Raw genomic sequence first — 54,463 nt, 5'->3', positions numbered from 1 at the left:
AACCAAGGTACCCGGCCCCGGATACAGCACCGACAGGGAAGTCCCCTTCGCAGCAATCTTCACAACGAGACCTAGCAGGCTTGCGAAGTTGCGTTCATCCCTGCGTCACATCTCACCGCCGCCGTGCCCCGTCGGTGCGCGGCGGGCCGGGGGGTGCGTCCGGAATACCCCGGCTCCCGTTTATGCTGGACAACGCAGCTGGTTCTCCAGTGCGCCCGACGAGATGGAGCCCCGACGTCGCGCGCCGGAGTCGAAACCCGTTCCCGGTCCCCCGGGCGGCGGGCGAGAGGGAACCCGGTGGGAATCCGGGACTGTCCCGCAGCGGTATGCAGGAACGAACACCGTCATCACGCACTGGGCCAAGACCTGGGAAGCGGCGGCAAGTAGGTCGGCGGGAGCGTAGCTCCGCAGCCGGTGCCCGCGAGTCCGAAGACCTGCCAGCCGTGCCGGATACGCCGTATCCGGCGGCCACCGCCTCGTGGATTGGGCGCGCGGACCACCAGTGCTGATCTTCCCGGGCTCCGTCTCCACTCGGCTGCCCGCGACGTCGGCCGGTCGCCGCGTGCTCGCATGGCGATGGCTCACGACCTGAAAAGCACTGGAGCACACCGTGACTGTTTCTCAGCACACACCCTTCACCGCAACCGTTCTCGGGCTACCGCGCGTGGGACCGCGCAGGGAATTGAAGCGCGCCACCGAGGCGTACTGGGCCGGGCGCATCGACGCCGAGCAGCTGCGCGCCGTCGCCCGCGACCTGCGACGCGCCCAGTTCGCCGAACTGCGGGCGGCCGGGCTCGACTCGATCCCGGTCGGCACCTTCTCCTACTACGACCAGGTGCTCGACACCGCCGTGCTGCTCGGCGCGCTGCCCGCCCGGGTGGCGGGGATCGTCGATCCGCTCGACCGGTACTTCGCGGCGGCCCGCGGCACCGACACCGTGGAACCGCTGGAGATGACCAAGTGGTTCGACACCAACTACCACTACCTCGTTCCCGAGATCGGCGCCGAGACGACGTTCGCGCTGCACCCGGACAAGCTGCTCGACGAGCTGCGCGAAGCGCAGGAGCTCGGCGTGCCTGCGCGTCCGGTAGTGGTCGGGCCGATCACCTTCCTGAAGCTGGCCAAGAGCACCGGCGGCGCGGCGCTCGACCGGCTCGGCGAGCTGGTGCCGCTCTACCGCGACCTGCTGCGGCAGCTGGCCGCCGCGGGTGCGGCATGGGTGCAGATCGACGAGCCGGTGCTGGTCACCGATCTCACCGGTGCCGAGATCGAGCTGGTGCGGCGCACCTACGCCGAGCTGGCCGAGGCGAGCGAGCGGCCCGCGATCCTGGTCGCCACCTACTTCGGCGCTCCGGGGACTGCACTGCCCGCGCTCGCGGCGACCGCCGTCGAGGGCATCGCGCTCGACTTCACCGCCGCGTGGGATCTGTCCGCGGTGGCCGCGCTGCCGTCGCTGGCAGGCAAGCTGCTGGTGGCGGGCGTGGTCGACGGACGCAATGTGTGGCGCACCGACCTGGATCGCGCCCTGTCCACCCTCGGCACGCTGCTGGGCAGCGCGGCGTCGGTGGCGGTGTCGAGTTCCTGCTCGTTGCTGCACGTGCCGTACTCGCTCGGCCCGGAGACCGGCCTGGACGAGCGGCTGCGCTCCTGGCTGGCCTTCGGCGCGGAGAAGGTGACCGAAGTGCGCCTGCTGGCAACGGCTTTGGCGGAGGGCACCGAGGCCATCGCGGACGAGCTCGCCGCCGCGCGGGCCGCCGCGGCGACGCGCAAGGCCGACCCTCGGCTCTCCGACGCGCAGGTGCGGGCCAGGCTGGACGCGCTCGGTCCGGACGCCACCCGGCGCGCGCCCGCCGACGAACGTCGCGCGCTCCAGGCGCAGCGGCTCGATCTGCCCGCACTGCCCACCACCACGATCGGCTCCTACCCGCAGACCTCCGAGATCCGGCTGGCCAGGGCGGCGCTGCGCAAGGGCGAGATCGATCAGACCGAGTACGTGCGTCGGATGCGCGCCGAGATCGCCGATGTCGTCGCGCTCCAGGAGAAGCTGGGCCTGGACGTGCTCGTGCACGGCGAGCCCGAGCGCAACGACATGGTGCAGTACTTCGCCGAGCAGCTCGACGGTTTCGCCGCCACCGACAACGGCTGGGTGCAGTCCTACGGCACCCGCTGCGTGCGGCCGCCGATCCTGTTCGGCGACGTCACCCGCCGCGCGCCGATGACCGTGGACTGGATCACCTACGCCCAGTCGCTGACCGACAAGCCGGTCAAGGGCATGCTGACCGGACCGGTCACCATCCTCGCCTGGTCGTTCGTGCGCGACGACCAGCCGCCGGCCGACTCGGCGCGCCAGGTGGCGCTGGCGATCCGGGACGAGACGGTCGATCTCCAGTCCGCGGGCATTCGCATCGTCCAGGTCGACGAACCCGCGCTGCGCGAGCTGCTCCCGTTGCGCGCCGCCGATCAGGCCGCGTACCTGGACTGGTCGGTGGGCTCGTTCCGGCTGGCGACCTCGGGCGTCTCCGATGCCACGCAGATCCACACCCACCTGTGCTATTCGGAGTTCGGTGAGGTGATCGACGCGATCGCGGGGCTGGACGCCGACGTCACCTCCATCGAGGCGGCTCGCTCGCACATGGAGGTGCTCGACGACCTCAATGCCGCGGGCTTCGACCTGGGCGTGGGTCCGGGGGTCTACGACATCCACTCCCCGCGGGTGCCGAGCGTCGAGGAAATCACCACTTCGCTGCGCGCGGCACTGAAAGCCGTTCCCGCCGAGCGGCTCTGGGTGAATCCGGACTGCGGGCTGAAGACCCGCGGCCCGGTCGAGGTGGAGGCCTCGCTGCGCAACATGGTGGCCGCCGCCAAGGCGGTGCGCTAGCACGAAGGCCGGGCCGCGCTTCCCGCGCGGCCCGGCCGCTGCGCACCGAATCTCACCCGCCCTCCGGCGGACTCAACCTCCCCTGCCCCGGCTGACACCGATCACCCCTCCGCCAGAGGCGATCTCACTCCCCCTCCGCCGGACGTCCTTGCTGCCGCCGCTTTCTCGGCGTGTAACTCTCGCAAGCCTCCCCCGCCTCCCGCACCGGACGCACCCGCGCCTTGGGACTCACCCCTTGCCGCCACGACGGCACACACCTCGACCGTTCCATGTCACCCCTCCTCACACGTCGACGAAACATTGCTCCCCACTTGCTTTGTTCGACGTGCGCCGCGTCCGTGCGGTTCCCCCGCGGGCGATATCACTTCTCAGCCATGCAGGCCGAACGCACACCGATCGAACTGACCGAGCACGATGCCTACACCTGGACCAGCCTGGCTGAGGAACCTACGGCGCACGCCGAACGCTGCCGGAGTCGGATGAGTGCCGGCTGCGATGATGTGCGTATGCGCGTTCTCATGCCGGTTCCGGACCACGACTTCGACGTTACCGAGGTCGCCGTGCCTTGGCGGATCCTGACCAACGCCGGACACGAGGTCGTATTCACCACCGAGCGAGCGGGTACGGTGCCCGTGGCGGATCCGCGGCTGCTGACCGGAGTCATCTTCGGTCAACTCGGTGCCGAAGCCGAGCCCCGGACCTTCTACCAGCAGCTCACCGGCACACCGGAGTTCACCGCCACGGTCTCCTGGTCGGAGGTCGACGTGGACGACTTCGACGGACTGCTTCTACCCGGCGGACATGCACCCGGCATGCGGCAGTACCTGGGCTCGGAGACACTGCAGCGGCAGGTCGCAAGGTTCTGGACCCTGGGCCGGCCGGTGGGCGCCATCTGCCACGGTGTCCTCGTCCTCGCCCGGTCCGAAGATCCCGCTACCGGCCGTAGCGTGCTCGCCCAGCGCCGCACCACCTGCCTGCCCAAATACATGGAGCGCATCGCGTATTTCAGCACCGCATGGCGACTCGGCCGCTACTACCGCACGTATCCGGCCTACGTCGAGGACGAGGTCCGCGCGGCTCTTGACAATTCGGACACCCAATTCCAGCGCGGCCCACTCGAACTCACCAGACGCGGCACCGCCACCGACGACACCCCCGCCTTCATCGTCGAAGATCGCAACTATCTCTCCGCACGCTGGCCAGGAGACGCCTATCTGTTCGGACGCCGGTATCTTGCACTACTGGAAGGCACCGAGCGCTGAGATCGTCAATGTAGTGACTGCGCATGGGGGAGCATGCCCTGCATATCTGGGCGCCGAGTCCCGCCACTGCCGAGCCGGAAGTCGGCGCCCTCAGCTCGCGGTGTGGCCGGCGGATGGCTTGTGGCGACGGAGCCCGGGCATCGCCGAGGCGGTGCGAGAAGGCGACGCAGTCTCAGCCGGGCACGCCGAAGGCGCGGTCGACGGCCGCCATGTCGAAGTAGTCGCGCCACGCGGTGATGGCGCCGTCGTGCACCTCGAAGACGCCCATGACGGGGAGCGGGGTGTCGCGACCGTTACCGCGCAAGGTGTCGGTGCGTTCGTTCATCACGATGTCGCCGGACGTCACCTGGTGGTGGATGTCGAAATCGATGGCGTCGAAGGAGCTGAGGAATCCGGCGATGAAATCGCGGATGGCGGCGCGGCCGACGATCGGCTCCATCGGAATGTTGTGGTACACGGCGTCTTCGGCGAAGTACGAGCTGATCCGATCGGGGTCGGGATCGAGATCGGACCAGCTCTGGCACATCGCGCGGACGAGTTCGTCCGGACTTGTCATGGCAACGCTCGCTTCCTTGGCGCCGGGCGGGGCATCGGGTCGATCCACCGATTCAACCAAATAGTCGCTTGGTTCAATAGGGGTTCGCCCGACCCCGCCCGGCACTTCGGCTGAGCGAGCGTCCGCGCCGACCCCGACCGCGCGGGCCCACGGCACGCGCGGGCTGTCGGCGGTCGAGGTCCGACCGTGTCGCCTACCGCCGCGCCGCCCCGCCCGCGGCCAGCAGCTCCCGCTGCGCCACCCCCGCGTACTCCGACAGCGGCCGGATGAGCGCGTTGGCCGCCGACTGCTCGGCGATGTGCGCGGTCCAGCCGGTGATACGGCTCAGCACGAAGATGGGGGTGAACATCTCTATGTCGAAGCCCATCAGGTAATACGCGGGCCCGGCCGGAAAATCGAGGTTCGGGCGGATGCCGGTGGCCTCGGCCATGGCGCGTTCCAGCTCGTCGTACATGCGCAACCAGCGCTGCCCGCCGGTCACCGCCGCCACGTCGTCCAGCGCGGCCTTCATGGTGGGCACCCGGGAGTCGCCGTTCTTGTAGACGCGGTGCCCGAAGCCCATCACCTTCTGCTTCGCGGCGAGCTTGCCGCGCAACCAGTCCGCCGCACGCTCCGGCTCGCCGATCTCCAGCATCGCGTGCATCACCGCTTCGTTCGCGCCACCGTGCAACGGGCCCTTGAGCGCGCCGATGGCGGCGGTGACCGCGCTGTAGAGATCGGAGCGAGTGGAGGTGACCACGCGCGCGGCGAAGGTGGAGGCGTTGAAGCCGTGCTCGGCGTACAGGATCAGCGATGCCTCGAAGGCGCGGACGATCCGCTGGTCGGGCACTTCGCCGAAGCACATGGTCAGGAAGTTCTCCGCGAAGCCCAGGTGCGAGTGCGGCGCGATGGGATCGAGGCCGCGGCGGCGGCGCATATCGGCCGCCACCACCGTCGGCAACACGGCGGTGAGCCGTAATGCCCTGGCCAGCAGGTCTTTCGGCGCGGCAATGCCGTCCGGGTCCGTGCCCGGGTCTTCCGCACCCAGGTAGCTGACCACCGTGCGCACGACATCCATCGGGTGACAACTGGCGGGCATCTTCTCGATCAGCGACAGGATCGACCGGTCGACCCGCCGCTGCGCGCGCTCCCGCTGGCACAGCAGCTCGAGCTGCGCGACATCGGGCAGCTCGCCGAACCAGAGCAGGTAGGCGACCTCCTCGAAGCTACAGTGCGCCGCCAGATCCTGGACCGCGTAGCCGCGGTAGGTCAGCGAATTGGTCTCGGGCACGACCTTGGAGACGGTGGTGGTGTCGACCACCACTCCGGCCAGCCCCTTTCTGATCTCGGTCATGGTTCACTCGCTCAGCGTGAAGGTGAATATTCCGGAGTCGAAGTCGTTGTATCGCTCGTAGTCGAGAAGTTCGTAGAGCCGTGCGCGGTGCTGCATCCGGTCGAGCAGACCGGATTGCGTTCCGGTGCCCGCGATCTCGGCCAACCCCTGTTCCACCGCGTGCATAGCGAGCCGCAGCGTGGTCACCGGATAGATGACCGCGTTGTAGCCGAGTTCCTCCAGCGTCCGCGCAGACAGCAGCTCGGACTTGCCGAACTCGGTCATGTTGGCGAGCAGCGGAACGTCAACGGCAGCACGGAACTTCGCGAACTCCGCCGGGTCGGCCAGCGCCTCGGTGAAGATCAGATCCGCGCCCGCGTCGGCGTAGGCCTTGACGCGATCGATCGCCGCGTCCAGTCCCTCGGTGCCGCGCGCGTCGGTCCTGGCGCAGATCACGAAGCCGGGATCGCGGCGCGCCGAGACGGCCGCCCGCAGCCTGCGCACCATGTCGTCCACCGGCACCACGGCCTTGCCGTCGAGATGGCCGCAGCGCTTGGGGTTCACCTGGTCCTCGATGTGGCAGCCCGCCAGTCCCGCGTCCTCGAGCAGGGTCACCGTGCGCGCGGCGTTCATCGGTTCGCCGAAGCCGGTGTCGGCGTCGATCAGCACGGGCAGGTCGGTCACCCTGGCGATCTGCCGACCGCGCTCGACCACCTCGGTGAGCGTGGTCAAACCGATGTCGGGCAGCGCCAATTCGGCCGACACCACCGCGCCGGAGACGTAGACGCCCTCGAATCCGAGCCGCTGGATCAGCGTGGCCACCAGCGGGTTGAACGCGCCGGGCAGGCGCTGGATGCGCCCGGAGGCCAGTCCAGTGCGGAAGGCGGCCCGCTTGGCGGCGGCGGTGGTCGTGGCGGCCATCAGGCCGGAACGGAGTTGGTCGGGCATCAGAAGATCCCCTCACGAACCTCCGGTGCCCGGCCGAGGACCTCGGGCGCCACGGTGAACGTCAGCTGATCGAGTTCTCCCGCACCGAGTTTCGTGGTGCGTTGCGCCGCGTCGAGGAAACGGTCCTGCTCCGCAGGATCTACTACCCCGTCGGCCAGCGTCCGAAACTTCTCGATGTACTGGGCGCGGGCGAACGGCCGCGCACCGAGCGGATGCGCGTCGGCGACAGCCAGCTCGTCGACGAGGGTCTCGCCGCCCTGCAGTGTCACCACCGCGCGTGCGCCGAACGCCTTCTCGTTCGGGTCGGTCGAGTGGTAGCGGCGGGTCCATTCCGGATCCTCGACCGTGGAGATCTTGTGCCACAGCGCGACGGTGTCCGGTCGTTGCGCGCGTTCCGGGGCGTAGGAGCGCTCGTGGTGCCAGCCGCCGTCCTGCAGCGCCACCGCGAAGATATAGGGAACGGAGTGGTCGAGGGTTTCGCGACTGGCGTGCGGGTCGAACTTCTGCGGATCGCCGGAGCCGGTGCCGATCACCACGTGCGTGTGATGGCTGGTGTGCAGCACGATCGACTCGATCCGGTCGAGATCGTCGATGCGCGAACGCATCCGGCGGGCCAGGTCGATCGGGGCCTGGCTCTGGTATTCCGCCGAGTGCTCCTTGGTGTAGCTGTCCAGGATGGCGCGCTTGGCCTCGCCGGGGGCGGGCAGCGGCACGCGGTACTCGACGTCGGTTCCGCCGAGCAGCCACGCGATGACGCCGTCGGCGCCCTCCCAGATCGGTGCGGGCGCGCCCTCGCCGCGCATGGCCCGGTCCACCGCCTCCACCGCCATCTTGCCCGCGAACGCCGGGGCGTAGGCCTTCCAGCTGGAGATCTCGCCCTTGCGTGACTGCCTGGTCGCGGTGGTGGTGTGCAGCGCCTGACCGATCGCCTGGTAGATGGTCTCGGTGTCCAGCCCGAGCAGCGTGCCGATGCCCGCCGCGGCCGACGGCCCCAGATGCGCGACGTGGTCGATCTTGTGCTGGTGCAGGCAGATTCCGCGCACCAGGTCGATCTGGATCTCGTAACCGGTGGCCAGGCCGCGGATCAGCTCGGCGCCGGTGCGCCCGGTGTGCTGGGCGACGGCGAGGATCGGCGGGATGTTGTCGCCGGGGTGCGAGTACTCCGCGGCGAGGAAGGTGTCGTGGAAGTCCAGTTCCCGCACCGCGACCCCGTTGGCCCACGCGGCCCACTCGGGGGAGACCCTGGTCTGCGTGGACAAGCCGAAGACGGTGCCACCCGACCGCCCCTCACGCGGTCGATACGGCTGCGCCGTGGCCTGGGTGCGCGCGCTGGTGACCGGACGCCGCAGCACCGAGGCCGCGGCGACGGCCGCGTTGTCGATGATGCGGTTCACGATCATCTCGGCCACCTCGTCGGTCACCTCGACCGGATCCGCGGCCACCTCCGCGATCCTCGCGGCCAGATGTTCGCCGCGCGGAAACGCCTCGTCGGCGGCGCGAGCGCGTACGATATGGGTCTTCATGCATCCTCCGGTTCCAGACGGCCAGCTCAGCAGGCCCAAGGGCCTCTCTTCGCACGCTACGCAGCGAACTCCGAAGCAAAAACCCCTTGCACATGCCGATTTTTGTGGGCGAGAAGTGCCGAATCTGCGATGTTTGCGAAGACTCAGCGGCTAGGATTCGCCCGTGCGCAAGATGTATGCGGGCGCCCGGTTGCGGCGATTGCGCGAGGAACGGCGGATGACCCAGGCGGCACTGGCGAAATCCCTGGATCTCTCGCCCAGTTATCTCAACCAACTGGAACGCGACCAGCGACCGCTCACCATTCCGGTGCTGTTGAAGCTCAACTCCACCTTCGACCTCGATGTGCAGTTCTTCGCCGCCGACTCCGACGCCAGACTGGTCTCCGATCTGCACGAGGTGCTCGTCGACGCGGCGGGCGGCGACAGCGCCCCGCTGGCCGAGGTCGAGGAGCTGGCCACCAGGCAGCCGGAGGTGGCCCGCCTCCTGGTCGCCATGCACCGGCGATTGCGAGCCGCCACCGACCAATTGGATCTGCTCTCCTCCCGGGTGGCCGCGCCCACCGGCGGGCCCGGCGTCCCGATGCCCTACGAGGACGTCCGCGACTTCTTCTACGACCACCACAATCACATTCCGCACCTCGATCACCTCGCCGAACAGCTCTTCGAAGAGTCCGGACTGACCATCGGCTCGCTGGATCGCCAGCTGGCCAGGATCGCCGAGGAGCGGGCGGGGGTGACCGTGCTGGTGCGCGGCGACGGCGCCGATCCGTCGATCCCGAAGCGCCACTACGACCCCGAGAGCCGGACGCTGACCCTGGCCCGCAGGCTGCGGCCCGGGCAGCGCGCCTTCCAGATCGCGACCACGCTCGGCTTCCTGCTCTTCGGCGCCGAACTGGACGCGGTGCTCAGCGAGACCCCCTCGCTCACCGGGGAATCCCGCGCGCTGGCCCGGATCGGGCTGGCCAACTACTTCGCGGGCGCGCTGATCCTGCCCTACGGCCGGTTCCTGCGCTCGGCCGAGGAACTGCGCTACGACATCGACCTGCTGAGCCTGCGTTTCGAGGTCGGCTTCGAGACCATCTGCCACCGCCTGAGCACCCTGCAGCGGCAGGGCCAGCGCGGCGTGCCGTTCTTCCTGGTCCGCACCGACCGCGCGGGCAACATCTCGAAACGCCAGTCCGCCACGGCCTTCCACTTCTCCCGCGTCGGCGGCAGCTGCCCGCTGTGGGTGGTGCACGAGGCGTTCGCGAATCCCGGCCGCATCCTCACCCAGATCGCCGCCATGCCCGACGGACGGCGCTACCTGTGGATCGCCCGCACCTCGTTCATCGCCCCGCACGGATTCGGTACGGCCACCAAGAATTTCGCCATCGGACTCGGCTGCGACATCGAATACGCCGACCGCCTGGTGTATTCCACCGGCCTGCACCTGGACGACCCGGCCGCCGCGGTGCCGATCGGCGCGGGCTGCAAGGTGTGCGAGCGGCCCGCCTGCCCGCAGCGGGCATTTCCGCAGATCGGCAGCCCGCTCGCGGTCGCCGAGAACACCAGCACCGATCTGCCGTATCCCCGAATGCTGCGCTGAACCTCACCCGCGCAGGTGGCGGAGCTTCTCCGGGTTGCGAATCGCGTAGACGCCGCGCACCTTTCCGGTGTCCGCGTCGATGTCCAGCACCACGACGGCTTGCAGCTCGCCGCCGGAGTACACGATCGCGGACGGATCGCCGTTGGTCCGCCCGACCCGGACGGTCATGTCCGGCACGGAAGCGATCACCATCCGGCTGGTGAGCAGACGCGCGACCTTGTCCGCCCCGTGGATCGGCCGCAGCGCCGCCCGCGCCCGGCCGCCCGCGTCGGACAGGAACGTGACGTCCGGCGCGAGCATCTCCAGCAGGCCCGTCACGTCCCCGCTGAGCTGGGCGGCGAGGAAGCGCTCGGTCACCGCGCGCTGGGTTCGCGGATCGGCCTGGTAGCGCGGGCGCTTCGCCCGCACGTGATCCCGCGCCCGGTGCGCGAGTTGACGGATCGCCGGGGTCTCCCGGCCCAGGATCGCGCCGATCTCGGCGTGCGGATAGCCGAACACCTCGTGCAGCACGAACACCGCGCGTTCCAGCGGGGTCAGCGTCTCCAGGATCACGAGCACGGCCAGCGAGACCGACTCGCCCCGCAGCGCGATCTCGGCGGCATCCGCGCTGTCTCGGATCTCGGGGGTGTCGGCGACCAGCGGCTCGGGCAGCCACGGCCCGACGTAGGTCTCGCGCCTGCGGACGATGCTCTCCCGGCGCGAGAGCGCGGCGTTCACCGCGATCCGCACCAGGTACGCGCGCGGGCTGGTGATCTCGCCGAGATCGGAGCGATGGCGCGACACCCAGGCCAGCCAGGTGTCCTGCAGGACGTCCTCGGTGTCGGTGACGGTGCCGAGCATGTTGTACACGATCGAGAACAGCAGTTCGCGGTGCTCGGCGAAGATTCGCGTCGGCTGTTCGTCCATGGTCTCGATCATCGTTCCTCCTGTGCCGGAAAGCTCGCGCGGCTGTCGTTGTCCGAGAGTGTTTCCGCGCCTCGGATGTGACATCGCGAGCCGCGAGGTGTGATCCGAATCTCGCGGGCGGCCGCCGATGTCACCTCCCTCGGCTCCGCGCGCTCTGGGTTGGTGACCGGACGACAACCGTCCGACCACAGAGAAGGACCAGGCCAGTGCTCGCACCGACCGAAACACCCTCGTATCTGGCGACTCGCCGCGGCAAGCTCACGCTGGCGCTGCTGTGCACAGTCGCGTTCCTCGACTTCGTCGACGGCTCGATCGTCAATGTCGCGCTGCCGACCATCCAGCGCGAACTCGGCATGGACGTGTCGACGCTGCAATGGGTCACCAGCGGCTACCTGCTCACCTACGGCGGACTCATGCTGCTCGGCGGCCGTCTCGCCGACCTGCTCGGACGCCGCCGCGTGCTCATCGCGGGCACGCTGACCATAGCGGTCGCCTCGGCGATCGGCGGGCTGGCCGACGCGAGCGGGCTGCTGATCGGCGCGAGCGGGCTGCTGATCGGCGCGCGCCTCGCGCAGGGCGTCGGCGCGGCGCTGATGCTGCCCGCCGCGCTGTCGATCCTCACCACCAGTTTCCGCGAGGGCCCTGACCGCACCGCCGCGCTCAGCGTGTGGGGCGGGGCCGCGGGCCTGGCGTCGGCGGCGGGCGTCTTCCTCGGCGGCGTGCTGGCGGAGGGCCCCGGCTGGCGCTGGATCTTCTACGTCAACACCCCGGTCTGCCTGCTGGTGCTGGCGGCCGTCCCTGCGCTCGTTCCCAACGATCGTCGCAACGAGATCCGCGGCGGCTTCGACCTGCTCGGCACCGCGCTGGGCACCGGCGGGCTGATGCTGCTCGTCTACGGACTCGTGAAGGCGCCCGAGCACGGGTGGGGCGACGCGACGACGCTCGCGCTGCTCGGCGGCGCGGCCGCGCTGCTGATCGCCTTCGTGGCGAACGAGCGCTACTCGGCGGATCCGCTGATGCCGCTGTCGATCTTCCGCATCCGCGGCCTGGCGGCGGCGAACCTGACCCATCTCACCCTGGCCGCGGGCATGCTCGCGATGTTCTTCTTCGTGACGCTCTACATGCAGTCGGTCCTCGGGTACGGCGAGTTCGAGGCGGGCGTGGCCTATCTGCCGGTGAGCCTTACCATCGGTGCGGCGGCTGGCCTTTCGGCGAAACTGTTCGCCCGGGTCGGCACCCGGCCGGTCATCATCGGCGGCGCCGCGATCACCGGGCTCGGCGTGGTGTGGCTGTCGTTCATCCCGACCGACGGGTCCTACCTGACGAACGTGCTGCCCGGCATGCTCGTCATGTCGGTGGGGGCGGGCGCCGTGTTCGTCGCGAACACCACCGCGGCCAACGCCGGCGTCCCCGCCGAACAGGCCGGACTTGCCGCCGCGCTGCTCAACACGGCCCAGCAGATCGGCGGCGCGCTCGGGATCGCCGTGCTGACCGCGATCGCCACCTCCCGCACCACCGCGCAGCTGGCGGCGGGCGAGCCGCAGCTCGACGCGATGACCGACGGTTTCCAGCGCGCGCTGCTCGTCGGCGGCCTGATCGCGATCTCGGCGGCGGTCATCGGGTTGTGGACCGCGGACTCGCGCGGCGCGAATGCCGCCGACGCGACGGCGGAGCAGCCGAAAGCCGTTGTGGCGTAGCACCATTCGCCGAGGAGCGGATCGCGGCCGCGGTCCGTCCCCGGCGCGCGTCATGATTTGGCCAGATACTCCAGCCGCTCACCGTCGACGGCGGCGTGCATCATGCCCGCCAAGCCGGGGTGCTCGCGCAGACCGGGATCGGCCTCGACCAGCTGCCTGGCCAGATCCTGCGCCGCGGTGATGACTTCCAGGTCGTCGAGCAGGGAGAGCAGCTTGAGCGAGCTGGCGGTGCCGGACTGCGCCGCCCCGAGCACGTCGCCCTCGCGGCGCTGGCGCAGATCGAGCACGGCGAGCTCGAAACCGTCGGTGGTGGCGGCCACGGCTTCGAGCCGGTTCATCGCCGAACCGCCGGGCGCGGCGTCGGTGATCAGCAGGCACAGCCCCGCGTGCTTGCCGCGGCCGATCCGCCCGCGCAGCTGGTGTAGCTGGCTGACGCCGAACCGGTCGGCGTCCACGATCACCATCACCGTCGCGTTCGGCACGTCGACGCCGACCTCGACCACGGTGGTGCAGATCAGCACATCGATCTCCGCGTCGTTGAAGGCGCGCATGACCTGGTCCTTCTCGTCCGAGGGCAGCCTGCCGTGCAACAGGCCGACCCGGACGCCCGCGAGCGGTCCGGCGCGCAGCATGTCGAAGACGTCGACCACGGCCTGGGTGGCCGGGGCCTCTTTCTCCTCCGCCGCCTTGCCGCGGCCGCGCCCCTTGCCGGAGCCGCCGTTCTCCTCGTCGTCGCCGATGCGCGAGCACACCACGTAAGCCTGGCGGCCGACTTTCACCTCTTCGAGGATGCGTTCCCAGGCCCGGTCCACCCAGTTCGGATGCAGCTTGCGCGGAACGACTTTCGACGTGATGGGCGAACGGCCGCGGGGCAGCTCGGTGAGCGTGGAGGTCTCCAGATCGCCGAGCGTGGTCATGGCGATGGTGCGCGGAATCGGGGTCGCGGTCATCACGAGCAGATGCGGGCTGCTTCCAGCTTTCGCCTTGGCGCGCAACGCGTCCCGCTGTTCGACGCCGAAGCGGTGCTGTTCGTCGACCACCACCATGCCCAGGTCGAAGAACTCCACGTTGTCCTGGATCAGCGCGTGCGTGCCGATGACGATGCCCGCCTCGCCGGTGACGGCCTCGAGCAGCGCGGCCTTCTTCGCCGACGCCGACATCGAACCGGTCACCAGCACCACCCGGGTGGACTGTTCGGCGGCGCCGAGCTCGCCCGCCGTGCCGAGTTCGCCGAGCATCCCGCGCAGCGACCGATAGTGCTGAGCGGCGAGAACTTCCGTCGGCGCGAGCAGCGCGCACTGCTGACCTGCGTCGACCACCTGGAGCATGGCGTGCAGCGCGACGATCGTCTTGCCGGAGCCGACCTCACCCTGTAGCAGCCGGTGCATCGGCTGGGTGCGGCCGAGATCGGCGGAGATCTCCGAGATCACCTGCCGCTGACCGGCGGTGAGCTCGAACGGCAGCTGCCGGTCGAAGGCCGCCGCGATGCCGTCGGTGCGCGGCGGGCACGGTCGCGCGGTCCGGCCCGCGACCTCGTGCCGACGCTCGGCGAGCACCAGTTGCAGCGCCAGCGCCTCGTCGAAGCGCAGCCGCTCCTTGGCCCGGTCGATATCGGTCTTGCGTTCCGGCAGATGGATCAACCGCAGCGCGTCGGAGACCGGCATCAGAGCGCGGTCGTCGCGAACGTCCTCCGGCAGCGGATCGTCGATCGGGTCGAGCTGTTCGAGCACCTGGCGCACGCAGGCGAGCAGATCCCAGCTCTGCACCTTCGCGGTGGCCGGATACACCGGGATGAATTCCCGCTCCATGAACGAGACATCCACGCCGCCAGCGCCTTTCGCGCTCTCTGCCAGGCCGCGCAGATCGCCGCCGCCGCGCACCTTGGTGAAAGTGCCGACCGAATCGTCCTCGGTCTCGGGCAGGATCAGGTAGCCGGGATGGCTGAGATTCCAGCTGCCGGGCCGCCAGTAGCTCACGGTGCCCGACATCATCGCCCGAAGTCCCTCTTTGACGACGTACTTCACCTTGTCACCGTTGAAGAACGTGACGTCGACCGGGCGTCCGGAACCGGTGTCCAGCAACACCTTCAGCAGCGAGCCGCGCCGGTTGCGCATCGGCTTCAGCTCGGTCTTGGTGATCCGGCCGATGACGGTGATGTGCGAACCGTCCTCCGGCGCCTCCTCGGTGAGCGGCTGGCCCTGGGTGGCGTAGCGCAGCGGGTAGTGCCGCAGCAGGTCCTCGACGGTGTTCATATCGAAGGCGTCGGCCAGCGAATCCGCGGCCTTCGCGCCAAGGATGTGGTCCAGCCGATCGCTCAGTGTCGCCATGTCTCCGCCCTCGTGCTCATGCCTCCACCTCGCTGACGCTCGGCTCCGCCATGCGCAACGCGCGCTGGCACATGATTCGCTCACTACGTTCGCTCATTCCACCCCGATCTGCGCCAGATCCCCTTGCTGCCCACCGGAATACACCGTGACCTCGACGCCGGGGAAGCTCCGCGCGATGTGCGCGCTCAATTCCTCGGCCAGACCGGCGGGCGCGTCCGCACCCATCAACAGGGTGACCAATTCGCCGCCGAGGCCGAGCATCCGGTCGAGCAGCGTCAGCGCCGCGCCGCGCACGTCGCGGTCGATCACCACCACGTCGTGGCCGACCAGGCCGAGTCCGTCGCCCGGCTCGCAGGTCCCGACCATGGTCAGTGCGCGGTGCGAGGCCGCCCGCAGCGCACCCCATCGGGTGGCCGCGGCCGCCTCCGACATCGCGAACGCGTCGTCCACGGCGATCCGGCCGCGATCGTGCACCGCGAGCGCCGCCAAGCCCTGCACCATGGAACCGCTCGGCAGCAGCAGCACGTCGCGGTGCGCGTCGCGAGCGGCGACACCGACGGCCACCAGTTCGTGCGCGGGCAGCGCGCCGTTGGGCAGCACGAGCACTTCGCGATGCGGCATCTGCCGGATCGCGGTGAGCAGCGCGGCCGAGGTGACCGGATGCGCGCCGAGCACCGCCGCGCCCGCCGCCTCGAACAGCGCCGCGGCGCCCGAGCCCGCGGCGACGGCCAGCACACCGCGATCGGCGGGGCCCGCGTCGCGCGGGCGCGGCGGCTCCAGATGATCGCGGCCGACCGGGGCCGTGATGGCGAAGCTCTCGATCCGGATGTCGCGCAGGGCGCCCGCCGCCAGCCCCGCCTCCACGGCGGCGCCCGCGTCGGCACAGTGCACGTGCGCGGACCAGTTCCCGCTGCCGTCGCCGACCACGACCACGGAATCGCCGAGCTCGGCGAGGCGCTCGCGCAGACGCGTGATGCGCGCCAGGTCGGTGTCGGACAGCTGGTACATCACCTCGAAATGCGGCTCGTCGCCCGCGCTGTCCACGACTTCCGCGGCCTCCGCGACCGCGGCGAATTCACCAGGCAGGTACTCGGGCCTGGTCGGCGTCTCGCCGAGGACGACCGCGACCAGCGCGTCCAGCAGCACCACCAGACCGCGCGCGCCCGCGTCGACCACGCCCGCCGCCCGCAAGACACCGAGCTGGGACGGGGTCTCGCCGAGCGCCTTCGCCGCGCCGTCGGCGGCGGCCACGGCGACCTCGGCGAGCGTGTCCTCGGCGCAGGCCGACGCGCAGTCGGCCGCGCACTCCAGCACGGTGAGGATGGTGCCCTCGACCGGGACGCTCAACGCCTCGCGGACCAGGGCCGCGGCGCGGTGCAAGGCGGCGCGCAGGGTCGTCGCGGTGAGCGGTCCCTCCGTAGTCGCCTCCGCGATGCCGCGCAGCACCTGCGAGAGGATGATGCCGGAATTCCCCCGCGCGCCCGCGGTGGCGCCGCGCGCCAGTGCCGCGGCGACCTGATTCGCGCTCGCCGCGGCCTGCGCGGCGTCGGCCGCCTGCACGGCCGCGCGCATGGTGGCCAGCAGATTGGTCCCGGTGTCGGCGTCGGCGACGGGGAAGACATTGAGCGCGTTGATCTCCGCGCGGCGCTGTTCGAGGTCGTCCAGACAGAGGCGGCTCCAGAGCCTCAGCGCCGCGCCGTCCATCTCTTCCCGCTGCCCCGGCACCGTCACCTCGCTCCCTTCTCGCCCACCGGCGTCACCACCGTTCGCCAGGTTAGCTGGCGATACCGACAGCGGGCGCGTGACACCGAATCGGTATGCTCGACGGGTGTTCGACGGCCGGGACGGCCCGTCCGACCGGGTCCCGGTTTGGCGGATCGGCACGGCATTGGCTACCCTTGCTGGGTTGCTCGTGCGGCCTGAAGCTGGCCTGCGCTGGCCGACGTCAGTCGGCAGGGCACATCACGACATTGTTTCCGGACATGCCGCATCATTGTGCGGCGGTCCCCACATGACATGAAGGAGTTCGCGACTATGGCTGCCGTCTGCGACGTCTGCGCCAAGGGCCCCGGCTTCGGGAAGTCGGTCTCGCACTCGCACCGGCGCACCAACCGTCGCTGGAACCCGAACATCCAGACCGTGCGCGCGCAGGTTGCCCCGGGCAACACCCGCCGCATGAACGTGTGCACCTCCTGCCTGAAGGCGGGCAAGGTCGCTCGCGGCTGATTCGGCCGCCGGTCGATCAGCACCAAGACACACGCCCCGGCGCCCGACAAGGGTGGTCCGGGGCGTCGTCGTCGGTAGGTATTCCAGTACGCCGACCACAGCGGGGACATCGGATGGCCGAGGCGCCCTCGCGAGCATGGCGGATCACGCCGCTCGCCGCCGAACACGTGCACAGCTTGGCCGAATGCCACATCGCCTGCTGGCGTGAGGCCTACCGCGGCCTGGTCCCCGCTCACGTGCTCGACGCCTTCGACGTGGATCGGCGGGCCGAGGCGTGGGACCGCGTCCGCACCGCCCATCCCGACAGCACGCACGTCGCGGTCGTCGGCGACTCCGTCATCGGGTTCGCGAGTTCGGGCCTGTCCCGGGACCGTGCCCCGGTCGCTCCGATCGAACTCAACGCGCTGTACGTGCGCGCCGGCTGGTACGGCACGGGCCTGGCCGACCAACTGCTGGCCGCCGCCGTCGACCCGGATCGGCCGTGCTCGCTATGGGTGTTCGAGGACAATCCGCGCGCCCAGGCCTTCTACCGCAAGCACGGTTTCGCGCTGGAGGGTGCGCGCAAGGTGGAGGACTTCACCGTCGCGATGCAGGTGCGGATGATTCGCCCGGCCCGCGCGACCCGGTAGCCCGAAGCCGGAACGGGCGTCGAGATCCCGCCCGAGCGAACGATAGTGTTCCCTCATGACTTCCACCGCGCAGACCGACTACGTCACGACCGTCGACGACGTCCTCCAGATCACGATCGCCACCGCCGCCAACGGCACCTCGATGGATTTCGCCGGGATCACCGCGGGCACCGCGGCGCTCGCCGACCTCGGCCCCGAGATCGGCGCGGTCGTGCTCGTCGGATCGGGCGCGAACTTCTGCGCGGGCGGCGACGTGCGCGGCTTCGCCGCCGCCGAGGATCGCGCCGCCCACATCCACGGCCTGGCGACCGACCTGCACGCGTTCGTCCGCGCACTGGACGAGACCCGCGTGCCGGTGCTCGCCGCGGTCCAGGGCTGGGCGGCGGGCGCGGGCATGAGCCTGGTCTGCGCCGCGGATATCGCGCTGGGCGGCCCGTCCACCAAGCTGCGCCCCGCCTACCCCGGCATCGGCCTGAGCCCCGACGGCGGCATGTCGTGGACGCTGCCCCGCATCGTCGGCGCGGGACGGGCCAGCGAGATCCTGCTCACCGACGCCGTCCTCGACGCCGAGGAGGGCGTGCGGCTGGGCATCCTCAGCCGCCTCGTCGCGGACGACGAAGTGCGCAGCGCGACACTCGCGCTCGCGCAGGAGCTGGCGCGCGGGCCGCGCTCCACCCATGCCAGCATCAAATCGCTTCTGGCACAGTCGGATTCGACGACGCTGAGCGAACAGCTGGACCTGGAGCGCGATTTCATCGCCACGGCGGCGAACAGCCGCACCGGCCGGGAAGGGGTGGACGCCTTCGTGGCCAAGCGCAAGCCCGACTACCGGAACCCGGCCTGAGCTACGTCAGGTTCTCCACCACGAACTTCGCGACCGCGTCGGTGAAGGCGTCGTTGTCGTCACCGGCCGCGGTGTGCGCCGCGCCGCCGATCTCGACCAGTTCGGCGTGCGGCACCAGCGCCTGGAACGCCGCCGCGCCCTCGGCGCTCACCACATCGGACTGCATGCCGCGCACCAGCAGCACCGGGATGCGCAGCCGCGCGGCGGCCGCCTCCATCTGCTCGGTCATCGCGCTCGGATCCTCGACGCGGTCGCGCAGCATGTCCGGGTCCCAGTGCCAGTACCAGCGGCCGTCGCGCTCGCGCAGATTGCGGCGCAGGCCGTCGGTGTTCTTCGGCCGCGGCCGGTGCGGCAGATACTCCGCGACCGCGTCGGCAGCCTGTTCGAGGGTGTCGAAGCCGTCGCGATGTTTGCTGAGGAAGTCGATCACCCGGGCGACGCCCTCGGGCTCGGGGCGGGTGACGATGTCGACGAGCACCAGCGCGCGGATCGCCGCGCCGCCCGGCCTGGCCGAGGTCAGCAGTCCGGTGATGCCGCCCATGCTGGCGCCGACCACGACCGCACCCCCGCCCGGTGCGGCCGCGGCATCGAGCTGTTCGAGCACGAGCGTCAGATCCGCGACCATCGTCTCGCGCGTGTAGTCGCGGTCCGGCGACCACTGGCTGTCGCCGTGGCCGCGGGCGTCCAGGGTGATCACCCGCATCCCGGCCGCGGCCAGTTTCGCGCCGGTCTGCTTCCACGAGTGCCTGGTCTGTCCGCCGCCGTGCAGAAAGACGACGAGCGGGCCGCCGACCGGGCCGAACTGGTCGGCGGCCAGCTCGATGCCACCCGAACCGCGCAGCCGCAGCCGGGTGGGCTCGAGAAGATTGTTCGCATTACTCACGATCTGAGGATCGCACAGTACGTGCACGGCTCGTCGTGAGCCTCGGTGAACTCGGTGCTCAGCAGTCCAGGCGCATGGCGCTGAAGGTGCGCTGGAACAGGCACGCGACCTTCGCGTTCACCGACGCGGAGATGGTGGAGGAGCCGGTCGAGGTGAACTCCTCGGCCACCGGCGCCGCAGGCGCGGTCTCGCTGGTCTCCACGGCGGGTTCCAGTTTCAGCGGCGCGGCGGTGGCCGCCGACGTGGCGCCCGCGATAGCGGCGGCCATGGCCAGCGTGGCGGTGGTGCCGCGCAGGGCGCCGCGAACGGTGTTGTGCTGCATTGCAGTGCTCCTCGATATCGTGTTCGTGCGGTGATGCGGGTGGTGCTGATTCCCGGCGGGCCGGAAGGCGAGCGGGATCAGGGCAGGCGCCAGTCGACCGGTTCGGCGCCCAGTTCATCGAGCAGTTCGTTGACCCGCGAGAACGGGCGCGAGCCGAAGAACCCGCGGGACGCGGACAGCGGCGAGGGATGCGCGGACTCGATGTAGGGCACCTCGGCCTGGCTCAGCAGCGGCTTCAGCGTCGAGGCGTCGCGACCCCACAGGATCGCCACCAGCGGCTCGTCGCGCGCGACGAGCGCGCGGATGGCCTGCTCGGTGACCGCCTCCCAGCCCTTGCCGCGGTGCGAGGCGGGCTGGCCGGGCGAGACGGTGAGCACGCGGTTGAGCAGCAGCACGCCCTGGTCCGACCACGGGCTCAGATCGCCGCAGGAGGGCGTCGGGTGGCCGAGGTCCTTGTGCAGCTCGGAGAAGATGTTGGCCAGGCTGCGCGGTACGGGCGAAACATCTGGCGCCACAGAGAAACTCAGTCCCATGGCGTGGCCGGGCGTCGGGTACGGATCCTGGCCGACGATCAGCACGCGCACCTTGTCGAACGGCCGCTGGAAAGCGCGTAGCACGTTCTCCCCCGCGGGCAGGTAGCCGCGGCCCGCGGTGTTCTCGGTTCGCAGGAATTCACCCATCTCCGCGATCCGGTCCTCGACCGGCTGCAAGGCCTGTGCCCAGCCCGAATCCATGATTTCCGACAGTGGTTTCGCACCCATGACCGCACAACCTATCGTGGCTCGGGCCCGGACGCCGAGTCCGCCCCACGGAACGATTCCCAGCCGCTGCCGCCCCGGTGCGGCGCACCGTCGACGGTGACCCCCGACCCAGCCGTCACGCGGCCGATCGCACGCCATCCTTCCGGCAGCTCAGCGCCCTCCGGCCAGGTCCCGGCGAAGGCGTGATCCTCGCCCCCGGCCAGAACCCATTGCGCCGCATCGGCATCCAGCCTGCGCGCGAGCGCGTCCAGCGCGGGGTCGCGCAGCGCGGCCGCGTCGAGATCGATCGCGACACCCGAGGCGTCGGCGATATGACCGAGATCGGCGAGCAGTCCGTCGGAGATATCGGTGAGCGAGTGTCCCGCTCGCCACGTCGAACCGAGTACCGCCTCGTAGGGCGGCTGCGGAACCCGGTGGGCGGCAAACGCTTCGGCGAACTCCTCGGCGTCGACGCCCCGCGTGAGCGCGGCCAGTCCCGCGGCCGACCAGCCGAGCCTGCCCGCCACGGCGACCGTGTCCCCCACGCGCGCACCGGCTCTGGTGACCGGCGTGCCGCCGCGCAGATCGCCGAACGCGGTGACCGAGAGGACCAACTCGGGGCTGCGGACCAGATCGCCGCCCGCGATCGAGCCGCCCGCGCGCGTCGCCTCGGCCCACAGGCCGTCGGCCAGTTCGTCGATCACCGCGACGGGAGTCTCGGCGGGGCAGCCGAGCGCCACCACGAAGGCCGTCGGCGCCGCGCCCATGGCGACCACGTCGGCGGCGTTCTGCGCGATCGCCTTGCGGCCGATCTCCCTTGGGCTCGACCAGTCACGCCGGAAGTGGCGTCCCTCGACCAGCATGTCGGTGGTCACCACGAACCGGCCGTCGGGCGCGGCGACCAGCGCCGCGTCGTCACCGGGGCCGAGCAGCACGGCGGGCGCCTGCACCCGGCGGGCGTTGATGCGCTCGATCAACGCGAACTCTCCCAGCTCACGCACCGTCCGCGGCGCCGCGCTCTCGCTGATGACCGGTCCCCTTCCGAGGTAATGCCAGCTGAAATCGGCTCGACGGTACCCTGTCCTGGGCAATCGAGACCACCGAGTCGATGCGCGCGCCCGCCGCGACGCAGGCAGCGCGACCCGCGCCGACCGGCTCCAGCGAGCGCGAAGAGGAAGGACCGGTACGCATGGCGGCGGACTCGTCGGACAGCGACTCGTCGAAGGGCCATGACCCCACCGACGACGACAAGCCGACCGGCCTCGGCAAGGGGGCGGCCGCGGATCGGTCCGCCGACCGGTCGGACACCGTCGAGCAGCCCGAAGCCTCGGACGAGCCGCGTCCCGACGGCTCCGACGCTGCCGGGGACTCGCGCGCCGACGAGGAATCCGAGGCCACCGGCGAGAAGCCCGTCACCGGCGAGGCCGACGAAAGTACCAGCACCACAGGAGATTCCGACGCCGACGACGCGAACGAGGAATCCCGCCCGTACCCGCCCGCCTTGATCGCGACGGCGGTAGCACTGCCGGTGGTTCTGGTGGTCGCCGTCCTGGTCGCCGCCGTGCTGGCCCGCCGCATGCCGGTGGAGCGGGAGCCGCTGGCGCTCGGCCCGGTGCCCGCGCCCGCCGCGGAGGGCGAAGCCTGCACCAAGCTGCTGCCCGCGTTGCCCGCCGAGCTGGGCGAGTTCACCAAGTCGACCCTGGTGGAACCCGCTCCGCCCGCCACCCGCGCCTGGCAGCGCCCGGACGGCGGGAACGCCATCGTGCTGCGCTGCGGGCTGGATCGACCGCTGGAATTCCATCGCGCCTCGCCGTTGCAGATCGTCAACGACGTGCAGTGGTTCGAGGTGCGCGACGACGCGGCCGAGGCGAGCACCTGGTTCGCCGTCGACCGCGGCACCTACATCGCGCTGACGGTGCCCGACGGTTCGGGGCCGACTCCGCTCCAGGAGGTCTCCGACACCATCACGGCGAACCTGCCCGCCACGGAGCTCGATCCGGGCCCGCTGCCGAACTGATCCGCGCGGCAGCCTTCGCAGCGGTCAGCGCAGGCCGGTGCCGCGCACCAGCGCGGTGTCGATCAAGGTCGAGATCAGGACGTTGTAGTCGATCCCGGTCGCCTCCCACATGCGGGGATACATGGAGATCGCGGTGAAGCCGGGCATGGTGTTGATCTCGTTGATCACCGGCCCCTGCTCGGTGACGAAGAAGTCCACGCGGGCCAGCCCCTGGCAGTCGAGGGCGCGGAAGGCGCGCACCGCCAGCTCCCTGATCTGCTCGGCCACCTCGTCGTCGAGCTTCGCTGGCACGTCGAACTCGCAGACGTCGTCGAGGTATTTGGTGTCGAAGTCGTAGAACTCGGGAGCGTCGTTGTCGGGCATCCTGATCTCGGCGATCACGCTGGCCTCCACCCGGCCGTCCGGGAATTCCAGCACGCCGCATTCCACCTCGCGACCGACGATGCCCGCCTCCACGATCACCTTCGGATCGTGTGCGCGCGCCGTCGCGATGGCGGTGTCCAGCTCGCTCCAGTCGTCCACCTTCGTGATGCCGAGCGAGGAACCGGCGCGGGCGGGTTTGACGAACACCGGAAGCCCGAGCCGTTCCCGCTCGGCCGCCGACAGCGTCGCGACGCCGGGTCGCAGCACCACCTGCGTGCCGATCGGCAGGCCATCGGCCGCGAGCAGCTTCTTGGTGAATTCCTTGTCCATGCCAGCGGCGCTGGCCAGCACGCCGGGTCCCACGTACGGGACGCCCGCGAGCTCGAGCATGCCCTGCAAGGTGCCGTCCTCGCCGAACGGGCCGTGCAGGATCGGGAACACCACGTCGACCGAGCCGAGCGCGGCGCCCGGGTCGTCCAGCGCCACCAGCGACCCCGAACGCTGCGGGTCGGGGGTCAGCGTCAGTGCGGTGCCGGAGGCGTCGACGGAGGGCAGCGCGTCGTCCTTGCGGCGCAGCGCGGCGACGTCGGCGCCGCCGAGCACCCAGCCGCCCTCGGTGGTGATGCCGATCGGGACGGCCTCGTACTTCTCCGGATCCAGGTTCCGCAGCACGCTGCCGGCCGACAGACACGAGACGGCGTGCTCATTGCTGCGCCCGCCGAACACCACAGCCACCCTGATCCGGTTCGTCATGCTCCGAACCGTACCCGCCCGCGGCGGCGCGGCGATCGCGGACCGGGCCGGTGGGCGGCGGTCATAGCGACCGCTACCCTGCGGCGATCACTCGGGCTTGACGCGCCGCCCCAGCAGATTCTCGACGGCTTCGCGCATCGAGAGGCCCTCGTGGCACACCTGGTGCACCGCGTTGGTGAGCGGCATTTCCACCTCGTGCGCGGCGGCCAGTGCGCGCACCGATGTGCACGACTTCACACCCTCGGCCACCTGTCCATGGGTGGCCTCCTGGGCTGCCTCCATCGATCCGCCCGCGCCGAGCACTTGCCCGAAGGACCGATTGCGCGACAGCGGCGAGGTACAAGTCGCGACCAGGTCGCCGACCCCGGCGAGGCCCGCGAGCGTCACAGGCTCGGCGCCGAGCGCGACGCCGAGCCGGATGATCTCGGCGAGGCCGCGGGTGATCAGGCTGGCGATGGAGTTGTCACCGAGACCCATGCCGGAGGCGATGCCGCAGGCCAGCGCGATGACGTTCTTGCACGCGCCGCCGATCTCGCAGCCGATCACGTCGGTGTTGGTGTACGGCCGGAAATAGCCGGTGTTGCTGGCCTGCTGCACCGCCTCCGCGCGGGCGGTGTCGGCGCACGCGATCACGGTGGCCGCGGGCTGACCGGCCGCGATCTCCTTGGCCAGATTGGGCCCGGACAGCACCGCGATGCGGCTCGGCTCGGTGCCGGTCACCTCGGCGATGACCTGGCTCATCCGCAGCAGCGTGCCCGTTTCGATGCCCTTGGCGAGGCTCAGCAGCGTGGCGTCGTGCTCGGTGATCGCGCCGTGCAGCGCGGGTTTCCACGCCTCGAGATTCGCGCGCAGAGATTGGGACGGCACGGCGAGCACCACCAGCTGCGCACCGTCCAGCGCCCGCTCGTGATCGTCGGTGGCGGCCACCGGCGGCAGCTGCACACCGGGCAGGTAGAAGGGATTGCGATGCTCGGAGGCCAACGCCTCGGCCACCTCGGCGCGCCGGGCCCAGATGGTGACCTCGGTTCCGGCGTCTGCCAACACCTTCGCGAACGCGGTGCCCCACGATCCCGCGCCAAGTACTGCCGCCCTCGTCATCTGCCCAATATGCCATGGAAGGATTGGGACCATGCGCCCGCACGCCGTGCACGCCGTGATCGCGGTCAAGAGCCTCGATCTGGCCAAGAGCCGACTGGCCGACCGGCTGCGCCCGGAGCACCGGGCGCGGCTGGTGCTCGCCATGCTCGCCGACACCGTGTCGGCCGCCGCGGCGGTCTCGCAGGTCCGGTCGGTCACCGTCGTCACCCCGGATCCCGCAGTCGCCGAGCTGGCGGGCGGGCTCGGCGCGCACGTGCACCCGGAACCGCGCATCGCCGACTCCGACGGACTGAACACCGCGCTGTCCGACGCCGCGACCGCGTTGCGCAGGCGCCACGGCGCGGTCGAACTGCTCGCACTGCAAGCGGATCTGCCTGCGCTGCGCCCCGAGGAACTGGCGGACATGCTGGCGGTCGCGCCGGTCGGCAGGCGCGCGGTGGTCGTCGACCACGCCGGGACCGGCACGGCCGCGCTCGTCGTCCGGGACGGCGTCGCGCCGCTGGATCCGCGGTTCGGCGCCGACTCCGCCCGACAGCACATCGCGGCGGGCGCAGCGGATCTGACCGGACACTGGCCGGGACTGCGCCTCGATGTCGACACCGCCGCGGATCTCGACCTGGCGGTCGAACTCGGGGCGGGCGACGCCACCCGCGCTGTGCTGCGTGACATCGGCTGGTCCTGTCGTGTTCACGAACCCTTTCGTCACGTGTGCTAGGGGATCGCCGAAACGGCGTGATCCGGCCTGCAATCCCGATGTGGACCTGCACACCGCGCGGTTCGTAGGGGATGATCGTTGACGTGAGCGATACGGAAACCGTCAAGCAACAGCAGCTGCTGCCCACGCCTCCACCGGCCGTCACCCCGGTGCAGTCGGACCAGGCTCCGCAGCGGTTGCCACGTGATCGCTACCTGAACAGGGAACTGAGCTGGCTCGACTTCAACGCCAGGGTGCTCGCCCTCGCGGAGGACGCCTCGCTGCCGTTGCTCGAACGCGCCAAATTCCTCGCGATCTTCGCGTCCAATCTCGACGAGTTCTACATGGTCCGGGTCGCCGGGCTGAAGCGTCGCGCCGAGACCGGGCTGTCGGTGCGTTCGGCCGACGGCCGCTCGCCGAGCGAGCAACTGGAGCTGATCGCGGCCCGCGCGCAGGAGATCGCGGACCGGCACGCGCGGGCCTTCCTCGATTCGGTGCTGCCCGCGCTCACCGCCGAGGGCATCGCCATCATCGTGTGGCGCGACCTGAACGACGATGAGCGCCAGCGGCTCTCGGCCTACTTCCAGGATCAGGTCTTTCCGGTGCTGACCCCGCTGGCCGTCGATCCGGCACACCCGTTCCCCTACATCAGCGGACTGAGCCTCAACCTCGCCGTGACGGTGAAGGACTCCGCCACCGGCGGCGAGCACTTCGCCAGGGTGAAGGTCCCCGACAACGTGGACCGCTTCGTGCGCGTGCGGCGCAACTCGTCCGGTTCCTCGGTCGCCGCCTTCCTGCCGATGGAAGAACTCATCGCCGCGCACCTGGATCAGCTCTTCCCCGGCATGGACGTGGTGGAGCACCACTCCTTCCGGATCACCCGCAACGCCGACTTCGAGGTCGACGAGGACCGCGACGAGGACCTACTACAGGCGCTGGAGCGCGAGCTGGCCCGCCGCCGCTTCGGATCGCCGGTGCGGCTCGAAGTCTCCGACGACATGACCGAGCACATGCTCGATCTGCTGTTGCGCGAACTCGACGTGCATCCCGGGGACGTGATCCAGGTGCCCGGCCTGCTCGACCTGTCCTGCCTGTGGCAGGTGTACGGCGTGGACCGGCCGAACCTGAAGGACGCGCCCTACGTTCCGGCCACCCCGCCCGCCTTCGGCGAGCGCGAGACCCCGCGCAACGTCTTCCAGGCGCTGCGCGAGGGCGATGTCCTGGTGCACCACCCGTACGACTCGTTCTCCACCAGCGTGCAGCGCTTCATCGAGCAGGCGGCCGCCGACCCGCAGGTGCTCGCGATCAAGCAGACCCTCTACCGCACCTCCGGCGACTCCCCCATCGTCAACGCGCTCATCGACGCGGCCGAGGCGGGCAAGCAAGTGGTCGCCCTGGTGGAGATCAAGGCCCGCTTCGACGAGCAGGCCAACATCAAATGGGCACGGGCGCTGGAGCATGCGGGCGTGCACGTCGTGTACGGCCTGATCGGTCTCAAGACGCACTGCAAGACCTGCCTGGTGGTACGGCGCGAGGGTTCGACCATCCGCCGCTACTGCCACATCGGCACCGGCAACTACAACCCGAAGACGGCCCGCCTCTACGAGGACGTCGGATTGCTCACCGCCGCACCGGAAATCGGCGCCGACCTCACCGACCTGTTCAACTCGCTGACCGGCTACTCCCGAAAAGCCAACTACCACAACCTGCTTGTCGCTCCGCAGGGCGTGCGCGCCGGCATCATCGACCGCATCCAGCGCGAGACCGAGCTCGCGCTGGAGGGCGTCGACGCGCGAATCCGCCTGAAGGCCAACGCGATCGTGGACGAGCAGGTGATCGACGCACTGTACCGCGCCTCGCAAGCGGGGGTGCCGGTGCAGATCGTGGTGCGCGGCATCTGCGGGCTGCGTCCCGGCGTGCCCGGCATGAGCGACAACATCGAGGTGCGCTCCATCCTCGGCCGCTTCCTCGAGCATTCGCGGATCATGCACTTCCAAGCGCAGGACGAGTACTGGATCGGCAGCGCCGACATGATGCACCGCAACCTGGACCGCCGGGTCGAGGTGATGGCGCAGGTGAAGGATCCCAAGTTGCGCGAGCAGTTGGGCGCCGTCTTCGACTCCGCCCTGTATCCCACCACCCGCTGCTGGGTACTCCAACCGGATGGCAGCTGGCAGGCCTCGCCGGAGCACGCCGGCGAGGACGGTGAGCAAGTGCGCGACCATCAAGAATTCCTCATGCGACTGCGGAGACCGGAACGACCGTGAATGCCACGACGGGATACGAAATGGACGGGGGCCCATTCTGGGATCCCCGAGTGACGGCCAATATTCACGCCGCTGGCGCCGTGCTGTGGCGCCGCGCCCCCGCGGCGCCCGGCAGCGTCGAGATCGCGGTCGTCCACCGGCCCAAATACCAGGATTGGTCGCTGCCCAAGGGCAAGCTCGACCCGGGTGAGACCCCAGTGCTGGCCGCCGTGCGCGAAGTGCGCGAGGAGACCGGCCTCGACTCCCGTCTCGGCCGCTACCTCGGGCACGTCACCTACCCCGTTCCCGGCCATCGCAAACTCAAACGCGTCGATTACTGGGCGGCGGAAGTGGCGGGCGGCGAATTCACCGCCAATTCCGAAGTGGACGTGCTGACCTGGTATCCGCTCGATCGGGTGATGGACGCGCTGTCCTATCCGATGGATCGCCAGGTCGTGCGGGCATTCAGCAGACTGCCCGCCGCCACCGACACCCTGTTGCTGGTGCGGCACGCGAAAGCGGGCCACCGCGACCGATTCGACGGTCCCGACGACGAACGTCCGCTGGAGCGCGCCGGACGCGACCAGGCCCAGGCATTGGTGCCGCATCTGCTGGCTTTCGGCGCGAGCGAGATCTATTCGGCCGATCCCGCGCGGTGCGTGCAGTCGGTGGAGCCGCTGGCCGAGAAACTCGGTGTGGAGATCAATCTGGAGCCGCTGCTGTCCGAAAGCGGTTACGCGGCAGCGCGGGACGAGGCCAGGGAACGCGCCGTCGAGCTGGAGCCGCGCGGCCCCGTGCGGGTTGTGTGCAGCCAGGGCAAGGTGATTCCCGATCTGCTGTCCTGGTGGGCGGGCCGGTCCGGGCTCACCCTTCCGCCCGCGCGCAACCGCAAGGGCAGCGTATGGGTGCTGTCTTTCGCGGGCGGGCGGATGGTGGCCGCCGATCACCTCGACCGGTCGCTGTCGACGGGCTTGGTGAAGCCGTAGGGCCATCGAGCCCGCCGTAGGCGCGCTAGGAGATCCCCGCCCCGAAACCGGGTGCGGACAGACCGAAACGGCCCCGGGGCGATCCCCGGGGCCGTTTCCGGTCCGTATGGCTGGTCAGTCGGCCGGGCCGCCGACCGATCCTCAGCGTGCGCGGCGGGCCGGAGCCTTCTTGGCCGCGGTCTTCTTCGCAGGGGCCTTCTTCGCCGCTGTGGTCTTCTTGGCGGCGGTGGCCTTGGTAACCGTCTTCTTGGCCGCGGTCTTCTTGGCCGCGGTGGCCTTGGCGGCCGTCTTCTTGGCGGGAGCCTTCTTCGCGACGGTCTTGGCGGCGGTCTTCCTGGCGGTGGTCTTCGCAGGAGCCTTGGCCGCAGCCTTCTTGGCCGTCGTCTTGGCGGGCGCCTTGGTGGCGGTCGCCTTCTTGGCGGCGGCCTTCTTCGCCGCCGTCTTCTTGGCGGCCGCCTTCTTCGCGGCCACAGGGGCATTCACGCCGCGCTTGACCGCAGGGCCGGTCGCCGCGAGCTTCTGCTTGCCCGCGATGACCGCCTTGAACTGGGCGCCGGGACGGAACGCGGGCACCGAAGTCGGCTTGACCTTGACGGTTTCGCCGGTGCGCGGGTTCCGAGCCACACGGGCAGCACGCTTACGCTGTTCGAACACACCGAATCCGGTGATCGTGACGCTCTGGCCTTTGTGCACCGCGCGCACGATGGTGTCCACAACATGCTCGACTGCCGCGGTAGCCGTGCGCCTGTCCGTACCCAACTTTTCGGTCAGAACGTCGATCAGTTCCGCCTTGTTCATTGAATCCTCCGCAGACTAATGGCCCGTCGTCGGACCGACTAGGTACCACGGTAAACCCACTTTGAGCAAGAGTCTATGTGCCACGCCAAAATTCATGGTGGTTTAGCACACGTCTAGCTACCGCCCACCATGACGTCCAGCTATCGTCCCTGATTGATTACGCCTGCGAAATATGCGCGGGCAGGGTGGTGGGCTTCCAAGCCGGCCTTGCCTTTTCGAACTCGGTGATGACGTCGCTACGCCGCAGCGTCAGACCGATGTCGTCCAAACCCTCGAGCAGACGCCACCGGGTGTAGTCATCAATATCGAACGGCAACACGACGGTTCCCGCCGTCACGGTGCGCGCCTGGAGATCCACTACCAATTCGAGACCGGGCTGTTCCTCGATCATCTTCCAGAGCAATTCGACATCGTTCTGTGACATCTGGGCCGCCAACAGGCCACCCTTGCCCGCATTGCCACGGAAGATGTCGGCGAATCGGGGCGAGATGACCACCCGAAAGCCGTAGTCCGACAGAGCCCATACGGCATGCTCGCGTGAGGAACCGGTACCGAAATCCGGACCCGCAACCAGCACACTACCCCGGTTGAAGGGCTCGGTGTTCAAAATGAAGTCCGGGTCCGTTCGCCAGCCCGCGAACAGTCCGTCCTCGAATCCGGTTCGAGTGACCCGCTTCAGATAGACCGCCGGGATGATCTGGTCGGTGTCGACGTTGGAGCGGCGCAGCGGTACACCGATCCCCTTGTGCACGGTGAAGGCTTCCATCGGATTCTCCTGGGTAGATAGGGGGTGTCGTGCGGCGTCAGTTCAGATCGGCGGGCGAGGACAGAGTTCCGCGGACGGCCGTCGCGGCGGCCACCAGCGGAGAAACCAAGTGGGTACGCCCGCCTTTGCCCTGCCTGCCTTCGAAGTTGCGGTTGGAGGTCGAGGCGCAGCGCTGGCCCGGCGAAAGCTGATCCGGGTTCATTCCCAGGCACATCGAACAACCCGCCTGCCGCCATTCGGCGCCTGCCGCGGTGAAAATCTCGCCCAATCCTTCTTTTTCCGCCTGAGCGCGAACCCGCATCGAGCCCGGTACAACCAGCATTCGCACGCCGTCCGCGACGCGCCGTCCCTTCAAAATCCCGGCCACAGCGCGCAAATCCTCGATGCGCCCGTTGGTGCACGATCCGACGAATACGGTGTCGATCGGGATCTGCCGAAGCGGAGTTCCCGGCTCCAAATCCATGTACCGCAGCGCTTTCTCCGCGGCCTCACGCGCCGTCTCGTCGGCAATCTCGGCGGGGTCGGGTACCGCGGCGCCCAGGGGCAAACCCTGACCGGGGTTGGTGCCCCAGGTGACGAACGGCGTCAGCGCGCTCGCGTCGATGTGCACCTCGGCGTCGAAAACGGCACCCTCCTCCGTCTTCAGCGCGTCCCAGGCCGCCACGGCGGCATCCCAGTCGGCGCCCTCGGGGGCGTGCGGACGGCCCTTCAGGAATTCGTAGGTGACCTCGTCCGGCGCGATCATGCCCGCGCGGGCGCCCGCCTCGATGGACATGTTGCACATCGTCATCCGCGCCTCCATGGACATGGCGCGCACGGCCTCGCCGCGGTACTCCAGGACGTAGCCCTGACCGCCGCCGGTGCCGATCTGGGCGATCACGGCGAGGATCACGTCTTTACTGGTGACGCCGTGCGGCAGCTGACCGTCGATGTTGACGGCCATCGTCTTGAACGGGCGCAGCGACAAAGTCTGTGTCGCCAGCACGTGTTCGACCTCGCTGGTGCCGATGCCCATCGCCAGCGCGCCGAACGCGCCGTGCGTGGAGGTGTGGCTGTCGCCGCACACCACCGTCGTACCCGGCTGGGTCAGGCCGAGCTGCGGACCGACCACGTGCACGATGCCCTGGTCCAGATCGCCCATCGGGTGCAGCCGGACACCGAATTCCGCGCAGTTGTGCCGCAGCGTCTCGACCTGGGTCCGCGAAACGGGATCGGCGATCGGCTTATCGATATCTGTGGTGGGGACGTTGTGGTCCTCGGTCGCGATGGTCAGGTCAGGGCGGCGCACCCTCCTGCCGGCGGCCCGCAGTCCGTCGAAGGCCTGCGGACTCGTCACTTCGTGCACCAGATGCAGATCGATGTAGATCAGATCGGGCTCGCGCGAGGAGCCTTCGCCCTCGCCGCGCGCGACGACATGCTGATCCCACACCTTCTCGGCCAGGGTGCGTGGGCGGTCGGCCATTCTCGATCACCTTTCGGACGAGCAGCGGTCCCCCGCGATTCGGGCTGAGTGCGCGGGAACTGCTGCACAGAATTGTGGATTCGGGTCGCCGGACATCTCGACCGCGTCGCCCCGCCCGGCCGCTCGTCTCGACGGCGACTTTCCCGGCGGAGTTTGACTATCTCAATATCCGAGACGCTAATATCGTTCTATGAGACAGCATAGCGGTATCGGCGTCCTCGACAAAGCAGTGGCGGTCCTCTACGCCGTCGCGGAGCATCCGTGCGGTCTCAACGAGCTGTGCACCCGCACCGGCCTGCCCAGGGCCACCGCGCACCGGCTGGCCGTCGGCCTCGAGGTGCACCGTCTGCTCGCCCGCGACAACAACGGAACCTGGCGGCCGGGACCGGCCCTCGCCGAGCTGGCCGCGGGCGCCACCGACCCGCTCCAGGAGGCCGCCGCCGCTATTCTGCCCCGGCTGCGCGAGATCACCGGCGAGAGCGTCCAGCTCTATTGCCGGGACGGCGGCGCCAGGGTCTGCATCGCCGCCATGGAACCCCCCGTCGGACTGCGCGACACCGTCCCGATCGGGGCCAGGCTGCCGCTCACCGCGGGCTCGGCCGCCAAGGTGCTGCTCGCCTGGGCGGATCCGGAGTTGCAGCGCACCATTCTGGCCGACGCGGTCTTCGGCGAGCGCGCGCTGGCCGAGGTGCGCAAGCGCGGCTGGGCGCAGAGCGCGGCCGAGCGAGCGGCGGGCGTGGCCAGCGTCTCGGCGCCGGTCCGCGACACCGCGGGCAACGTGATCGCCGCTGTCTCGGTCTCCGGCCCGATCGATCGGATGGGCCGCAGGCCGGGCGCGCGGTGGGCGGCGGATCTGGTCGCGGCCGCGGACGCGCTGCACAAGCGCCTGTAACACGTTTCAGAAATTGTTCTCTAGAGTTGGCCCATGGGAGTCAACCAACGGGCGCAGATCGTCATGTCCGACGCCGAGATCGCCGAGTTCCTGGAGCGCAGCCGTATCGCGACGCTGGCCACCCTCGGTCCGCAGGGCAGGCCGCACCTGACCGCGATGTGGTACGCGCTGATCGATGGCGAGATCTGGTTCGAGACCAAGGCCAAATCGCAGAAGGCGGTGAATCTGCGCCGCGATCCGCGCATCACGTGCATGGTCGAGGCCGGACAGACCTACGACCAGCTGCGCGGGGTGTCGATCGAGGGTCGCGCCGAGATCATCGATGACCCGGAGCGGCTGTTCGCGGTCGGCGTGAGCGTCTGGGAACGCTACACCGGCCCCTACAGCGAAGAGGTTCGCCCGCTGGTGGAGAACATGCTCAACAAGCGGGTCGCGGTGCGCGTGGTGCCCGAGCGGGTGCGCAGCTGGGATCACCGCAAACTCGGCCTGCCCGCGCTGCCGCTCGGCGGCACGACCGCCAACGCTCTGGACTGATCGCTGGCGCGCCGCACTGATCGGGGCCGCGCCGCGCCGCACCGGAAATCGAGCTGACAGCGGCGCTCCGGCGCGTTAGCGTCGAGTCGTTCGACACGATTCGGCCGGGCAGCGCCGCCCCGCGGGTAGCGCCTGCGCGCGGCCGCGACGACGAGGAGCAGGCGATGACGAGGAGCAGGCGATGACGGAATCGGGAAGTCCCAACGGCAGTGCCGAAGAAGTGAAGCGCAAGTTCCGCGAGGCGCTGGAGCGCAAGAACGCCCAGCACGGCAAGGCAGCCGACCACATGGACGGCCACTCCAAGGCGACCGCCACCCACGGCACCGCCAGCCACAAGCGAGAGTTCCGCCGCAAGAGCGGATAACGACGACCCGGCACGGGGCGCCCGCGGATCACGAGGCTCACCACCCGCGATCCCATCGAAGGCGCCCCGTTCCCCTTCTTCCTCGCGCCGAAGATCACCCCCGAACCGCCCGCACGCAATTCGCCGCCCGCGGCAGCACGTCGCGCCGAACACGTCACCCACCGCGCACGTCACCGATTCCGATCGAGTTCGCCCCGAAGACGAACCTTCGATTGCCAACACCTCCGGCAACACAGTTCGTGGATCGTCGCTCAGTTGGCCTGGTCGCCGAATTCGACCGGCTCTTCCGTCATCCGTCCGCTCGCACTCGCTGCGCGACTCAGGGGCATGCCTGCCGACCCATCGAGGAGCCCGGCCCCGACTGCGCCGTTGCCCCGGCATGTGCACCGCGACCCCATCCGCGCTGACGGTGCGCACAGCGTCTCGCGCAGATCCGGCAGCAGCCACCACACCACCGCTGCCACCACACAGGCTCGACGCCGGTGTGCACTCGACCTCACGGAGCTCCCGCCCGGAACTCAGCAGCCGAATCTCCGCCGCGCGACGCCGATCAGCAAGCCCCGCGGCGCATTGCAGGGGCCCACGCTGCCCGATTCCTGAGCGTCCACCTGATCGACAACCCCAACAGCACCTAATCCCCCGATCCCGGCAGCCATCGCAGACTTCATCGACCACCGGATGCCCGCCGACATGCGCGATTCCGCGCAGCGTTCAACGCGTGCCGCACTTGTCCATGCCACAAGCCGCTTCGAGCGCCCCCCGGTCCCGACACTCCGCTGACGCTGCCCTCGCAGAGGTTTCACGCCCCTCGCAAAGGCTGCCTCCCCTGCGAGGCGTGCAAACGGTCTGTGTGGTCGGACGTAGATGGCGCTGCGATGGGGCTGTGAGGTTCGTGGCGGCTCGATCCACCCTTGATGCCGGGCCAACCAGCCGCGAACGGCAGCCGCGAAGTGAGCCGCGCGATCACGGCGACCGCGTACACCAGGACCGCCTGGTGAAGGTGACGCGGCAAAGGCCCCCAAAGGCCAATCAGGGTTACTCAGCGGTCAACGGCGACATCCGATGACCCGCCTCGATTGCCGGAGCGCCTCCGCCCACCGAGCCTGCACCGCCCGAAGGCCATGCCTACCGCAGACTTCAAAGGCCCGTTCGCCAACGATCCCAAAGACTCAAAGTGACGACCCCCACAAAACGGGACCACCCACCAAGGGGGTCCGGGGGGCAACGCCCCTCCGGGCGGGTTGTGGGGGTCGCACCCCCACAAAACACTTGCGAAGCAAGAAAGGCCCATGCTCTCCATGAGCATGGGCCTCCCACTTGCGTAGCCCCGACGGGATTCGAACCCGCGCTACCGCCTTGAGAGGGCGGCGTCCTAGGCCGCTAGACGACGGGGCCAGGACTGATCACTCACGTTCTCAGTGATCTCCGGTTGATCTTTCGATCTTTGGAAGCTCGGTTAGTTTAGCTGACCGAAGCTCGGCGACCAAATCGCCGGATGCTGAACTACTTTCGGCCGCGAACCGAGAGACGTACAACATTCTCCGCTGGGGTACCAGGACTCGAACCTAGAATGGCTGAACCAGAATCAGCTGTGTTGCCAATTACACCATACCCCAGTGACCAGGTCCTTCGACCCCGCTGCCTGGCTGACCTCGGGGCCGCGTTCCGGCCGAGAAAGAGATTACCAAACCTCTACCGGTAAACTACAAATCGCCTGGTCAAAGCCATGTTTTCGGCCGAAAAATGCCGCTTGCCACAGCCGGTCCGCGTACGGCGAGCGAACCGGCCTCGATGCCCCCGGCCCCGGCCGGCGCGCGCCACCGGACGACATCCGTGGCGGCCCGTGCCGACCGGAGCGAGGGCGGGCAGACCTACTCCGCGGCGGGCGACCACGCCTGCGCGGCACGCAGCCGCGCCATCGTCACCTCCCTGCCGAGCAATTCCAGCGACTCGTACAGCGGCGGGCTGATGTGCGATCCGGTCACCGCGACCCGCACCGGCGCGAACGCCTTGCGCGGTTTGAGCCCCAGATCATCGATCAGCGCGACTTTCAGCGCTTCCTCGATAGCGGAGGTGGTCCAGGACGCCAAGGGCTCCAGCGCGGCAATTGCGGCGTCGAGCACCGGTACCGCGTCCGCGCCCAGATTCTTGCCGCCCGCCGCGGGATCGATGACGAACTCTTCGGCGGGTGCGAACAAGAATCGCAGAAGATCCCAGGCATCGGACAGCACCACGATTCTGGTCTGCACCAATTCCGCCGCCACCGCGAACACCTTCTCGTCCACTTCGGCGCCGATGTGACCGTGTTCGGTGAGGAACTCGCGCAGTCGGCTCGCGAAATCACCGGGTGCCAGCAATCGGATGTGCTCGGCGTTCAGCGCGTCGGCCTTCTTCTGGTCGAAACGCGCCGGGTTCGAATTCACTGTCGCAATATCGAAGGCCGCCACCATCTCGGTCATCGAGAACACATCGTGATCGTCGGCGATGCTCCAACCGAGTAGCGCCAGGTAATTCAGCAAACCCTCGGGGATGAATCCGCGGTCACGGTGGGCGAACAGATTCGACTCCGGATCACGCTTGGACAACTTCTTGTTGCCCTGCCCCATGACGAACGGCAGGTGGCCGAACTCCGGGGTGAAGTCCGCCACTCCGATCCGCTTCAGCGCGGCGTACAGCGCGAGCTGGCGCGGCGTCGAGGAGAGCAGATCCTCGCCGCGCAGCACGTGGGTGATCTTCATCAGCGCGTCGTCGATCGGGTTGACCAGCGTGTAGAGCGGATCGCCGTTACCGCGGGTGAGCGCGAAATCGGGTACTGTGCCCGCCTTGAAGGTGGTCTCGCCGCGCACCAGATCGTGCCAGGTGAGGTCCTCGTCGGGCATGCGCAGCCGGATCACCGGGGGCCTGCCCTCTTCGCGGTAGGCCGCGATGGCCTCGGGGGTCAGATCGCGGTCGAAGTTGTCGTAGCCGAGCTTGGGGTCCCGGCCCGCCGCGCGGTGGCGCGCCTCGACTTCGTCGGGCGTGGAGAAGGATTCGTACGCCTCGCCCGCCTCCAGCAGCTTGCGCACCACATCGAGATGCAGCTCCCGCCGCTCCGACTGGCGGTAGGGCCCGTAGGGGCCGCCGACCTCGGGACCCTCGTCCCAGGTCAGCCCGAGCCAGCGCAGCGCGTCGAGGATCGCGCGGTAGGACTCCTCGGAATCGCGTGCCGCGTCGGTGTCTTCGATGCGGAAGACGAAGGTGCCGCCGGTGTGGCGGGCGTACGCCCAGTTGAACAGCGCCGTCCGGATCAGGCCGACGTGCGGTGTACCGGTGGGTGACGGGCAGAAACGGACCCGTACTTCAGTCATGGCTCTCTTTCGATCAGCGTTTGGCGGCAACGGGATTGGTGAGGGTTCCGAGGCCCTCGACGGTGACGGACACCTGCTGGCCGTTCTGCATGGGCCCGACGCCCTCCGGCGTTCCGGTCAGGATGACGTCGCCGGGAAGCAGCGTCATGACCGTGCTCACCCATTCGATCAGCTTCGGAATGTCGTGCAGCAGTAGCGAAGTGCGGCTGCGCTGACGAACCTCGCCGTCGAGTTCGGTGACGATCTCCAGATCCGAAGGGTCCAGCGAGGTTTCGATCCAGGGGCCGAGCGGGCAGAAGGTGTCGTAGCCTTTGCCGCGCGTCCACTGGCCGTCCTGACGCTGCTGATCGCGGGCGGTGACGTCGTTGGCGACGGTGTAGCCGAGGATCACGTCCTTGGCCCGGGCGGCGGGCACGTCCTTGCACGGGCGGCCGATGACGACGGCGAGCTCGCCCTCGTAATCGACCTGAGAGGAGCTGGGCGGCAAGATGATCGGGGCGTTCGGCCCGACGATGGCGGTGCTCGGCTTGATGAAGATCACCGGCTCCTCCGGCGCGGGACCGCCCATCTCCGCGGCGTGCGCGGCGTAGTTCTTGCCGACACACACCACCTTGCTGGCCAGGATCGGCGCGAGCAGGCGTACGTCGGCCAGCGGCCAGCTCCGTCCGGTGAACGTCGGCGTACCGAACGGGTGTTCCGCGATCTCTTTCGCGGTCCACGATCCCGCCCTACTCCCGCCCGTGATGTCGCTTCCCTCCCCCTCGATGCTGACGAACGCGACCCCATCGGGACTGGCAACTCGACCTAGACGCATGCCCCGAAGTCTATCGACCGGCGTCGACCTGCTCGAACGCACCCGACCGAGCGGTCCGATCGGCCCGCGCGGCCGACCGATTCGGCAGGAAGCCGCGACAGACCTCACTGTCGGCCGGGCGCACATCGAGTGTGAGTTTCGACTCGATCCGCGGCGCGTTCGCGCCGGTCACCCGGGACCCGACGCGGGCGTGACCGCTCCCGAATCGAGAAATCCAGTCGCCCCCGGGTGTAACGTAACGCCCGATGTTCATTCCGTGAGACTTGCGTTCCATATTCTGAGATTCGAGGTGTGGCCCATGGCGACCGTGACAGAGATTCGCGCGGGACGACGGTGGTCCATGCTCGCCCTCGGCGTCTTCGCGCAGGCATCGAGCGCGGTGTTCATCCACGGAACGCCCTTCCTGCTGCCCGCGCTGACGGCGCGCGGAATGTCCTTGCCCACAGCGGGTCTGCTGGTGGCGATGCCCACCGTCGGACTGGTCTGCACGCTCATCGCGTGGGGCTACGTGGTGGACCGCATCGGCGAGCGGAAGGTGTTGGTCGGCGGGCCGCTGGTGATGTTCTTCGCGGGCGCCGCGGCGGCCACCACCACCCACGACATCGCGCTGGGCGCGTTGCTGTTCCTCGGCGGCGCGGGCGCGGCAAGCACCAACGGCGCCAGCGGCCGCGTCATCGTCGGCTGGTTCCCGCCGGAGCGGCGCGGGCTGGCCATGGGCATCAGGCAGACCGCCCAACCGCTCGGTGTCGGCGTCGGCGCGCTGGCGGTGCCCGCCGTCGCTGCGGCCCACGGCATTTCGGCCGCCGTTCTGGTGCCCGCCGTCATGGCCGGCATCGCGGCGGCGGCCTGCTACCTGGGCATCATCGATCCGCCGCGGCCGGAGGGCAAGGGCGTCGACCGGGTCAATCCGTATCGCGGCGATGCCACGCTGTGGCGCATCCACGCCGTGTCCGTGCTGCTGTGCGTGCCGCAGGGCGTGGTGTGGACCTTCGCGCTGCTGTGGCTGCACCGCGACATCGGCTGGTCGCTGGCCGCCGCGGGCGCGCTGGTGACGGCGACCCAAATCCTCGGCGCGTTCGGCCGCATCGGCGCGGGCGCCTGGTCCGACCGGGTCGGCAGCAGACTGGGCCCGCTGCGAACGGTGGCCATCGGGGCCGTCCTGTCCATGGCGGCCTTGGGCCTGACGGCATGGACGCAGTGGTGGTGGGCCGCCATCCCGCTGCTGATCGCCGCCTCGGTGATCACGGTGTCGGACAACGGACTCGCCTTCACGGCGGTCGCCGAGATCGCCGGTCCGTACTGGAGCGGGCGCGGTCTCGGCATTCAGAACACCGGCCAGAACCTCGCGATGGCCGCCATCCCACCGGTTTTCGGCGCGCTGATCACGATCGGCGGTTTCCCCGCCGCCTACCTGGCTGCCGCGGCACTGGCCACGGCAGCCATCCCACTGGTTCCCGCCGACCGCCACATCCCGAGCTGATTACACTGCGGCCCACAGGGTCGCCCCGCATCGAACGAACGGGGCGACCCTACCGCGCGGCGCGGCCAACACTCGAACGGGCGACGCGAAAACGAACGCCTGGGCGCCGAATTCGTTGCGGTGCACCGCGTCGACCACACAACCCACCGAAAGCGATCTCCAGCGCACGTCCACGCCCGCCGTCGTCCCAGCCGTAATGCTCAGCGGCGGCACACAAGGCTCTTCTTCACCGCCTCTATTGCTGCCACCGGAATGGCCTGAGCAGGACCCGTTGCGCCGGTGGTGGACTCACACTTCGAGCAGGGCGGCCGGATCGACGCTGACGCGAAAGTGGTTGCGGTGACCGATGTTCGCGCTCAGGATCGACCCCGGTCCGACGGGCGGTTCGGCGCGATAGACGTCCCCGTCGAGGACGAGCGGATAGATGCGCACGTGCGGGTGGTGTTCGACGATCCAATACTGCGGTATGCCTGCGGCCGCGTACTCACGGACCTTTCGCACCCGGTCGGTGCGCTCGCTGCCGGTCCCCGGCGCGATGACCTCCACGGCGAGTTGCACTTCGGACCCGGGCAGCAGCCGGGGCGGATCGGCGACGAGCGCCGTGCGCACCACCTCGCGGGGCACCACGACGATGTCGGGTTTACGAATGCCGTTGGGCGTGCTCACTTCCCAGCCGCCGCCGAGGCAGACGTGCACCGCCGCGTCGGCGGCGACATCGAGGAAACGCGCCAGCCGCCGGGCCACGTGATTGTGCCGGGCGCCGCGCGCGACTTCGATCAACCAGCCGTCCTCGAGCTCGAATCCCTTGCCGTCCTCCGGCAGCGCGTGCAGGTCCCGGATCGTGTAGGGACCCGGCCCCGGCCGTTTGCTCGCTCGTCGCTCGGTCACCCGACCTCCCTGGTTCGCACTCGCCCCGAGGATAACCAGGAGGTACGACGAGGCCCCGCACCCGAGACGGATGCGGGGCCTCGCCGACGATGGTCAGACCGAGGCGGCGATGCGGTCGCCGACCTCCACCGTGGAGGAAGCGCCGGACCGCTCGGCCAGGTCCTTGGCGACGGCGGCCTCGATCCGGGCGGCGGCCTCGGTGTTGCCGAGGTGGTTGAGCAGCAGCGAGACCGACAGGATGGCGGCGGTCGGGTCGGCCTTCGACTGGCCCGCGATGTCGGGGGCGCTGCCGTGCACCGGCTCGAACATGCTCGGGTTGGCGCCGGAGGCATCGATGTTGCCGCTGGCGGCCAGACCGATGCCGCCGCTGACCGCGGCAGCGAGGTCGGTGATGATGTCGCCGAACAGGTTGTCGGTGACGATCACGTCGAAGCGGCCGGGATCGTTGACCATGTGGATGGTCGCCGCGTCGATGTGCTGGTAGGCGGTGGTGACCTCGGGGAACTCCGCGGCGACCTCGTCGACGGTGCGCTGCCACAGCGATCCGGCGAAGGTCAGCACGTTGTTCTTGTGCACGAGGGTGAGGTGCTTGCGGCGGGCCTGCGCCTTGGCGAAGGCGTAGCGCACCACGCGCTCGATGCCGAAGCGGGTGTTGGTGCTCACCTCGGTGGCGACCTCGTGCGGGGTCTCGACGCGGATCGCGCCGCCGGTGCCGGTGTAGGGGCCCTCGGTGCCTTCGCGCACCACGACGAAGTCGATGTCGGGGTTGCCGGCCAGCGGGCTGGTCACGCCGGGGAACAGTTTCGAGGGGCGCAGGTTCACGTGGTGGTCGAGCGCGAACCGGGTGCGCAGCAGCAGACCGCGCTCGAGCACGCCGCTCGGCACCGACGGGTCGCCGATCGCGCCGAGCAGGATGGCGTCGTGCTGCTTCAGTTCCGGCAGCACCGAGTCGGGCAGGATCTCGCCGGTCGCGTGGTAACGCTTGGCGCCCAGGTCGTACTCGGTCTTCTCGACTCCGGGCACGACGACGTCCAGCACCTTGAGCGCCTCGGCGATGACCTCGGGCCCGATACCGTCACCGGGGATGACAGCAAGCTTCATGACAACTCCGTTCAGTGTTCGACCGGACCTGGCCGGACGCTCGGCGAGCAACGACACGGTACTAGGCGCCCCGCCGTGTCCGGCCATCCGGGCGGGGCCGCTCCCGACCTCCCGGCGCCGCGCCGGGAACATGCGGCACGCCGCCACCCTGCGGTGACGGCGCGCACACGGTCTGATGTCACGCCCGAGGGCGTGAGTGGATCAGAACAGGTCGACCAGCGCGATCTTGGCGGCGCCGACCGCCTCGGCGATGGCGTTCTGCACATCGGCGGGCACTTCCTTGTTGACGCGCAGGATGACGGTGGCGCCTTCCTTGTTCACGTCCTGGCTCAGCTGCGCGGCCAGGATGTCCACGTCGGCCTCGCCAAGCTTGGTGCCGATCTTGCCCAGCGCGCCCGGCCGGTCCTCGTAGTTCAGCACGGCCAGGTTCAGGCCCTCGGCGCGCATGTCGTAGTTGCGGCCGTTGATGTTGACGATCTTCTGCACCAGCTGCGGCTCGGTGAGGGTGCCCGCGACGTTCAGCGTGCGGCCGTCGCCGAACACGGCGCGCACGTCGACGACGCTGCGGTGGCTCGGGCTCTCCGAAGCGGTGGTGACCGTGGCGGTGATGCCGCGGTCCTTGGCGAGCGCGGGGGCGTTGACGAAGGTCACCGCCGGGCCCTGCCCGTCGCCCTCGGACAGCGCCGAGAAGATGCCGCGCAGCGCCGCGAGCTCCAGCACCGCGACGTCCTCGGAGGCGAGCTCGCCGCGCACCTGGACTTCGATGCTGACGGGCAGCACGTCGGACAGCGCGCCGATCAGCGCGCCCTGCTTGCGCACGATCTCGAGCCACGGGGCGACCTCTTCGCCCACGGTGCCGCCGGTGACGTTCACCGCGCCCGGCACGAACTCGCCGGCCAGGGCGAGCAGCACCGACTTGGCGACATCGGTGCCCGCGCGGTCCTGCGCCTCGGAGGTGGACGCGCCGAGGTGCGGGGTGACGACGACCTGCGGGAGGTCGAACAGCGGGCTGTCGGTGCAGGGCTCGGTGTCGAACACGTCGAGGCCCGCGGCGCGCACGTGGCCGGACTTGATCGCGTCGGCCAGCGCGGCCTCGTCGATCAGGCCGCCGCGCGCGGCGTTGACGATGATGACGCCCGGCTTGGTGAGGGCGAGCTTCTCCTTGCTCAGCAGGCCCTTGGTCTCGGGGGTCTTGGGCAGGTGCACCGAGATCAGGTCGGCGCGCTGCAGCAGCTCGTCCAGGGTGACCAGCTCGATGCCGAGCTGGGCGGCGCGGGCCGGGGAGACGTAGGGGTCGTACGCGATGATCTTGGTCTCGAACGCGGCGAGGCGCGCGGCGAACAGCTGGCCGATCCGGCCGAGGCCGACGACGCCGACGGTCTTGTCGAAGATCTCGACGCCGTTGAACTTGCTGCGCTGCCAGGTGCGCTCGCGCAGGGTCGCGTCGGCGGCGGGAACCTGGCGAGCCGCGGCGAGCAGCAGGGTGACCGCGTGCTCGGCGGCGGTGTGGATGTTGGAGGTCGGCGCGTTGACGACCATGACGCCGCGCTCGGTGGCCGCGGGCACGTCGACGTTGTCGAGGCCGACGCCGGCGCGGGCGACGATCTTCAGGTTCTTGCCCGCCTCGAGCACCTCGGCGTCGACGGTGGTGGCGGAACGCACGAGCAGCGCGTCGGCCGTCGGGACCGCGGCGAGCAGGGCCGGGCGGTCGGGGCCGTCGACCCAGCGAACCTCGACACCGTCACCGAGCGCGTCGACGGTCGACTGGGCGAGCTTGTCGGCGATCAGAACAACAGGACGGCCTGCTTGGCTCACTGTGGGGTACTCCTGGGGAAAGGGGGTCGGCAGTTACCGCCGACCAGCTTAGTAGTCGGCATTTCGTTCGGCCGTACCACCCGGTAGGCGGCTGCCGTCAGTGTGCGAGCGGCGCGGTGAGGTGCGGCGAAACCGAGAACGAATGCCGGTCTGTCGCAACGCCACCGGATCCGCGTCGGCCCTGTCGTGTGTCCGCGCACGCCCCGAACGGGCGCGTTGCCCGAAACCCTTGGAAAGACGGGAAGACCCCGCACCGAGGGGATGCGGGGTCTTCCATCGGTCGTGCCGATCGAACGGCACGGCTGCGATCGAGTTACTCGATCGCGGAGTCGAATCAGCGGCCGCCGAAGGATCCCGTCCACAGGGTGTTCAGCACACCGTGCAGCGCGGCACCGAGAGTGTCGAACAGGCCGTTGATGGCAGCACTACCGGTGTCGATGATAACGGGGATCATAAGAATTCCTCTTCGTTGAAATTATCCAGTCGAACTGGCTGACACACGGCACATCGGCGGCTTCGCGAATGCGGTTACGAAATTCCGAGGAATTGTGACGCAGACTACATTCGTTTATCGAATGCGACCCGCGTCACTGGACGTCAGGCGAGTCGACCCTCAAAAATGGCCTCCTGCCTGCACATTTGCCGCCCTGGAACACTGGTCGTGCGTCCAGATAAGGTGGCCGATCACAATTCCAAAATCTCTGAGAGAACTCTGAGGAATCGCCGGAGAAACTCTGAGAATATCCACTAGAGCGCTCTCATCGAATTCGGATGCAGAGCCTCTCGGAGCGCGAACAGGACCGGGAATCAGCAGCATCGCTCGATGTCGGTATTTCCCGAGGCGCAAGCACACGAGTTATTGCTCGGCAATTCACCGAATTTTCGGTGGAGACAGCCGAAAGCACCGTCTCCGCCACGGACTCGGACGGAGGCAACCACTCACAGCAACCTCGGCAGGCCGGTCGCACGACATCACGCGAGCCCAGGCGGGCGCCCGACGATCGGCATCCCCGTCCAAGGCGAACGCCCGCGAGAACGCACATCGCGGGTTCTCCGCCGCGCGAGTGCCACACCACCTCCCACCGAGCTTCCGGCAGCCCACACGCACGAACAGCACCGAAGGCCGTGCCCTGGGTACACCGCGGTCGGACGGCACAGCAGCATCGCGCCACGCCCAACCCGACCCGCCCCCGCCAACGTTCAACCGGCGGCCCCGCGGCCCAGCGCGAGCATTCCGGCGAAGGCCGGGTGGATTTCGGACGCCTCGGCGTGCGCACTCGCCGAGAGGCGCAGCAGCGCGGCGCGCGGCGCACTGCTCATACAGGATGGGCACGGCGGGCTCGAACATCGCGATGACGGCCACCGGAGCTCGTTGTCTGCCGCGATCGCGGCAGGCTCGCCACCGGGCAGGCTCGCCACCGGGCAGGCTCGCAACCGATCACCCGGCGGCTGTGCCGCCATGGCGCTCGGCCCAACGCTGTCGCTCGCCACGCTGACGAACATCACGATCGGACCCGATCCGGCTCGACAGTGATTCGCGCGGACCATGTTTCGTCCCGAAAAATGAGCTGAACGCACACACCGGCCCGCATACCATCGGCCCATGTCGTTGCGCGCTGTTCCCGAGTCGATGGATCCGACGGTGGTCGGGTCCGTCGACGCCGAGCTGGACCGGATCGAGCGCGAGTGCCGGGTGGGTGTGCGGCTGGCCATCGAAAGCGGCAGCCGCGCTTGGGGCTTCCCGTCGCCGGACTCCGACTACGACTGCCGGTTCGTGTACGTGGCGGCGCTGGACACCTACCTGTCGCCGTGGCGCACGCGCGATGTGATCGAGACGCCGCTGGTCGGCTTGCTCGATGTGAGCGGCTGGGATCTCGGCAAGGCGCTGCGGTTGCTCGTCAAGGGCAACGCGGTGCTGATCGAATGGCTGATGTCGCCGATCGTGTACCGCGGCGACGCGCGATTCCGTGCCGAGCTGCGGGAGCTGGCCGAGCAGGTCGCCACTCGCGACAAGGTGGCGCGGCACTACTTGCACCTGGGCGCGCGGCAATGGGAACTGTTCGACCACAACCGATCCCTGAAGAAGGTCTTCTACGCACTGCGCCCGGCGATGGCGCTGCGGTGGCTGCGCGAGCATCCCGAAGCCGCGGTGGCCCCGATGCATCTGCCGACGCTGATCGCGCAGTGCGAGCTGCCCGCCGACCTGGTCGCGGCCGTGACCGAGCTCACCGAACTCAAGTCGCGGACAAGGGAAATGGGCAGCGGAGTGGTGCCCGCACCGATCGCCGCCTTCATCGCGGGCGAATTCGACGGCGCCGCCGATGCTTTCCCGCGAACGACAGACCGGGATCCGGGACGCGCAAGGGAGCTGACCGCGGAGTTCTTCCGCGCGCAGGCCCTGTCGGTCAGCCGATGACGCGCACGCCGATCGCCTCCGGACCGGACTTGCTCTGGCGCAGCTCGAACTCGACCCGCTGCCCGGCCGCCAAAGACCGGAACCCCGAACCCTCCAGGTCCAGATAGTCCACGAACACGTCCTTGCCGCCATCGTCTTGGGCGATGAAACCGAAACCTTTTTCGGTGTCGAACCACATCACTGTGCCCTGAGCCATACGCCGTACCTTCTCCCGCGCAGAACCGGGGAAGGGTACACCGACCGAGGCCGATCGGTCCATCAGGTGGCGGCCTCAGGGGCCCGACCTGGCCTGAAAAGACGAGAGGCCCCGCACCGAACCGGTGCGGAGCCTCGAAGTGCGTGTCGAATCAGGCGACGACGCGGACGTCCTGGGCCTGCGGACCCTTCTGTCCCTGGCCGATCTCGAACTCCACGCGCTGCCCCTCATCGAGGGACCTGAAACCCGAGCCGCTCACAGCCGAGTAGTGCACGAAGACGTCGGGACCGCCGCCGTCCTGTGCAATGAAGCCGAAGCCCTTCTCGCTGTTGAACCACTTAACAATGCCTTGAGCCATTTCATACTTTCTGTTGACGAGCCAGGGACTTGCATGGACACCCCGGTCTCGTAGATCCACAATGCCATCATCGGACGAATTTCTCCACATTCGGCACCGTCGACTGTGAGCTATTCAACGAATCTCGGGGTCGGTGTCTCACACAGCGCGTCCGGGCCCGCCATCGACCGCCCAGCGAACAGGCCCGCATTTCGACGGGTGCGGGCGATCGCCAGCAGTTGTCATCGCCCGCGCGCGTAGCGCAGCTGAGCGGGCTTGTTCGCCTCGTAGTCGCCGCGACCGGAAAGGTATTGCGGTACACCGACTTCCCACCACGCACCCGCATCGGTCCAGTCGGACGCCCGCGTGCGCACCACCACGACCGCGGGACGCGACGCCGCGACCGCGGCCGCCCTGGCTTGGGCGTAGGCGGTTCGAAACTGGTCGGTATTGCTTGCAGCGAATATCGAGCAACCGAGCGCCGCCGCGTGCGCCGCGAAATCGACGCGCGGTGGGTCGGCGAGGGTGGTCCGGCAGTCCGCGTACTGATTGTTGAACGCCGCGCCGCCCTGTCCCTCCTGGAGCCGCGCGATCACCGCGTAGCCGTCGTTGTCGCACACCACAGCGACGAATGGATGCCCGGCGAAGGCCGCCGAGAACAGCTCCGAATTCAGCATCAGATAGGAGCCGTCGCCGAGCAGCGTGGTGACCAGACCTGGCCGGTGCGCCATGGCGGCGCCCCACGCGCCCGCGAGCTCGTAGCCCATACAGGAGAATCCGTACTCGACGTCCATGCTCGGCGTTCCTCCGGCGGCGCGCCAGCCGCCGATCAGCTCGCCGGGCAGCCCGCCGGAAGCGGTCATGACGTAGTCCTCCGGCGCCGAGAGCTCGTTGACGATGCCGACCACCTGGGCGTAGCTGGGCGTCCCCGGCGTCGGCGCGCGCAGCTTGTCGATCCGGGCGTCCCAGGTCTCGCGCAGCACCGCCGCGCGCCCGGACCAGTCCGCGGGCGCCGTCCACCCCGACAGCTCCTGGCCCAGCTCGGTGAGGGTGGCCGCCGCGTCGCCGACGATCGCCAGCGCACCGTGCTTCACCGCGTCGAAGCGGGCCGCGTTGACGGTGACCAGGCGGACGTCGGGCGCGAAGACCGTCCACGAGGCGGTGGTGAAGTCCTGGAGCCGGGTCCCGACGGCGAGCACCAGATCGGCGTCGGCGGCGAGAGCGTTCGCCGACGCCGAGCCGGTGATGCCGAGCGGTCCCGCGTGCAAGGGGTGATCGTGGGGCACCAGGGTCCGTCCCGCGGTGGTCTCGGTGATCGGAATACCGCGCCGCTCGGCGAATTCCACCGCCTGCGGGCCCGCGCCCGAATAGCGCACCCCGCCGCCGACGATCAGCAGCGGCCGCCGCGCGGCGCGCAGGACGGCGGCGGCCTCGCCCAGTGCGCGCAGGTCGGGACGCGGCCGCGGTACGCGATGCAGGAGCGGAGCGAACAGCGCGTCCGGGAAGTCGAAGGTCTCGGCCTGCACGTCCTGCGGCAGCGCCACGGTGACCGGTCCGGCGTCGGCTGGATCGGTCAGCACGCGCGCCACCTGCGGCAACGTCGCGATCAGCTGTTCTGGTCTGGTGATCCGGTCGAAGTATCGGCTGACCGCGCGGAAGGCGTCGTTCACCGTCGCGGTCGCGTCCCCGAAATGCTCCACCTGTTGCAGCACCGGGTCGGGGGCGCGTCCGGTGAAGGTGTCGCCGGGGAGCAGCAGGAGCGGCAGCCGGTTCGCGTGCGCGACCCCGGCCGCCGTGACCATGTTCAGCGCGCCGGGACCGATCGAAGACGTGGCGACGCCGACCTGACGCCGGTGGGTGGCCTTGGCGTACCCGAGCGCCGCCAGCGCCATCCCCTGCTCGGTGTGGCCCCGCCAGACGGGCAGTTCGTCGCGGCGCTCGTGCAGCGCCGTACCGAGGCCGAGCACATTGCCGTGCCCGAAGATCGCGAAGGCCGCCGGGAAGAGCGGCACATCCGCCCCGTCCAGCGTCTCCGAACGCTGTGCGACGATCCAGGCCACCAGGGCCTGGGCGGTGGTCAGTTCCATGGCGACCGTCCTTCCGGGCTGGTGACCGGGCAGCGCGGGTCGGTCGGCTCGCTGATCCAGCCATCTCGGACCCAGGCGTGCGCCGGATCGTCGCAGAAGGCCATCGACCGTTCGGGCGCCGGACCGGCCAGCACATTGAGGTAGTACATCGGGTAGCCGGGCGCGGCGACGCAGGGACCGTGGTAGCCGCGCGGTATGAGGAAGACGTCGCCGTCGCGCACCGCCACGTTCTCGTCCAGCGCGCCGTCGGCGGTGTAAATGCGATGCAGGCCGAAACCCTCGCGGGACGGGGTGACGCCGTCACGGCCCGCGATGCGGAAGTAATAGATCTCCTCGTTGACCACCTCGCACTCGCTCGCCTCGTCGTGCTTGTGCGGCGGGTACGACGACCAGTTGCCGTCCGGCGTGATCAGCTCACAGGCGTTGAGCTTGTCCGCGTGCTCCCATACTCCTGGCACGCCGAAGTTGGTGACCTGTCGGGTGGCTCGGCCCGCGCCCCTGACCTCGATCGGAATATCCTCGGCTGCACCGTATTTCGGCGAGAGCCGCCGCGCGCACTTGGCCATGGGCAGGGCGAGCAGCGCGCCGTCGGCGCTGGAGATCCGCGCTTCGGCGTCGCGCGGCACGTACGCGAAGTCCGTCACGCGGTGGAAAACCGAAGCGCGCCCGGCCAGTTCGAGGACGATCCCGTCGACGCGAACGACGCACGAGCCGGAGAGCGGCAGGACGAACGCCTCGTACTCGCCGGTGGACAGCGTTCTGGTCTCGCCCGGCTCGACCGTCACCACGCGTAGACCGGTGTAGCGCCACCCGGCGTCCTCGGCGGTCAACCGGATCGGATCTCGGCCGTCTGCCAGTGTCCCGGCCGGACGATGCGATGTCATCGGGACTCCTCCGTCATCGGGACGCCTTCAGCATGCGGGCCGCCGCGTCGACGGCGACGGCGACATCGCCGTCCGGCGGATACAGCAGAGCGCGCCCGACCACCAGGCCGCGCACCACGTCGTGGTGCAGCGCGCCGCCCCAGGCGGCCAGGTCGGCCGCGGGGTCTCCGGAGGGCGAGCCGCCGAGCACCACCACCGGCAGCGTCGTGGCGTCCAACACCGAACTGTCCTCGGGTGCGGGAATTTTCAGCCAGGTGTAGGCGGAGGTGACGCCGAGGCCGGAGGCGACCGTGATCGCCCGCGCCAGCGACGGCGCGTCCTTGCTCATCACCAGCGCGCCGGAGTGGTCGCGGTGATACGGCAGCGGTTCCACCATCGCCATCAGACCGTGCGCCGCCAGCTCGGAGACCGCCTGCGCGCAGGCGTGCAGGGTGGACGCCGTACCGGGATCGGAATCGACGAGGCGCAGCAGCATCTTGCCGCCGTCGAGGCGGCAGCGGACAAGGGCGTCGGCGTCGTAGCCGGTGAACCGGTCGTCGATCTCCCACTCCGCGCCCGCCAAGCCGCCGCGGTTCATGGAGCCGATCACCACCTTGTCGTCGAGCGCGTCGAGCAACAGCAGTTCCTCGACCACGTCGGGCGAGCCGAGCACGCCGTCCACGGCGGGATTCGCCAACGCGATCAGCAGCCGCTCCAGGAGCGCGCGGCGGTCGGCCATCGCGGTGCGATCCGATCCGACGCCGAGCGCGCCGCGGGCGGGGTGGTCGGCGGCCACCAGGAACAGCGTCTCGCGGTCCGACAGCACGCTCGCGCGCCGAATCCGCTTGGCGTAGGCCCGCTCCACGGCCGCGGGGTCCTTGGCGCGCATCCGCAGCAGCTCGGCCCAACGATCGTCGGTCAGGTACGGGACGGCGTTCATCGGCACAGCAGCTCCTCGATCTCCGCCGCCGTCGGCATGGCGTCCGCGCAGGCCAGCCGGGCCGCGACCAGCGCGCCCGCCGCGTTGGCGTACGTGGCGATCCGGTGCGGGTCCCAGCCGGCGAGCAGCCCGTGGACCAGCGCGCCGCCGAAAGCGTCGCCCGCGCCGAGACCGCACACCACTGTCACCGGGCACGGCGGCACGGTCCGGCGCTCGTCGGCGGTGGCGACGAGTACACCGTCGGCCCCGCGTTTGATCACCGCGAGCCGGACCCCGCGCGCCAGCAGTCGATCGGCTGCCGCGTCGGGGTCGGCGGTGCCGACCGCGACGCCGACCTCGGTGCGGTTGCCGACGACGACGTTCACGTGGTCGATCAACCCGCCGATCTCGGCGCGCGCGGTCGCCTCGTCGGGCCAGAACATCGGCCGGTAGTCCAGGTCGAGCACCGTGTGCCCGCGCCGGGCGCGCCGCTCCAGGATCGCGCGCTGGGTGCCGCGGGCGGGTTCGGCGCTCACTCCGGTGCCCGTGACCCACAGCAGCGGGACGGCATCGATGAGATCCCACGGCACGTCGTCGGGTGTCAAGGTGAGGTCGGGCGCGATCGGGGCGCGGTAGAACAGCAGGGGCGGATCGGCGGGCGGATTCAGCTCGCAGAAGACCACGGGCGTCAGCAGATTCGGCGCGGTGCCGACGTGGTCCGCGGCGACGCCGAACTCGGTGAGCGCCGCGCGCACATAGGAACCGAAGCCATCCGGGCCGACCTTGGTGAGGACCGCCGTGCGACGGCCGAGGCGCGCGGCGGCCACCGCGACGTTGGTCGCGGTGCCGCCCAACGATTTCGCGAAGGAGCGAACCTCGGCCAGCGGCACGCCGCTTTGCTCCGGATACAGGTCGACGCCGACGCGGCCGATGGTCAGCGCCTCCGTCGTCCCCGCCCCGGCGGCCGCGGTCACGAGCGGACCACCCGCGCCAATTCGTGTCGCAGCGCGTCCCATGTGGCCCCGCCCGCCATCCGCGCCCTCCTACATTCGCGCCGACGTCGATGCGACGCCGAGATCGGCGAGATAGCGCAGACTGCGTTGCGCGTCACGGCTCGCCGACTCCACCGGGTCGGTCGGCCGCAACGCCATGTCCTGCTCGATGACGAACCAGCCGCGGTAACCGGCCTCGTGGACGGCGCACACGAGCGCGGCGATGTCGACGTCGCCCGCACCGAGCGGCACATAGAGTCCACGGCGCACCGCATCGCTGTATTCCACTGCGCCACCGCGCACTTCGCGTGCCAGATCGGCGCGCACATCCTTCAGGTGGACGTGGCCGATGCGGTGCGCATGCCGCCGGGCCAGGCCGACCGGATCGGTTCCCCCGACGAGCAGGTGGCCGGTGTCGAGACAGAGATCGAGATCGGAGTCCGCGAGGAATCGTTCGACTTCGTCCTCCGTCTGCACCTGGGTGCCGACGTGCGGATGCACCGCGGTGCGCAGACCGTGCGCGGCCGCGAGGTCACGAATGGCGGCCGCGGTGTCCAGGAGGGTCCGCCACCCGGCCGCGTCGAGCCGTGGGCGGAGGTTGTAGCCCGCCAACCCGGTGGCGGCGGCCAGCACCAGGACCTCGGCGCCGGTCGCCGCGAACAGTTCGGCCGCGCGCCGCGCCGCCGCCAGCGCCTGCTCCGGCGCACGGTGCAGCGGCAGCGCGAGGAATCCGCCCACGGCGCGGATGCCGAATCCGTCGAGCAGCGCGCGCAGCGCGGCCGGGTCGTCCGGGAGATAGCCGGGCGGACCCAGCTCGGTCGCGGTGATGCCGAGTCGAGTCATCTCGGCCAGCACGGTCTCCGCGTCGAGCACATGGCCCCAGCCGGGGACTTCGCACACGCCCCAGGAGATCGGCGCGGCCGCGATACGCAGCGGGTAGAGAGATTCGGTCATCGCACCCTCCGGCCTTCGAGGTGAACAGGCGCCCTCGCTTGGAGCGCTCCAACTATGTAACGCGGGCCACAGCGTGTCAAGGGTTGCGGCCCCTCCGCGTTTCCTTGTCTCTACCTCGTATTTCTTTGCCAGGCATGACAACAGGGCATGGTGCGAAAGGTGCTCGGCGCCGGATTGGAGCGCTCTATTGATCGGCCCGCTTCGCTGCGTGTAACGTCCGATCCGGCACCCGGTACAGCCCGTTCGACGGGCTGGGAGCCGGACACGGGACGGCCGGACGGAGGCGAGATGGCGCGACCGACGATGGAGGACGTCGCCGCCCGCGCCGGCGTCTCGCGGGCGCTGGTATCGCTGGTCATGCGGGATTCGCCGAAGGTCAGCGCACACCGTCGCCGCGCCGTGCTGGAGGCCGCGCGCGATCTCGGCTATCAGCCGCACATCATGGCCAGATCGCTGGCCAGTCGCACCTCCAATATCGTCGGAGTCCTCGTCTCGGATCTGCGCAACGCCTTCTTCGCCGACGTTGTGGAGGGCATGGACGCCGTCGCCCAGCGATCGGGGCTCGAATTGATTCTGAACACCGGCAGGCGTAGCGCGGCCCGTGAGCGCACCGCACTGGAGAGCTTGCTGTCGTTCCGCCCCGGCGGGATCATCCTGCTCTCCCCCGTGCTACCCGCCTCCGCGATTCGTCATGCGGCACAACAGGTTCCGATCGTCCTGGTATCCCGCGGCTCTACCATCGCCGGCGTCGACACCGTCAACGACGACGGCGAGATCGGCAGCGCGCTGGCTGTCGACCACCTGGTTTCCCTCGGCCACAGTCGAATCGTGCACCTGGACGGGGGCGCAGCTTTCACCGCCGCCGCCCGCCGCCGCGGCTACCGCACCGCCATGGCGCGGCACGGCCTGGAACCGATGGTCATCGCCAGCGAGCACACCGACTCGGCAGGCATGGAAGGCGTGCGCAAGCTGCTGAAGATCTTCTCCCCCAGCACTTTTCCCACCGCGCTGATGTGCGGCAACGATTTCAACGCCGTGGGCGCGATGTCGGCGCTCGAGGAAGCCGGGCTGCGAGTGCCGGACGACGTCTCCGTCGTCGGCTATGACAACACGTCGCTTGCCGCGCTGCGCCACATCTCGCTCACCACCATCGACCAGCCGCGCGTCCGGATGGGCGGGCTCGCCGTCGAAGCGCTCGCCGAACGTCTCCGCGACGGCCGCATCGACCCCGTCCGCCGCAGGCTGGAACCCAAGCTCGTCGTCCGAGGAACCACCGCCGCACCCGGCTGAATCACAGCGAAACACCAAGGCAGGCAATCGAATTCTTACCGAGCAGGAGGATCGATGAGCACCACCGTCACCATAGGCCTCGTGGGCACGGGCCGCATCGGCACCGCGCACGCCGAAACGCTGCACGAACTTCCGGGGGTCGACCGCGTCCTTGTCGCCGATATCGACACCACTCGCGCGCACGCCGCGGCGGCCAAGCTCGGCGTCGAAGCCGTCCCCGACATCCAGACGCTGCTCGCCGCCGGCCTCACCGGCCTCGTCGTCGCCACCGCCACCGACTCCCACCCCGCGCTGATCGCCGCCGCCGTCGACCGTGGCATCCCCGTCTTCTGCGAAAAGCCCGTCGCCGCCGACATCGACGGCACCCTGGCCGTGCTCGACCACCTGCGCGGCGCCACCGTCCCCGTGCAGATCGGCTTCCAACGCCGCTTCGACGCCGGCTACCGCGCCGCGCGCGCGGCCGTCGCGAGCGGCGAACTCGGCTGGCTGCACACCCTGCGGGCCACCACCCTCGACCCGGCGCCGCCGCCCGCCGACTACGTCCGTCGCTCGGGTGGACTGTTCCGCGACTGCGGCGTCCACGATTTCGACATCATCCGCTGGGTCAGCGGCCGCGAGGTCACCGAGGTCTACGCGCACGGCGCCAATCGCGGCGACCAATTCTTCACCGCCGCAGGCGATATCGACACCGCCGCCGCCCTCCTCACGCTCGACGACGGCACTCTCGCCACGGTGAACCTGGGGCGCTACAACGGCGCGGGCTACGACGTCCGCCTCGAGGTCCTCGGCTCACGCGGCAACGCCATCGTCGGCCTCGACGACCGCGCTCCACTGCGCTCCGTCGAACCCGACCACCACGCCTCGCCCTACCCCGCCTATCCCGGCTTCATGGAACGATTCCGCCGCGCCTACACCGAGGAACTCGCCACCTTCGTCGCCGTCGCCACCGGCTCCACCCCCACCCCCTGCACCGTGGCCGACGCGCTCGAAGCCGCCTACATCGCCGAAGCCTGCACACGCTCCCGCGCCGAGCGCCGCCCAGTCGCGCTCACCGAAGTGCGCCGCTGAGTCCCCCCACCACACCAGTCCTGCTCACACATCACGGAGACACCCACCACCCTGGCACAACGATCGAGATACGGAACCGAAACCTGTCGGACCCCACCGCCAAACTGTTGGTACTCAGCACAACAGCCGTCGCTCACCAGCGACACGCATCACCCGGGGGTCCCATGTTCCAGGTCGCACTCACCGCTGTCTCCCTCACCTGCATCGCCACCGCCGTCCTCGCCCTCACCGCAGGCGGCATCGCCGACTCCCTCGCCGCCCGCGCCATCAAAGCCTCCGAATCCT

At 69.6% G+C, this 54,463-nt stretch carries 47 protein-coding genes, 2 tRNA genes and 1 riboswitch (1 of these 50 running past the window's edge); of the genes, 19 read left to right on the top strand and 30 right to left on the bottom strand.

The window, feature by feature from the left end:
• Positions 1-250: 250 nt before the first annotated feature.
• Positions 251-456: riboswitch (cobalamin riboswitch) on the top strand.
• A 154-nt stretch (positions 457-610) separates the two neighbouring features.
• The gene (gene metE / locus AC3EO7_RS32705; protein ID WP_435593304.1) at positions 611-2,878 is read left to right on the top strand and encodes a 5-methyltetrahydropteroyltriglutamate--homocysteine S-methyltransferase; all 2,268 of its coding nucleotides are present in this window, start codon (positions 611-613) and stop codon (positions 2,876-2,878) included.
• Positions 2,879-3,384: 506 nt separating this feature from the next.
• The gene (locus AC3EO7_RS32700; RefSeq protein WP_431972684.1) at positions 3,385-4,140 is read left to right on the top strand and encodes a type 1 glutamine amidotransferase domain-containing protein; all 756 of its coding nucleotides are present in this window, start codon (positions 3,385-3,387) and stop codon (positions 4,138-4,140) included.
• A 172-nt stretch (positions 4,141-4,312) separates the two neighbouring features.
• On the opposite strand, the gene AC3EO7_RS32695 is transcribed toward AC3EO7_RS32700, so the two are convergent.
• From AC3EO7_RS32695 to prpD, 4 genes are all read right to left on the bottom strand, one after another.
• The gene (locus tag AC3EO7_RS32695; RefSeq protein ID WP_431972683.1) at positions 4,313-4,696 is read right to left on the bottom strand and encodes a nuclear transport factor 2 family protein; all 384 of its coding nucleotides are present in this window, start codon (positions 4,694-4,696) and stop codon (positions 4,313-4,315) included.
• Between the two features lie 193 nt (positions 4,697-4,889).
• A complete protein-coding gene (locus AC3EO7_RS32690) occupies positions 4,890-6,029 on the bottom strand; it encodes a bifunctional 2-methylcitrate synthase/citrate synthase (protein WP_435593303.1) in 1,140 nt (379 codons plus the stop codon).
• Positions 6,030-6,032: 3 nt separating this feature from the next.
• Positions 6,033-6,956, bottom strand: coding sequence for a methylisocitrate lyase (prpB, locus tag AC3EO7_RS32685; RefSeq protein ID WP_435593302.1), 924 nt, complete (start codon positions 6,954-6,956; stop codon positions 6,033-6,035).
• Positions 6,956-8,479, bottom strand: a complete 1,524-nt coding sequence (gene prpD / locus AC3EO7_RS32680; RefSeq protein WP_431972680.1) for a 2-methylcitrate dehydratase PrpD — start codon at positions 8,477-8,479, stop codon at positions 6,956-6,958. The genes prpB and prpD overlap by 1 nt, the downstream gene beginning before the upstream one ends.
• A gap of 163 nt (positions 8,480-8,642) precedes the next feature.
• Here prpD and AC3EO7_RS32675 point away from each other — a divergent pair, with 163 nt between their 5' ends.
• Positions 8,643-10,064, top strand: coding sequence for a short-chain fatty acyl-CoA regulator family protein (locus tag AC3EO7_RS32675; protein ID WP_431972679.1), 1,422 nt, complete (start codon positions 8,643-8,645; stop codon positions 10,062-10,064).
• A gap of 3 nt (positions 10,065-10,067) precedes the next feature.
• Here the strand turns inward: AC3EO7_RS32675 and sigJ are convergent, their stop codons facing one another.
• The gene (gene sigJ, locus AC3EO7_RS32670) at positions 10,068-10,982 is read right to left on the bottom strand and encodes an RNA polymerase sigma factor SigJ (RefSeq protein ID WP_431972678.1); all 915 of its coding nucleotides are present in this window, start codon (positions 10,980-10,982) and stop codon (positions 10,068-10,070) included.
• A 194-nt stretch (positions 10,983-11,176) separates the two neighbouring features.
• On the opposite strand from sigJ, the gene AC3EO7_RS32665 reads away from it, so the two are divergent.
• Positions 11,177-12,667 (top strand): MFS transporter, encoded by a 1,491-nt coding sequence (locus AC3EO7_RS32665; protein WP_435593301.1) that lies wholly within the window; start codon positions 11,177-11,179, stop codon positions 12,665-12,667.
• Between the two features lie 50 nt (positions 12,668-12,717).
• Here AC3EO7_RS32665 and recG read toward each other — a convergent pair whose 3' ends face one another.
• Together recG and AC3EO7_RS32655 are read right to left on the bottom strand one after the other, a co-directional pair.
• Positions 12,718-14,994, bottom strand: coding sequence for an ATP-dependent DNA helicase RecG (recG, locus tag AC3EO7_RS32660; protein WP_435593300.1), 2,277 nt, complete (start codon positions 14,992-14,994; stop codon positions 12,718-12,720).
• A gap of 93 nt (positions 14,995-15,087) precedes the next feature.
• Positions 15,088-16,698, bottom strand: a complete 1,611-nt coding sequence (locus AC3EO7_RS32655; protein WP_435593307.1) for a DAK2 domain-containing protein — start codon at positions 16,696-16,698, stop codon at positions 15,088-15,090.
• Positions 16,699-17,028: 330 nt separating this feature from the next.
• Here AC3EO7_RS32655 and rpmB point away from each other — a divergent pair, with 330 nt between their 5' ends.
• From rpmB to AC3EO7_RS32640, 3 genes are all read left to right on the top strand, one after another.
• On the top strand, positions 17,029-17,220 hold the full coding sequence (gene rpmB, locus AC3EO7_RS32650; RefSeq protein ID WP_039799620.1) for a 50S ribosomal protein L28: 192 nt from the start codon (positions 17,029-17,031) through the stop codon (positions 17,218-17,220).
• A gap of 113 nt (positions 17,221-17,333) precedes the next feature.
• On the top strand, positions 17,334-17,849 hold the full coding sequence (locus AC3EO7_RS32645; RefSeq protein WP_435593299.1) for a GNAT family N-acetyltransferase: 516 nt from the start codon (positions 17,334-17,336) through the stop codon (positions 17,847-17,849).
• A gap of 55 nt (positions 17,850-17,904) precedes the next feature.
• The gene (locus AC3EO7_RS32640; RefSeq protein WP_431972457.1) at positions 17,905-18,693 is read left to right on the top strand and encodes an enoyl-CoA hydratase/isomerase family protein; all 789 of its coding nucleotides are present in this window, start codon (positions 17,905-17,907) and stop codon (positions 18,691-18,693) included.
• Between the two features lies 1 nt (position 18,694).
• Here the strand turns inward: AC3EO7_RS32640 and AC3EO7_RS32635 are convergent, their stop codons facing one another.
• From AC3EO7_RS32635 to AC3EO7_RS32620, 4 genes are all read right to left on the bottom strand, one after another.
• Positions 18,695-19,576: an alpha/beta fold hydrolase gene (locus AC3EO7_RS32635; protein WP_435593298.1), complete on the bottom strand. Its 882-nt coding sequence runs from the start codon at positions 19,574-19,576 to the stop codon at positions 18,695-18,697.
• Between the two features lie 58 nt (positions 19,577-19,634).
• A complete protein-coding gene (locus AC3EO7_RS32630) occupies positions 19,635-19,898 on the bottom strand; it encodes a hypothetical protein (RefSeq protein ID WP_431972459.1) in 264 nt (87 codons plus the stop codon).
• 77 nt (positions 19,899-19,975) lie between these two features.
• Complete coding sequence (locus AC3EO7_RS32625; RefSeq protein ID WP_431972460.1) at positions 19,976-20,659, bottom strand: uracil-DNA glycosylase; 684 nt, start codon at positions 20,657-20,659, stop codon at positions 19,976-19,978.
• A gap of 11 nt (positions 20,660-20,670) precedes the next feature.
• Positions 20,671-21,666, bottom strand: a complete 996-nt coding sequence (locus tag AC3EO7_RS32620; protein WP_435593306.1) for a thiamine-phosphate kinase — start codon at positions 21,664-21,666, stop codon at positions 20,671-20,673.
• Positions 21,667-22,139: 473 nt separating this feature from the next.
• Here AC3EO7_RS32620 and AC3EO7_RS32615 point away from each other — a divergent pair, with 473 nt between their 5' ends.
• Positions 22,140-22,655, top strand: coding sequence for a DUF3515 domain-containing protein (locus AC3EO7_RS32615; RefSeq protein WP_431972492.1), 516 nt, complete (start codon positions 22,140-22,142; stop codon positions 22,653-22,655).
• Between the two features lie 24 nt (positions 22,656-22,679).
• Here AC3EO7_RS32615 and AC3EO7_RS32610 read toward each other — a convergent pair whose 3' ends face one another.
• Positions 22,680-23,771, bottom strand: a complete 1,092-nt coding sequence (locus tag AC3EO7_RS32610) for a D-alanine--D-alanine ligase family protein (RefSeq protein WP_435593297.1) — start codon at positions 23,769-23,771, stop codon at positions 22,680-22,682.
• 87 nt (positions 23,772-23,858) lie between these two features.
• On the bottom strand, positions 23,859-24,869 hold the full coding sequence (locus tag AC3EO7_RS32605) for an NAD(P)H-dependent glycerol-3-phosphate dehydrogenase (protein WP_435593296.1): 1,011 nt from the start codon (positions 24,867-24,869) through the stop codon (positions 23,859-23,861).
• Between the two features lie 31 nt (positions 24,870-24,900).
• Here AC3EO7_RS32605 and cofC point away from each other — a divergent pair, with 31 nt between their 5' ends.
• The 3 genes from cofC to AC3EO7_RS32590 all read left to right on the top strand — a co-directional run bounded on the left by cofC (position 24,901) and on the right by AC3EO7_RS32590 (position 28,795).
• On the top strand, positions 24,901-25,584 hold the full coding sequence (cofC, locus tag AC3EO7_RS32600) for a 2-phospho-L-lactate guanylyltransferase (RefSeq protein ID WP_431972463.1): 684 nt from the start codon (positions 24,901-24,903) through the stop codon (positions 25,582-25,584).
• 71 nt (positions 25,585-25,655) lie between these two features.
• Positions 25,656-27,830 carry an RNA degradosome polyphosphate kinase gene (locus AC3EO7_RS32595; RefSeq protein ID WP_435593295.1) on the top strand — a complete coding sequence of 725 codons (2,175 nt, stop codon included), beginning with the start codon at positions 25,656-25,658 and terminating at the stop codon, positions 27,828-27,830.
• Positions 27,831-27,850: 20 nt separating this feature from the next.
• The gene (locus AC3EO7_RS32590) at positions 27,851-28,795 is read left to right on the top strand and encodes an NUDIX hydrolase (RefSeq protein ID WP_435593294.1); all 945 of its coding nucleotides are present in this window, start codon (positions 27,851-27,853) and stop codon (positions 28,793-28,795) included.
• 141 nt (positions 28,796-28,936) lie between these two features.
• Here AC3EO7_RS32590 and AC3EO7_RS32585 read toward each other — a convergent pair whose 3' ends face one another.
• The 3 genes from AC3EO7_RS32585 to leuC all read right to left on the bottom strand — a co-directional run bounded on the left by AC3EO7_RS32585 (position 28,937) and on the right by leuC (position 31,821).
• On the bottom strand, positions 28,937-29,593 hold the full coding sequence (locus AC3EO7_RS32585; RefSeq protein ID WP_431972466.1) for an HU family DNA-binding protein: 657 nt from the start codon (positions 29,591-29,593) through the stop codon (positions 28,937-28,939).
• A 157-nt stretch (positions 29,594-29,750) separates the two neighbouring features.
• Entirely contained in the window at positions 29,751-30,359 is a 609-nt protein-coding gene (gene leuD / locus AC3EO7_RS32580; protein WP_431972467.1) for a 3-isopropylmalate dehydratase small subunit, read from the bottom strand.
• A gap of 37 nt (positions 30,360-30,396) precedes the next feature.
• Complete coding sequence (gene leuC / locus AC3EO7_RS32575) at positions 30,397-31,821, bottom strand: 3-isopropylmalate dehydratase large subunit (protein WP_431972468.1); 1,425 nt, start codon at positions 31,819-31,821, stop codon at positions 30,397-30,399.
• Positions 31,822-32,011: 190 nt separating this feature from the next.
• Here leuC and AC3EO7_RS32570 point away from each other — a divergent pair, with 190 nt between their 5' ends.
• From AC3EO7_RS32570 to AC3EO7_RS32560, 3 genes are all read left to right on the top strand, one after another.
• Positions 32,012-32,713, top strand: coding sequence for an IclR family transcriptional regulator (locus tag AC3EO7_RS32570; protein WP_067781941.1), 702 nt, complete (start codon positions 32,012-32,014; stop codon positions 32,711-32,713).
• A 33-nt stretch (positions 32,714-32,746) separates the two neighbouring features.
• A complete protein-coding gene (locus AC3EO7_RS32565) occupies positions 32,747-33,247 on the top strand; it encodes a pyridoxamine 5'-phosphate oxidase family protein (RefSeq protein ID WP_068063354.1) in 501 nt (166 codons plus the stop codon).
• 181 nt (positions 33,248-33,428) lie between these two features.
• Positions 33,429-33,611 (top strand): DUF5302 domain-containing protein, encoded by a 183-nt coding sequence (locus tag AC3EO7_RS32560; RefSeq protein WP_431972470.1) that lies wholly within the window; start codon positions 33,429-33,431, stop codon positions 33,609-33,611.
• Positions 33,612-34,933: 1,322 nt separating this feature from the next.
• Here AC3EO7_RS32560 and AC3EO7_RS32555 read toward each other — a convergent pair.
• The 4 genes from AC3EO7_RS32555 to AC3EO7_RS32540 form a co-directional block, all read right to left on the bottom strand.
• Positions 34,934-35,006 (bottom strand) — tRNA-Glu (locus AC3EO7_RS32555).
• Between the two features lie 149 nt (positions 35,007-35,155).
• Positions 35,156-35,227 (bottom strand) — tRNA-Gln (locus AC3EO7_RS32550).
• A gap of 255 nt (positions 35,228-35,482) precedes the next feature.
• Positions 35,483-36,958: a glutamate--tRNA ligase gene (gltX, locus tag AC3EO7_RS32545; protein WP_435593293.1), complete on the bottom strand. Its 1,476-nt coding sequence runs from the start codon at positions 36,956-36,958 to the stop codon at positions 35,483-35,485.
• Positions 36,959-36,971: 13 nt separating this feature from the next.
• The gene (locus AC3EO7_RS32540) at positions 36,972-37,772 is read right to left on the bottom strand and encodes a fumarylacetoacetate hydrolase family protein (protein WP_431972472.1); all 801 of its coding nucleotides are present in this window, start codon (positions 37,770-37,772) and stop codon (positions 36,972-36,974) included.
• A gap of 298 nt (positions 37,773-38,070) precedes the next feature.
• Here AC3EO7_RS32540 and AC3EO7_RS32535 point away from each other — a divergent pair, with 298 nt between their 5' ends.
• A complete protein-coding gene (locus AC3EO7_RS32535; protein WP_431972474.1) occupies positions 38,071-39,252 on the top strand; it encodes an MFS transporter in 1,182 nt (393 codons plus the stop codon).
• Positions 39,253-39,540: 288 nt separating this feature from the next.
• On the opposite strand, the gene AC3EO7_RS32530 is transcribed toward AC3EO7_RS32535, so the two are convergent.
• The 3 genes from AC3EO7_RS32530 to serA all read right to left on the bottom strand — a co-directional run bounded on the left by AC3EO7_RS32530 (position 39,541) and on the right by serA (position 43,056).
• Positions 39,541-40,140 carry a Uma2 family endonuclease gene (locus AC3EO7_RS32530; protein WP_431972475.1) on the bottom strand — a complete coding sequence of 200 codons (600 nt, stop codon included), beginning with the start codon at positions 40,138-40,140 and terminating at the stop codon, positions 39,541-39,543.
• Positions 40,141-40,233: 93 nt separating this feature from the next.
• Positions 40,234-41,241: a 3-isopropylmalate dehydrogenase gene (locus AC3EO7_RS32525; protein WP_431972476.1), complete on the bottom strand. Its 1,008-nt coding sequence runs from the start codon at positions 41,239-41,241 to the stop codon at positions 40,234-40,236.
• A 201-nt stretch (positions 41,242-41,442) separates the two neighbouring features.
• Positions 41,443-43,056, bottom strand: coding sequence for a phosphoglycerate dehydrogenase (gene serA, locus AC3EO7_RS32520; protein ID WP_431972477.1), 1,614 nt, complete (start codon positions 43,054-43,056; stop codon positions 41,443-41,445).
• Positions 43,057-44,659: 1,603 nt separating this feature from the next.
• Here serA and AC3EO7_RS32515 point away from each other — a divergent pair.
• Complete coding sequence (locus AC3EO7_RS32515; protein ID WP_431972478.1) at positions 44,660-45,472, top strand: nucleotidyltransferase domain-containing protein; 813 nt, start codon at positions 44,660-44,662, stop codon at positions 45,470-45,472.
• Here AC3EO7_RS32515 and AC3EO7_RS32510 read toward each other — a convergent pair.
• The 7 genes from AC3EO7_RS32510 to AC3EO7_RS32480 all read right to left on the bottom strand — a co-directional run bounded on the left by AC3EO7_RS32510 (position 45,462) and on the right by AC3EO7_RS32480 (position 51,820).
• A complete protein-coding gene (locus tag AC3EO7_RS32510; protein ID WP_357446224.1) occupies positions 45,462-45,668 on the bottom strand; it encodes a cold-shock protein in 207 nt (68 codons plus the stop codon). The two genes, AC3EO7_RS32515 and AC3EO7_RS32510, sit on opposite strands and share 11 nt — an antisense overlap.
• Positions 45,669-45,819: 151 nt before the next feature.
• Complete coding sequence (locus tag AC3EO7_RS32505) at positions 45,820-46,026, bottom strand: cold-shock protein (RefSeq protein WP_011210759.1); 207 nt, start codon at positions 46,024-46,026, stop codon at positions 45,820-45,822.
• A 221-nt stretch (positions 46,027-46,247) separates the two neighbouring features.
• Entirely contained in the window at positions 46,248-48,092 is a 1,845-nt protein-coding gene (iolD, locus tag AC3EO7_RS32500) for a 3D-(3,5/4)-trihydroxycyclohexane-1,2-dione acylhydrolase (decyclizing) (protein ID WP_435593291.1), read from the bottom strand.
• Positions 48,083-48,976 (bottom strand): 5-deoxy-glucuronate isomerase, encoded by an 894-nt coding sequence (iolB, locus tag AC3EO7_RS32495; protein ID WP_435593290.1) that lies wholly within the window; start codon positions 48,974-48,976, stop codon positions 48,083-48,085. Before iolB ends, iolD begins: the two co-directional genes overlap by 10 nt.
• 13 nt (positions 48,977-48,989) lie before the next feature.
• Positions 48,990-49,895 carry a Cgl0159 family (beta/alpha)8-fold protein gene (locus AC3EO7_RS32490; protein WP_431972481.1) on the bottom strand — a complete coding sequence of 302 codons (906 nt, stop codon included), beginning with the start codon at positions 49,893-49,895 and terminating at the stop codon, positions 48,990-48,992.
• Positions 49,892-50,848 (bottom strand): 5-dehydro-2-deoxygluconokinase, encoded by a 957-nt coding sequence (gene iolC / locus AC3EO7_RS32485; RefSeq protein WP_431972482.1) that lies wholly within the window; start codon positions 50,846-50,848, stop codon positions 49,892-49,894. Before iolC ends, AC3EO7_RS32490 begins: the two co-directional genes overlap by 4 nt.
• A 69-nt stretch (positions 50,849-50,917) precedes the next feature.
• Positions 50,918-51,820, bottom strand: a complete 903-nt coding sequence (locus tag AC3EO7_RS32480) for a TIM barrel protein (protein WP_435593289.1) — start codon at positions 51,818-51,820, stop codon at positions 50,918-50,920.
• 288 nt (positions 51,821-52,108) lie between these two features.
• Between AC3EO7_RS32480 and AC3EO7_RS32475 the strand changes: the two genes are divergently transcribed.
• The 3 genes from AC3EO7_RS32475 to AC3EO7_RS32465 all read left to right on the top strand — a co-directional run.
• Positions 52,109-53,110, top strand: a complete 1,002-nt coding sequence (locus tag AC3EO7_RS32475) for a LacI family DNA-binding transcriptional regulator (protein WP_431972484.1) — start codon at positions 52,109-52,111, stop codon at positions 53,108-53,110.
• A gap of 54 nt (positions 53,111-53,164) precedes the next feature.
• Complete coding sequence (locus AC3EO7_RS32470; protein WP_435593288.1) at positions 53,165-54,178, top strand: Gfo/Idh/MocA family protein; 1,014 nt, start codon at positions 53,165-53,167, stop codon at positions 54,176-54,178.
• A 164-nt stretch (positions 54,179-54,342) separates the two neighbouring features.
• A protein-coding gene (locus tag AC3EO7_RS32465) for a hypothetical protein (protein ID WP_435593287.1) crosses the window boundary here: on the top strand, positions 54,343-54,463 show its 5' portion. 170 nt of this gene lie beyond the right edge of the window; 121 of the gene's 291 nt are visible here — the first part of the coding sequence; it begins with the start codon at positions 54,343-54,345; the stop codon falls past the right edge of the window.

The organism is Nocardia sp. bgisy118 (genome assembly GCF_057708605.1).
Note: the sequence above shows the minus strand (reverse complement) of the source record. Positions and strands in the feature narration are given on the sequence as shown.

What these genes read in the sequence shown, in the direction of transcription:
- AC3EO7_RS32700 (WP_431972684.1), top strand. Translation starts at nt 3,385, where the DNA reads ATGCGCGTTCTCATGCCGGTTCCGGACCACGACTTCGACGTTACCGAG.
- AC3EO7_RS32695 (WP_431972683.1), bottom strand. Translation starts at nt 4,696, where the DNA reads ATGACAAGTCCGGACGAACTCGTCCGCGCGATGTGCCAGAGCTGGTCC.
- AC3EO7_RS32690 (WP_435593303.1), bottom strand. Translation starts at nt 6,029, where the DNA reads ATGACCGAGATCAGAAAGGGGCTGGCCGGAGTGGTGGTCGACACCACC.
- prpB (WP_435593302.1), bottom strand. Translation starts at nt 6,956, where the DNA reads ATGCCCGACCAACTCCGTTCCGGCCTGATGGCCGCCACGACCACCGCC.
- prpD (WP_431972680.1), bottom strand. Translation starts at nt 8,479, where the DNA reads ATGAAGACCCATATCGTACGCGCTCGCGCCGCCGACGAGGCGTTTCCG.
- sigJ (WP_431972678.1), bottom strand. Translation starts at nt 10,982, where the DNA reads ATGATCGAGACCATGGACGAACAGCCGACGCGAATCTTCGCCGAGCAC.
- recG (WP_435593300.1), bottom strand. Translation starts at nt 14,994, where the DNA reads ATGGCGACACTGAGCGATCGGCTGGACCACATCCTTGGCGCGAAGGCC.
- AC3EO7_RS32655 (WP_435593307.1), bottom strand. Translation starts at nt 16,698, where the DNA reads ATGGACGGCGCGGCGCTGAGGCTCTGGAGCCGCCTCTGTCTGGACGAC.
- rpmB (WP_039799620.1), top strand. Translation starts at nt 17,029, where the DNA reads ATGGCTGCCGTCTGCGACGTCTGCGCCAAGGGCCCCGGCTTCGGGAAG.
- AC3EO7_RS32645 (WP_435593299.1), top strand. Translation starts at nt 17,334, where the DNA reads ATGGCCGAGGCGCCCTCGCGAGCATGGCGGATCACGCCGCTCGCCGCC.
- AC3EO7_RS32640 (WP_431972457.1), top strand. Translation starts at nt 17,905, where the DNA reads ATGACTTCCACCGCGCAGACCGACTACGTCACGACCGTCGACGACGTC.
- AC3EO7_RS32630 (WP_431972459.1), bottom strand. Translation starts at nt 19,898, where the DNA reads ATGCAGCACAACACCGTTCGCGGCGCCCTGCGCGGCACCACCGCCACG.
- AC3EO7_RS32625 (WP_431972460.1), bottom strand. Translation starts at nt 20,659, where the DNA reads ATGGGTGCGAAACCACTGTCGGAAATCATGGATTCGGGCTGGGCACAG.
- AC3EO7_RS32610 (WP_435593297.1), bottom strand. Translation starts at nt 23,771, where the DNA reads ATGACGAACCGGATCAGGGTGGCTGTGGTGTTCGGCGGGCGCAGCAAT.
- AC3EO7_RS32605 (WP_435593296.1), bottom strand. Translation starts at nt 24,869, where the DNA reads ATGACGAGGGCGGCAGTACTTGGCGCGGGATCGTGGGGCACCGCGTTC.
- cofC (WP_431972463.1), top strand. Translation starts at nt 24,901, where the DNA reads ATGCGCCCGCACGCCGTGCACGCCGTGATCGCGGTCAAGAGCCTCGAT.
- AC3EO7_RS32595 (WP_435593295.1), top strand. Translation starts at nt 25,656, where the DNA reads ATGATCGTTGACGTGAGCGATACGGAAACCGTCAAGCAACAGCAGCTG.
- AC3EO7_RS32590 (WP_435593294.1), top strand. Translation starts at nt 27,851, where the DNA reads ATGGACGGGGGCCCATTCTGGGATCCCCGAGTGACGGCCAATATTCAC.
- AC3EO7_RS32585 (WP_431972466.1), bottom strand. Translation starts at nt 29,593, where the DNA reads ATGAACAAGGCGGAACTGATCGACGTTCTGACCGAAAAGTTGGGTACG.
- leuD (WP_431972467.1), bottom strand. Translation starts at nt 30,359, where the DNA reads ATGGAAGCCTTCACCGTGCACAAGGGGATCGGTGTACCGCTGCGCCGC.
- leuC (WP_431972468.1), bottom strand. Translation starts at nt 31,821, where the DNA reads ATGGCCGACCGCCCACGCACCCTGGCCGAGAAGGTGTGGGATCAGCAT.
- AC3EO7_RS32570 (WP_067781941.1), top strand. Translation starts at nt 32,012, where the DNA reads ATGAGACAGCATAGCGGTATCGGCGTCCTCGACAAAGCAGTGGCGGTC.
- AC3EO7_RS32565 (WP_068063354.1), top strand. Translation starts at nt 32,747, where the DNA reads ATGGGAGTCAACCAACGGGCGCAGATCGTCATGTCCGACGCCGAGATC.
- AC3EO7_RS32560 (WP_431972470.1), top strand. Translation starts at nt 33,429, where the DNA reads ATGACGGAATCGGGAAGTCCCAACGGCAGTGCCGAAGAAGTGAAGCGC.
- gltX (WP_435593293.1), bottom strand. Translation starts at nt 36,958, where the DNA reads ATGACTGAAGTACGGGTCCGTTTCTGCCCGTCACCCACCGGTACACCG.
- AC3EO7_RS32540 (WP_431972472.1), bottom strand. Translation starts at nt 37,772, where the DNA reads ATGCGTCTAGGTCGAGTTGCCAGTCCCGATGGGGTCGCGTTCGTCAGC.
- AC3EO7_RS32535 (WP_431972474.1), top strand. Translation starts at nt 38,071, where the DNA reads ATGGCGACCGTGACAGAGATTCGCGCGGGACGACGGTGGTCCATGCTC.
- AC3EO7_RS32525 (WP_431972476.1), bottom strand. Translation starts at nt 41,241, where the DNA reads ATGAAGCTTGCTGTCATCCCCGGTGACGGTATCGGGCCCGAGGTCATC.
- AC3EO7_RS32515 (WP_431972478.1), top strand. Translation starts at nt 44,660, where the DNA reads ATGTCGTTGCGCGCTGTTCCCGAGTCGATGGATCCGACGGTGGTCGGG.
- AC3EO7_RS32510 (WP_357446224.1), bottom strand. Translation starts at nt 45,668, where the DNA reads ATGGCTCAGGGCACAGTGATGTGGTTCGACACCGAAAAAGGTTTCGGT.
- AC3EO7_RS32505 (WP_011210759.1), bottom strand. Translation starts at nt 46,026, where the DNA reads ATGGCTCAAGGCATTGTTAAGTGGTTCAACAGCGAGAAGGGCTTCGGC.
- iolD (WP_435593291.1), bottom strand. Translation starts at nt 48,092, where the DNA reads ATGGAACTGACCACCGCCCAGGCCCTGGTGGCCTGGATCGTCGCACAG.
- iolB (WP_435593290.1), bottom strand. Translation starts at nt 48,976, where the DNA reads ATGACATCGCATCGTCCGGCCGGGACACTGGCAGACGGCCGAGATCCG.
- AC3EO7_RS32490 (WP_431972481.1), bottom strand. Translation starts at nt 49,895, where the DNA reads ATGAACGCCGTCCCGTACCTGACCGACGATCGTTGGGCCGAGCTGCTG.
- AC3EO7_RS32480 (WP_435593289.1), bottom strand. Translation starts at nt 51,820, where the DNA reads ATGACCGAATCTCTCTACCCGCTGCGTATCGCGGCCGCGCCGATCTCC.
- AC3EO7_RS32475 (WP_431972484.1), top strand. Translation starts at nt 52,109, where the DNA reads ATGGCGCGACCGACGATGGAGGACGTCGCCGCCCGCGCCGGCGTCTCG.
- AC3EO7_RS32470 (WP_435593288.1), top strand. Translation starts at nt 53,165, where the DNA reads ATGAGCACCACCGTCACCATAGGCCTCGTGGGCACGGGCCGCATCGGC.